55 protein-coding genes, 4 pseudogenes and 1 riboswitch (1 of these 60 running past the window's edge) are annotated in these 57,671 nt (G+C 42.9%); of the genes and pseudogenes, 10 read left to right on the top strand and 49 right to left on the bottom strand.

The window, feature by feature from the left end; translation table 11 throughout:
* Positions 1-154: 154 nt before the first annotated feature.
* From PGQ38_RS10320 to cytX, 4 genes are all read left to right on the top strand, one after another.
* Positions 155-1,132 (top strand): AraC family transcriptional regulator, encoded by a 978-nt coding sequence (locus PGQ38_RS10320; protein ID WP_270431602.1) that lies wholly within the window; start codon positions 155-157, stop codon positions 1,130-1,132.
* Between the two features lie 155 nt (positions 1,133-1,287).
* Entirely contained in the window at positions 1,288-2,964 is a 1,677-nt protein-coding gene (locus tag PGQ38_RS10325; RefSeq protein WP_227201085.1) for an alpha-glucosidase, read from the top strand.
* 111 nt (positions 2,965-3,075) lie between these two features.
* Positions 3,076-3,181: riboswitch (TPP riboswitch) on the top strand.
* 202 nt (positions 3,182-3,383) lie between these two features.
* Complete coding sequence (gene thiD, locus PGQ38_RS10330) at positions 3,384-4,226, top strand: bifunctional hydroxymethylpyrimidine kinase/phosphomethylpyrimidine kinase (protein WP_173716700.1); 843 nt, start codon at positions 3,384-3,386, stop codon at positions 4,224-4,226.
* A 1-nt stretch (position 4,227) separates the two neighbouring features.
* Positions 4,228-5,403, top strand: a complete 1,176-nt coding sequence (gene cytX, locus PGQ38_RS10335) for a putative hydroxymethylpyrimidine transporter CytX (RefSeq protein WP_173719562.1) — start codon at positions 4,228-4,230, stop codon at positions 5,401-5,403.
* A 204-nt stretch (positions 5,404-5,607) separates the two neighbouring features.
* On the opposite strand, the gene PGQ38_RS10340 is transcribed toward cytX, so the two are convergent.
* The 13 genes from PGQ38_RS10340 to PGQ38_RS10400 form a co-directional block, all read right to left on the bottom strand.
* Complete coding sequence (locus PGQ38_RS10340; RefSeq protein ID WP_173770380.1) at positions 5,608-6,930, bottom strand: alpha-L-fucosidase; 1,323 nt, start codon at positions 6,928-6,930, stop codon at positions 5,608-5,610.
* A 24-nt stretch (positions 6,931-6,954) separates the two neighbouring features.
* On the bottom strand, positions 6,955-8,217 hold the full coding sequence (locus PGQ38_RS10345; RefSeq protein ID WP_204454586.1) for a M28 family metallopeptidase: 1,263 nt from the start codon (positions 8,215-8,217) through the stop codon (positions 6,955-6,957).
* Positions 8,218-8,401: 184 nt separating this feature from the next.
* Positions 8,402-11,029 carry a transglutaminase domain-containing protein gene (locus PGQ38_RS10350; protein WP_204454585.1) on the bottom strand — a complete coding sequence of 876 codons (2,628 nt, stop codon included), beginning with the start codon at positions 11,027-11,029 and terminating at the stop codon, positions 8,402-8,404.
* Positions 11,030-11,110: 81 nt separating this feature from the next.
* Entirely contained in the window at positions 11,111-11,857 is a 747-nt protein-coding gene (locus PGQ38_RS10355) for a copper homeostasis protein CutC (protein ID WP_204454584.1), read from the bottom strand.
* A 138-nt stretch (positions 11,858-11,995) separates the two neighbouring features.
* Entirely contained in the window at positions 11,996-12,757 is a 762-nt protein-coding gene (locus tag PGQ38_RS10360) for a DeoR/GlpR family DNA-binding transcription regulator (protein ID WP_204454582.1), read from the bottom strand.
* Positions 12,758-12,916: 159 nt separating this feature from the next.
* Positions 12,917-13,894 carry an ABC transporter ATP-binding protein gene (locus tag PGQ38_RS10365; protein WP_148463621.1) on the bottom strand — a complete coding sequence of 326 codons (978 nt, stop codon included), beginning with the start codon at positions 13,892-13,894 and terminating at the stop codon, positions 12,917-12,919.
* Positions 13,884-14,882, bottom strand: a complete 999-nt coding sequence (locus tag PGQ38_RS10370) for an ABC transporter ATP-binding protein (RefSeq protein WP_118584033.1) — start codon at positions 14,880-14,882, stop codon at positions 13,884-13,886. The genes PGQ38_RS10365 and PGQ38_RS10370 overlap by 11 nt, the downstream gene beginning before the upstream one ends.
* Positions 14,883-14,890: 8 nt before the next feature.
* Positions 14,891-15,814 (bottom strand): ABC transporter permease, encoded by a 924-nt coding sequence (locus PGQ38_RS10375; protein ID WP_226815283.1) that lies wholly within the window; start codon positions 15,812-15,814, stop codon positions 14,891-14,893.
* A gap of 2 nt (positions 15,815-15,816) precedes the next feature.
* On the bottom strand, positions 15,817-16,782 hold the full coding sequence (locus PGQ38_RS10380) for an ABC transporter permease (protein WP_226820525.1): 966 nt from the start codon (positions 16,780-16,782) through the stop codon (positions 15,817-15,819).
* Positions 16,783-16,957: 175 nt separating this feature from the next.
* Positions 16,958-18,550 carry a peptide ABC transporter substrate-binding protein gene (locus tag PGQ38_RS10385; RefSeq protein ID WP_226837875.1) on the bottom strand — a complete coding sequence of 531 codons (1,593 nt, stop codon included), beginning with the start codon at positions 18,548-18,550 and terminating at the stop codon, positions 16,958-16,960.
* A gap of 465 nt (positions 18,551-19,015) precedes the next feature.
* Entirely contained in the window at positions 19,016-20,113 is a 1,098-nt protein-coding gene (locus tag PGQ38_RS10390) for a DUF6783 domain-containing protein (RefSeq protein WP_195700233.1), read from the bottom strand.
* Entirely contained in the window at positions 20,103-20,333 is a 231-nt protein-coding gene (locus PGQ38_RS10395; RefSeq protein WP_118583284.1) for a helix-turn-helix domain-containing protein, read from the bottom strand. The genes PGQ38_RS10390 and PGQ38_RS10395 overlap by 11 nt, the downstream gene beginning before the upstream one ends.
* A gap of 149 nt (positions 20,334-20,482) precedes the next feature.
* Positions 20,483-21,460 (bottom strand): DUF2975 domain-containing protein, encoded by a 978-nt coding sequence (locus PGQ38_RS10400; protein WP_204454581.1) that lies wholly within the window; start codon positions 21,458-21,460, stop codon positions 20,483-20,485.
* Positions 21,461-21,770: 310 nt separating this feature from the next.
* Here PGQ38_RS10400 and PGQ38_RS19950 point away from each other — a divergent pair.
* Positions 21,771-21,818, top strand: a pseudogene (locus PGQ38_RS19950) (DUF6783 domain-containing protein); the annotation flags it as partial.
* A 6-nt stretch (positions 21,819-21,824) separates the two neighbouring features.
* Here the strand turns inward: PGQ38_RS19950 and PGQ38_RS20630 are convergent.
* The 27 genes and pseudogenes from PGQ38_RS20630 to PGQ38_RS10525 all read right to left on the bottom strand — a co-directional run.
* Positions 21,825-21,872, bottom strand: a pseudogene (locus tag PGQ38_RS20630) (DUF6783 domain-containing protein); the annotation flags it as partial.
* 23 nt (positions 21,873-21,895) lie between these two features.
* Complete coding sequence (locus tag PGQ38_RS10405; RefSeq protein ID WP_226815286.1) at positions 21,896-22,315, bottom strand: SseB family protein; 420 nt, start codon at positions 22,313-22,315, stop codon at positions 21,896-21,898.
* A gap of 77 nt (positions 22,316-22,392) precedes the next feature.
* Positions 22,393-22,938 carry a hypothetical protein gene (locus PGQ38_RS10410; RefSeq protein ID WP_118583330.1) on the bottom strand — a complete coding sequence of 182 codons (546 nt, stop codon included), beginning with the start codon at positions 22,936-22,938 and terminating at the stop codon, positions 22,393-22,395.
* Between the two features lie 415 nt (positions 22,939-23,353).
* Positions 23,354-24,364, bottom strand: coding sequence for a helix-turn-helix domain-containing protein (locus PGQ38_RS10415; RefSeq protein ID WP_173716710.1), 1,011 nt, complete (start codon positions 24,362-24,364; stop codon positions 23,354-23,356).
* A gap of 149 nt (positions 24,365-24,513) precedes the next feature.
* The gene (locus tag PGQ38_RS10420) at positions 24,514-24,702 is read right to left on the bottom strand and encodes a hypothetical protein (protein WP_118583292.1); all 189 of its coding nucleotides are present in this window, start codon (positions 24,700-24,702) and stop codon (positions 24,514-24,516) included.
* A 658-nt stretch (positions 24,703-25,360) separates the two neighbouring features.
* Positions 25,361-26,473 carry a sensor histidine kinase gene (locus tag PGQ38_RS10425; RefSeq protein WP_204454579.1) on the bottom strand — a complete coding sequence of 371 codons (1,113 nt, stop codon included), beginning with the start codon at positions 26,471-26,473 and terminating at the stop codon, positions 25,361-25,363.
* A 40-nt stretch (positions 26,474-26,513) separates the two neighbouring features.
* Positions 26,514-27,203: a response regulator transcription factor gene (locus PGQ38_RS10430; RefSeq protein WP_019163079.1), complete on the bottom strand. Its 690-nt coding sequence runs from the start codon at positions 27,201-27,203 to the stop codon at positions 26,514-26,516.
* Between the two features lie 69 nt (positions 27,204-27,272).
* Entirely contained in the window at positions 27,273-28,088 is an 816-nt protein-coding gene (locus tag PGQ38_RS10435; protein WP_204454578.1) for an AAA family ATPase, read from the bottom strand.
* 297 nt (positions 28,089-28,385) lie between these two features.
* Positions 28,386-28,637, bottom strand: coding sequence for a hypothetical protein (locus PGQ38_RS19510; RefSeq protein ID WP_237925901.1), 252 nt, complete (start codon positions 28,635-28,637; stop codon positions 28,386-28,388).
* Positions 28,622-28,948 carry a hypothetical protein gene (locus PGQ38_RS19515; protein ID WP_330674467.1) on the bottom strand — a complete coding sequence of 109 codons (327 nt, stop codon included), beginning with the start codon at positions 28,946-28,948 and terminating at the stop codon, positions 28,622-28,624. The genes PGQ38_RS19510 and PGQ38_RS19515 overlap by 16 nt, the downstream gene beginning before the upstream one ends.
* Before the next feature lie 111 nt (positions 28,949-29,059).
* On the bottom strand, positions 29,060-29,929 hold the full coding sequence (locus PGQ38_RS10445; protein WP_416386750.1) for a recombinase family protein: 870 nt from the start codon (positions 29,927-29,929) through the stop codon (positions 29,060-29,062).
* Entirely contained in the window at positions 29,859-30,923 is a 1,065-nt protein-coding gene (locus PGQ38_RS10450) for a recombinase family protein (protein ID WP_270431618.1), read from the bottom strand. Before PGQ38_RS10450 ends, PGQ38_RS10445 begins: the two co-directional genes overlap by 71 nt.
* A gap of 464 nt (positions 30,924-31,387) precedes the next feature.
* Positions 31,388-31,786 carry a winged helix-turn-helix domain-containing protein gene (locus PGQ38_RS10455; RefSeq protein WP_015514508.1) on the bottom strand — a complete coding sequence of 133 codons (399 nt, stop codon included), beginning with the start codon at positions 31,784-31,786 and terminating at the stop codon, positions 31,388-31,390.
* Between the two features lie 65 nt (positions 31,787-31,851).
* Entirely contained in the window at positions 31,852-32,808 is a 957-nt protein-coding gene (locus PGQ38_RS10460; RefSeq protein ID WP_012744280.1) for a D-alanyl-D-alanine carboxypeptidase family protein, read from the bottom strand.
* A gap of 43 nt (positions 32,809-32,851) precedes the next feature.
* The gene (locus PGQ38_RS10465; protein WP_015514509.1) at positions 32,852-33,355 is read right to left on the bottom strand and encodes a hypothetical protein; all 504 of its coding nucleotides are present in this window, start codon (positions 33,353-33,355) and stop codon (positions 32,852-32,854) included.
* Positions 33,356-33,382: 27 nt separating this feature from the next.
* On the bottom strand, positions 33,383-34,567 hold the full coding sequence (locus tag PGQ38_RS10470; protein WP_012744282.1) for an ABC transporter permease: 1,185 nt from the start codon (positions 34,565-34,567) through the stop codon (positions 33,383-33,385).
* Positions 34,557-35,270: an ABC transporter ATP-binding protein gene (locus PGQ38_RS10475; RefSeq protein WP_004853372.1), complete on the bottom strand. Its 714-nt coding sequence runs from the start codon at positions 35,268-35,270 to the stop codon at positions 34,557-34,559. Before PGQ38_RS10475 ends, PGQ38_RS10470 begins: the two co-directional genes overlap by 11 nt.
* A 4-nt stretch (positions 35,271-35,274) precedes the next feature.
* Complete coding sequence (locus PGQ38_RS10480) at positions 35,275-36,132, bottom strand: hypothetical protein (protein WP_025580548.1); 858 nt, start codon at positions 36,130-36,132, stop codon at positions 35,275-35,277.
* Positions 36,133-36,266: 134 nt separating this feature from the next.
* On the bottom strand, positions 36,267-37,352 hold the full coding sequence (locus PGQ38_RS10485; RefSeq protein ID WP_008703821.1) for a sensor histidine kinase: 1,086 nt from the start codon (positions 37,350-37,352) through the stop codon (positions 36,267-36,269).
* Complete coding sequence (vanR, locus tag PGQ38_RS10490; protein WP_004853366.1) at positions 37,339-38,040, bottom strand: VanR-ABDEGLN family response regulator transcription factor; 702 nt, start codon at positions 38,038-38,040, stop codon at positions 37,339-37,341. Before vanR ends, PGQ38_RS10485 begins: the two co-directional genes overlap by 14 nt.
* Before the next feature lie 5 nt (positions 38,041-38,045).
* Positions 38,046-38,258, bottom strand: a complete 213-nt coding sequence (locus PGQ38_RS10495) for a helix-turn-helix domain-containing protein (protein ID WP_008703822.1) — start codon at positions 38,256-38,258, stop codon at positions 38,046-38,048.
* A 158-nt stretch (positions 38,259-38,416) separates the two neighbouring features.
* A complete protein-coding gene (locus PGQ38_RS20995) occupies positions 38,417-39,607 on the bottom strand; it encodes a CHAP domain-containing protein (RefSeq protein WP_008703824.1) in 1,191 nt (396 codons plus the stop codon).
* Positions 39,585-39,791, bottom strand: a complete 207-nt coding sequence (locus PGQ38_RS10505; RefSeq protein WP_012744284.1) for a hypothetical protein — start codon at positions 39,789-39,791, stop codon at positions 39,585-39,587. The genes PGQ38_RS20995 and PGQ38_RS10505 overlap by 23 nt, the downstream gene beginning before the upstream one ends.
* 299 nt (positions 39,792-40,090) lie before the next feature.
* Positions 40,091-40,804 (bottom strand): ParA family protein, encoded by a 714-nt coding sequence (locus PGQ38_RS10510; RefSeq protein WP_270431623.1) that lies wholly within the window; start codon positions 40,802-40,804, stop codon positions 40,091-40,093.
* Positions 40,805-40,856: 52 nt separating this feature from the next.
* Positions 40,857-41,408: a hypothetical protein gene (locus tag PGQ38_RS21000; protein ID WP_270431625.1), complete on the bottom strand. Its 552-nt coding sequence runs from the start codon at positions 41,406-41,408 to the stop codon at positions 40,857-40,859.
* A 71-nt stretch (positions 41,409-41,479) separates the two neighbouring features.
* Positions 41,480-41,698: an Arm DNA-binding domain-containing protein gene (locus PGQ38_RS21005; RefSeq protein ID WP_243243732.1), complete on the bottom strand. Its 219-nt coding sequence runs from the start codon at positions 41,696-41,698 to the stop codon at positions 41,480-41,482.
* A gap of 52 nt (positions 41,699-41,750) precedes the next feature.
* The gene (locus tag PGQ38_RS10525) at positions 41,751-41,903 is read right to left on the bottom strand and encodes a helix-turn-helix domain-containing protein (RefSeq protein WP_187566461.1); all 153 of its coding nucleotides are present in this window, start codon (positions 41,901-41,903) and stop codon (positions 41,751-41,753) included.
* Between the two features lie 203 nt (positions 41,904-42,106).
* Between PGQ38_RS10525 and PGQ38_RS10530 the strand changes: the two genes are divergently transcribed.
* Together PGQ38_RS10530 and PGQ38_RS10535 are read left to right on the top strand one after the other, a co-directional pair.
* Positions 42,107-42,640 carry a helix-turn-helix domain-containing protein gene (locus tag PGQ38_RS10530; protein ID WP_204454577.1) on the top strand — a complete coding sequence of 178 codons (534 nt, stop codon included), beginning with the start codon at positions 42,107-42,109 and terminating at the stop codon, positions 42,638-42,640.
* A gap of 17 nt (positions 42,641-42,657) precedes the next feature.
* Positions 42,658-43,473: a DUF2971 domain-containing protein gene (locus PGQ38_RS10535; protein ID WP_204454576.1), complete on the top strand. Its 816-nt coding sequence runs from the start codon at positions 42,658-42,660 to the stop codon at positions 43,471-43,473.
* Positions 43,474-43,681: 208 nt separating this feature from the next.
* Here PGQ38_RS10535 and tuf read toward each other — a convergent pair whose 3' ends face one another.
* From tuf to PGQ38_RS20640, 5 genes and pseudogenes are all read right to left on the bottom strand, one after another.
* Positions 43,682-44,875, bottom strand: coding sequence for an elongation factor Tu (gene tuf / locus PGQ38_RS10540; protein ID WP_118583298.1), 1,194 nt, complete (start codon positions 44,873-44,875; stop codon positions 43,682-43,684).
* Positions 44,876-45,030: 155 nt separating this feature from the next.
* Positions 45,031-47,154 carry an elongation factor G gene (fusA, locus tag PGQ38_RS10545; RefSeq protein WP_226837870.1) on the bottom strand — a complete coding sequence of 708 codons (2,124 nt, stop codon included), beginning with the start codon at positions 47,152-47,154 and terminating at the stop codon, positions 45,031-45,033.
* 17 nt (positions 47,155-47,171) lie between these two features.
* Entirely contained in the window at positions 47,172-47,642 is a 471-nt protein-coding gene (gene rpsG, locus PGQ38_RS10550) for a 30S ribosomal protein S7 (protein WP_207664929.1), read from the bottom strand.
* Between the two features lie 158 nt (positions 47,643-47,800).
* Positions 47,801-48,220 (bottom strand): 30S ribosomal protein S12, encoded by a 420-nt coding sequence (gene rpsL / locus PGQ38_RS10555; RefSeq protein WP_117854826.1) that lies wholly within the window; start codon positions 48,218-48,220, stop codon positions 47,801-47,803.
* A gap of 220 nt (positions 48,221-48,440) precedes the next feature.
* Positions 48,441-48,575, bottom strand: a pseudogene (locus tag PGQ38_RS20640) (DUF6783 domain-containing protein).
* On the opposite strand from PGQ38_RS20640, the pseudogene PGQ38_RS20645 reads away from it, so the two are divergent.
* From PGQ38_RS20645 to PGQ38_RS19520, 3 genes and pseudogenes are all read left to right on the top strand, one after another.
* Positions 48,555-48,638 (top strand): annotated as a pseudogene (locus PGQ38_RS20645) (DUF6783 domain-containing protein); the annotation flags it as partial. The pseudogenes PGQ38_RS20640 and PGQ38_RS20645 overlap by 21 nt on opposite strands.
* 135 nt (positions 48,639-48,773) lie before the next feature.
* Entirely contained in the window at positions 48,774-49,559 is a 786-nt protein-coding gene (locus PGQ38_RS10560) for an N-acetylmuramoyl-L-alanine amidase (protein ID WP_270431633.1), read from the top strand.
* Between the two features lie 65 nt (positions 49,560-49,624).
* Positions 49,625-50,929 carry a serine hydrolase gene (locus PGQ38_RS19520; protein ID WP_330674470.1) on the top strand — a complete coding sequence of 435 codons (1,305 nt, stop codon included), beginning with the start codon at positions 49,625-49,627 and terminating at the stop codon, positions 50,927-50,929.
* A 68-nt stretch (positions 50,930-50,997) separates the two neighbouring features.
* Here PGQ38_RS19520 and PGQ38_RS10570 read toward each other — a convergent pair whose 3' ends face one another.
* The 4 genes from PGQ38_RS10570 to rpoC form a co-directional block, all read right to left on the bottom strand.
* A complete protein-coding gene (locus PGQ38_RS10570; protein ID WP_330674471.1) occupies positions 50,998-52,230 on the bottom strand; it encodes a hypothetical protein in 1,233 nt (410 codons plus the stop codon).
* A gap of 60 nt (positions 52,231-52,290) precedes the next feature.
* The gene (locus tag PGQ38_RS10575) at positions 52,291-53,094 is read right to left on the bottom strand and encodes a PP2C family protein-serine/threonine phosphatase (RefSeq protein WP_204454573.1); all 804 of its coding nucleotides are present in this window, start codon (positions 53,092-53,094) and stop codon (positions 52,291-52,293) included.
* Between the two features lie 68 nt (positions 53,095-53,162).
* On the bottom strand, positions 53,163-54,902 hold the full coding sequence (locus PGQ38_RS10580; protein ID WP_204454572.1) for a serine/threonine-protein kinase: 1,740 nt from the start codon (positions 54,900-54,902) through the stop codon (positions 53,163-53,165).
* 415 nt (positions 54,903-55,317) lie between these two features.
* Positions 55,318-57,671, bottom strand: the 3' portion of a protein-coding gene (rpoC, locus tag PGQ38_RS10585; RefSeq protein WP_204454571.1) for a DNA-directed RNA polymerase subunit beta'. 1,372 nt of this gene lie beyond the right edge of the window; 2,354 of the gene's 3,726 nt are visible here — the last part of the coding sequence; its start codon lies off the right edge, out of view — the gene reads right to left on this strand; it ends in the stop codon at positions 55,318-55,320.

Raw genomic sequence — 57,671 nt, forward strand, 5'->3', positions numbered from 1 at the left:
TCAAGCACTTTTTACAAAAAAATTTATATTTTTTTATAACATTATTTTCAAGATCCTTTTTCTTCAATCATTGACTTTCGCCCTCAGACATGATAGCGTCAATACATATAACAAATTCATTATTTTATACCCTTTCCCCAGTTTGGAGGTTTCTATGTATCAACAGCAATCACCAGCATTAAAAGAAACAAATCCTCATGGCTCCCAGGCTTTTCCCTGTGCTTTTTACCGTTTAAAACTAAGCGGACACGGAATCCTGGTCAAGCACCATTGGCACGAGGAGGTCGAGATTATTTACTTTCCCGGTGGAACCTTCACCTTAGATATTAATATGGAAACATTTGATGTATCTTCAGAATGTTTTTATTTTATTAATCCCGGCGAACTGCACAGCATACGTGCACGCTCAAAAGAAGTCTCCATGGAATACGCTGTCGTTTTCCAACCGGAACTGCTCTGCTCTCCTTTTTACGATACGGTTCAGACTCAGCTTGTCCAGCCATTGCAAAACGGGCGTCTGATTTTTCCAAGATGTATTTCTGCAAACCATCCTGTTTTTCTTATTATAAAGGAGCAGTTCCAGAACATCACTAACGCATTTTACCGCTGCAGCTTTCCTGAACAATTGGAAGAGTTTCATGATTCCTTACATATAAATTTATTCCGCGCCTCCGGAAATGCCATTGTCGGCCTGGCAGATCAGCTTCTGATCAAGGCTTCCCTGTTGAAAATTTTCGCAGAATTTTCCAGCCGCCAGCTTTTTTCCCAGACTGAAAAATCTGATGACCGCAGGGTCGAGACCATAAAAACCACAATCACCTACATCCGCGACCATTACCAGGAAAAAATTTATATCCGCGATCTGGCATCCCTGATCGGACTCAATGAGCAATACTTTTGCCGTTTTTTTAAAAAAGCAATCGGCATGTCTCCCATAGAATACCTGAATGAATATCGCATCCGCCAGGCAGTACGTTTATTAAAAGACAGCAGTCTTCCAGTGACCGAGATATGTCTGGACTGTGGTTATAACAATATGGGGAATTTTCTCAGAGAATTTCGCAAATATACAGGAACCACACCTCTGCAATATCGGAAACACAGCCAGGGGATTGAGAATCCTTCCTTATAAAACACGCTTGCACTCCCCTATGTACGAAATGATTTCCCAAACAATCTCTGGTCAAAATTTCGTATTTTTTAATCAAATTAAGGGAAGTATTTTCTTTTTCATGTATGTATAATGTACTTAGTTCAAAGATAATCATTATATATAAGGAGACATAAATGAATAGCACGAAAAAAAAATGGTGGCAGGATAAAGTAGCCTATCAGATTTATCCGAAAAGCTTTTATGACACAAACGGTGATGGAATCGGCGATCTGCCGGGAATTATTGAGAAACTGGATTATTTAAAGGAGCTGGGGGTTGACATTGTCTGGCTTTCCCCCTGCTATCGCTCCCCTCTTGCCGACCAGGGATACGATATTTCCGATTATTACGACATTGACCCGCGATTCGGAACTATGGAGGATATGGACCGCCTTATCGCAGAAGCAAAGAAACGTGACATGTATATTGTCATGGATCTGGTTGTAAACCACTGCTCTGATGAGCACGAATGGTTTAAAAAAGCCTGTAAAGATCCGGATGGAAAATACGGCCGTTTCTTCTATTTAAGAGACAAAGAAGATGGTAAGCTTCCTACTAACTGGCGCTCCTATTTCGGAGGTTCGGTATGGGAGGATCTGCCTGGCACCAACAAACAGTACCTTCATGTTTTTCATAAAAAGCAGCCTGACCTGAACTGGGAAAATCCAGAGCTCCGTGAGGAAGTATATAAAAATATTAACTGGTGGCTGGACAAGGGTCTTGGCGGTTTCCGCATTGATGCTATCATTAATATCAAAAAAGCTCTTCCTATGCATGATTATGAGCCTGATCGTGAGGACGGACTCTGCAGCATTAATAAAATGCTGGAGGAAGCTACCGGAATCGGAGAATTTCTTGGAGAAATGCGTGACCGCACCTTCAAGCCTCACGATGCTTTTTCCGTAGGTGAGGTTTTCAACGCAAAAGACGAAGAGCTCCCGGATTTTATTGGAAACAATGGTTATTTTTCTTCTATGTTCGACTTTAACGAAACCATTTTCGGAGGTTCTGAAAAAGGCTGGTACGATTGCAAAGAAATCACACCTGACGACTACAAGCGCTGCTGTTTTGAGACACAGGCCAAAATGGGGGATTTCGGATTCGTTTCCAATATTATCGAGAATCATGACGAGCCTCGCGGTGTCAGTCACTATATTCCAGAAGGTGATTGCTGTGACACAAGCAAAAAAATGCTGGCAGCATTGAATTTCATGCTTCGTGGACTTCCCTTTATTTATCAGGGACAGGAGCTTGGCATGGAAAATATCCCGTTCAAATCAATTGACGAGGTAGATGATATTTCAACTCTGGATGAATATAAAGTTGCACTTGACGCCGGACTTACCCCGGAAGCAGCTTTGAAAGCTGTTGCCCGCCGCAGCCGTGACAATGCCCGTACCCCCATGCAGTGGACTGGTGAGGAAAATGCTGGATTTACAGCTGGTACACCGTGGCTTCGGGTAAATTCCAATTATACCGCAATTAATGTGGAAAAAGAGACGATTGATCCAAATTCCGTACTTAATTTCTATAAGAAACTGATCGCTCTTCGCAAGGATCCGGAATATAAAGAAACCGTTGTGTATGGTGCTCTGGAGCCATTTATGGAAGACCGGCATAATTTAATGGCATACTACCGTAAAGGAGATAAAACTTTGCTTGTGGTTGGCAATTATCAGTGGGATGAGCAGGAAATTACACTTCCATCAGAATGCAAAAAGGTGCTGATCAATAACTACCCGGATATGGTTCTGGATGGAAATTCAGTTAAGCTGCATGGATATCAGGTGCTGGTTGTGGAGTTAGCGTAAACGATTTTCGGTCACTGTTCACTGATAACGTTCCGCGAGGTGTTTTTGTGCGCTTGGTATTTATTGTATTCCAACACCTTATTGACAATTTTTCCCATTATTACTATAATAACAAAAGAACAGGGGAGCTTGTACACAGGCTGAGAGGAAATTGTGAATTTCGACCCTATTACCTGATGCGGATAATGCCGCCGTAGGAAGTCATCATGGGTTTGATTTTTTTCGGAGACACCTCATTGGGGTGTCTCTTTTTTCATATGGCAGCAATGCAGCGTTCGGCTGGGGGCACCACTTTCGGACGCTATATAAAATTAATGCATACATAACAACAGTGCCGGTTTGTAAAAAGATTCTTTCACGTTATAACTCATAACTCGTGGAAACTGCTTCAAACAAGGCCAAGAGAAAGGAAGAAAATTATGAGAACAGCATTAACAATCGCTGGAAGTGACTCCAGCGGAGGCGCCGGTATCCAGGCTGATATCAAGACAATGATCAGCAATGGAGTATATGCCATGAGTGCGATTACCGCACTTACCGCACAGAATACTACCGGTGTAACAGGTATTATGGAAGCAACGCCAGAATTTCTGGCAGACCAGCTGGATAATATTTTTACAGATATTTATCCGGATGCAGTGAAGATTGGAATGGTATCTTCCAGCGCATTGATTGAAACCATTGCGAAAAAACTTCGCCAGTATGAAGCAAAGAACATTGTAGTAGACCCGGTTATGGTCGCTACAAGCGGAGCCAAGCTGATCAATGATGAAGCCATTGAAGCCCTTAAAAGTCAGCTTCTTCCAATGGCCACAGTCCTGACACCGAATATTCCGGAGGCAGAGGTTCTGTCCGGAATGAAAATAGAAACTGCCGAGGATATGATCAAAGCCGCTGCTGCCATCGGGGAGAAATACAGCTGTGCAGTGCTTTGCAAGGGTGGTCATCAGCTGAATGACGCCAATGACCTTCTGTGGCGCGAAGGCAATTACAAATGGTTCCAGGGAAAGCGGATCAACAATCCTAACACTCACGGAACAGGATGTACGTTATCCAGTGCCATTGCTTCTAATCTGGCAAAGGGATTTGACCTGGATACTTCCGTGGAGAGGGCAAAGAAATATATTTCCGGAGCACTTGCTGCTATGCTGGATCTTGGAAAAGGCAGTGGTCCTATGGATCACGGATTTGCAATAAAAAATGAATTCACACTGTCACATGACGAGATTACGGCAGAAGCCGCTGATAAGGAGGCAAAATAACATGACTGAAAAACGTACTTCCATTTTTGAAAACGGCCTGATCTGGTTTGGCGCTGGTGTTTCCCTGGCGGAAATCCTCACCGGAACCTATTTTGCCTCACTTGGCTTTGGAAAAGGTCTTCTTGCCATTATCATCGGACATATTATTGGCTGTACCATGCTTTTCCTCGCCGGAGTGATCGGCGGAAAAACACGCCGCAGTGCAATGGAAACCGTAAAAATGAGCTTTGGGGAAAAAGGCGGGATTTTCTTCTCCTTCCTGAACGTACTTCAGCTGGTTGGCTGGACTGCCATTATGATCTACGACGGAGCTCTGGCCGCAAACGGTGTGTTACATACCGGAAGCTGGGTATGGTGTCTGGTAATCGGTGCACTGATCGTACTGTGGATTTTTATCGGCATCACAAACCTTGGAAAAATCAACACCATCGCTATGGCAGCACTTTTTATCCTCACACTGGTACTCTGCAAGCTCATCTTCTTTGATGGCGGGACTGCACTTGCCATTGGCGAGGAAGCCATGTCCTTTGGTGCTGCGGTTGAGCTTTCTGTTGCAATGCCACTGTCCTGGCTGCCGCTGATCAGTGATTATACCCGTGAGGCGAAGGAGCCAGTGAAAGCAACTGCTGTAAGCTCTATTGTTTACGGTCTTGTAAGCTGCTGGATGTATGTAATCGGTATGGGTGCAGCGATTTATACCGGTGAATCCGACATTGCTCAGATTATGGTGAAAGCCGGACTGGGAATTGCAGGTCTTCTGATCATTGTATTTTCCACTGTTACCACTACATTCCTGGATGCTTACTCCGCCGGAATTTCATCTGAATCTGTATTTTCCAAAATTAATGGAAAATATGCCGCAATTGCGGTAACCATCATCGGAACAATTGCTGCAATTGTATATCCAATGGACAACATTACCGATTTCCTGTACCTCATCGGTTCTGTATTTGCACCGATGATCGCCATTCAGATTGCAGACTTCTTCCTGCTGAAACGTGCTGACAGTCTGGGCGAATCGGTTGACATAACAAATGCGGTAATCTGGGTGATCGGATTCGTGCTGTACCGAATTTTAATGAGAATTGATATTCCTGTGGGAAATACACTGCCGGATATGGTGGTTACCATTCTCATTTGTATGATCGTGCGAAATGTTTTAAAGAGTAAAAAATAGACTTTCACTTTAGAGTGTATTGGATAAAAGGCTTTCTGCAAGATGTGCGTCGCAATTTGCGGGAATGATTTTTCAAACACGCTCTAGCTTTCGTATAAACACTACTCGGTTCAGGAAAGTGCCAGAGATGGGCTTTCTTATAAATTCAAAAAGGGGCTGCCATTTCCCGGCAGTCCCTTTCTGTTTATTTCTGTTTATATCTGCTTATTCTTCAGTTTCTTCCAGTGTTACTTCCACAACCGTATCCCGATCATCCGGAAGCGGGTAGCTGTCGCAGGTGTCAGCGTTGAGGAAGAAGAACTGATTCTGGGAGTATTCCTTCAGGTTCCAGTAATCCGTAAGCTTTACCTCGGAATTGTCGGAAAGACGGCGGAGTTTTTTGATCTTGCCGTGGATTCCGGTGAGAGGGATTGCTCCTGCCTGGGGCTCCATAACGTGGGCGTAGATCTTATTTCCGTTGCGGGTGTAACGGCCCCATTCCGGTTTATCGATTTCAGCATAGCCACAGCCGTAGATGCTCTTGGAGTTCTCGTCCATCCACTCTCCTACTTCTTCCAGAATCTTCACAGACTCCTTCGGAATACGGCCTTTTGCATCAGGCCCCACATTCAGGAGCAGGTTGCCGCCCTTGCTGACACACTCAACCAGCATGTGGATGACCATTTCAGCTGATTTATAATGACGGTCACTGGAGGAATAGCCCCAATTGTTATTCAGGGTCAGGCAGGCTTCCCATGGTACCGGATTACCAAGCTCATTGCGGATTCCTGCTGGTGGGATCATCTGCTCCGGAGATGCGAAATCACCGGAATATTCGGTAGGATTTGCAGTAAGGATAGAACCGGAATCCTCAGCACTGCCCTCCAGACGGTTATCAATGATCAGCCAGGGCTGGATGGAACGCACCATGGAAATCAGCTCCTGGGCTTTCCATTTGTCGCACTTCATATCGCCGTAGGAGAAGTCGAACCACATCAGATCCAGCTTACCATAATTGGTAAGAAGCTCTTTGATCTGCCCAAACATAAATTCCAGATAGCGGTCGAAATCGCGGTTTTCATTGGAGCATTCCGGATGGTTGCGCATTGGATGGTGCATATCCCCATAGTGTGGGAAATCCGGGTGGCGCCAGTCTATAATAGAAAAATACAGACCTACTTTGATTCCTTCTGCACGGAATGCCTCCAGGAACTCTTTTACCAGGTCTTTGTGGCAGGCTGCGTTCATGGAATTGTAGTCAGTAAGTTTGGTGTCAAAAAGGCAGAAGCCGTCGTGGTGTTTGGCTGTGAGCACAGCATATTTCATGCCCGCCTTTTTCGCAAGACGCGCCCACTCTCTTGGGTTGTAATTCTCAGCTGTGAACTCTTCTGTGAGATGGCAGTAGTCCTCATGTGGAATCTGCTCCATGCTGCGCACCCATTCTCCTCTGGCAGGGATTGCATAAAGTCCCCAGTGAATAAACATGCCGAAACGGGCGTCACGGTACCATTCGGTACGTTTTGTTCTTTCTTCGATTACTTTGTTCATTTTATAATGTCCTTTCCTGTAACATTAGGCAAAATACTTTTCCAGTTCTCTCTTCATATCCTCTGGAATTTCCCGTTCAAAGGAAAGCTCTGGCTTGTTTGCCACCCATGTAGCTGCTGTGCAGAGAGTTTTCGCTCCTTCTTCCAGTGCACGAGGAGAAATATATTCTACCGTATCGTGTCTTGTATGCATGCCAAAGCCGTCACGGTTTAAGGTAAGCGCTGGCACACCTTTCCATGCGAAAGTATTAGAATCGCTGGCCCAGACCTGATTTTTGATAGTAACACCCAGCTGATTTTCTTCCATAAGGGTTTTCAGTTCTGCGCAGACGGTCGGATCTGCAGTTACACCCAGAACGTTTCCTCCCAGGAGCTGCCCTGCCAGGTCTACATTCAGATTAAACACATGGCTACTCATTTCTCCTTCATGGGATTTCACATAATTCTGGCTTCCAACCAGACCTTTTTCCTCGGAGCCAAACCAGATGAACTCCATAGTTCTGGCTGGTCTGTGCTCTGCGAAATGATGGAAAGCTTCCATCACCATGGCGCCGCCAGACATATTGTCATATGCACCAGGACCTTCCGGAACAGAATCATAGTGAGCTGTTACCGTAACGATTTCTTCTGGAAAATCAGTTCCCAGAATGCGTACTGCCACATTAGCGGAATTGCGGGAAATCTCGCTCTGCTGAATGTTCAGGCAGCACTGGGAAGCCTGTTTCTCCACGATTTCCACTGCATCCAGGTAATGGACAGATACGCCTGGAAGATCACCTGCCTTGCGGCGGTACTGGGTTGGAATCCGGTCTTCCCCCTGATCCAGCGGCGTGCCGCATATGGTTACAAAGCCAAGTGCACCTGCTGCTTTTATTTTATTTATCATATCTTCACGAATAGGATCGCAGACCAGCACAACTGCCCCTTTTGCCTTGGAAAGACTGATGTCGTCTCCTTTTCCCACGAAGAGAAATGGTGCTGTGATGCCCTCTTCCAGGGTGCAGGCGCCATTCAGGTAGGCACGCACCGGATAAGCCTTCTTATAAGGCTGGCAGATTACCAGCTCTGCCTTTTTCTGCTGAAAATCCGGACACTGGAAAAATTCCATGCGGGGTGTCTGAATGTAGACAGACTTTCCCGTCTGGGCTGCTGCCTGCTCCGCTTCCTTCAAAATGTATTCAGCTGCTTTGTGCTCCCCCTTAGTACCGGATTCACGGACGTATGCCGTGTCAGCTACAAACTGATACGCGCGTTGTCCATTTGGGTGAATTTCTGTGTATTTATTCATAATTTACTCCATTTAGAGATGGCTTCCGATTTACTCCTATTTAATGCGCTACATTCAGAGGCCTTGCAATTTTCCTTATTATGCCTTGCTGCGCACCTCTAGAGCACAAAGAAAACCATCTCTATATTTCTTAGAAATTCTACTATATACTTCAAAAACTACTATATCTTCTTTTAAATGCGATTTATACTTCCGGCACTTCTTCCATAATACGGATCAACATATCGCCAGTTCCAACATTATAGCCGCTGGTTGCATAAATCCCTACAGACTCGCCATTAGTTACCAGAATTAGCGGAAGCTTGTCTGGATCAACGTACATTCTTCTTCCCAGAAGTTCAATGTTTTCTTCAAAGGAATCGTAATAGATGGAAACATTCGGGAACATCTTCAGCACTTTTGCCAGAAGAGGATCCTGCTTGGCTTCCGGAGTACGAATCATGAAGGAGATGGAATTTTCAAATTCGTGGAATTTTTCTGCATGTTCCAGCATTTCATTCAAAATATGTTCCGTAGGCTCCCGGCTCTCTTCCAGCCACATGAGAATTTTCTTGCCGCCTTTGGTTAACTCAGCGCAGGTTACTGTGTTTCCGGCAGAATCTTTTACTTCAAACTCCGGAAGGGAAATACGCTCCAGCATATCGCCAAGCTGAGCTTCGCGGAGACGCAAGGTTTCTTCTCTCTGTCCGCCTTCTTTTATCGTAAATGTTTTCTCCCATGCAAACTGATTTCCGTTAGGAAGACGGTTGGTGGTGATAATCCGGTAGATTCCTGGAATCAATGCAAGCTCCAGAGTATCCCCCTTCCAGCTTCTGCCTGTAAGATTCAGGGAAACAAATTCATTTCCAACCAGACGTCCCATTGTCCAGTTCTGATAGTAGTTCCATACAGCATCAGCCTCTTTTTTCAGTGTGAGAACTGCGCCACCCTTCTGCTGTTTCAAAACGGACACAAACTGGTCTTTTACCCAATATTCCATTACCTTATTATCTGGATTCAATCTTGCCGGAATTCCCAGTGTACGGGCGATTGCCACAAAAAGTACCTTCTTGGAACGCTCGGTACCAATTCCAGATACCAGACATTCGTATGGAGTTTCCATTACGGTCTCGCGCTCGTTATCCGGGTAGGCAGTGATGTGCACCTGGATATAATTCCAGATTTCTGCCGGATTTGTGCGGAAAGCGGCTTTCTGCTCTTCTGTGAAAAAGGAGAGAATGCCTTTTCGGTATGGACGAAGAAGCTCGTCCTCCACACGGGGATTTAATACGTAATTGATATAAAGATTATAGCCGGACTCTGCACCTGTAGCTCTTGTATATGCCGCAGATTTTTCAGCTTTATAGTTACTGCACTCTGCATTAGCACTCTCAGCGCCTTGAGTGAAGCGATCTGCGCCATTCATTTCTTTTTCGCCACATTTCCCAGTACCAGACTTCGTTTTAAATTCTTTTGCACACTGCTTGCCATATTCCAAATGCTCTTCCAATACATTGCAAACACAGTCTGTGTGGTCTTTCTCCGAAAGTACATCCACCATTGCCTGGCGAAGTTCCTTCTCATCCTCGCCTGCAAGAAAAGCAGTCAGTTCCGGGTTCACCCAGTTCTCCTTCTTTTCTTTACGGATCTTGTTTGCTTCATTCAGTCGTCTGGTTCCTTCTGCTTTCTGCTCCGGGGTAGGCATGTCCGGGTTCACCGGGGTGTCAACTGGAGCAATTACATCTACAGCTCTCCAATCCTCAGCTTCCACAGTCTCACCAGTAAGAATCAGGGAAATCTCATCCTGCGCTCTGGTATCCAGATCTGCCTGTGCAAATCCTTCCATTCCCGGAAGGAACGCCAGAACTCTTACACTTCCCAAACCGGTCACTAAAGAAACGGTTCCATCTTCGTCTGTCTCTGCCTTTGCAATGGGAAAATACTCTCCCATATTCAATACCAGAAACTGCACCTGAGCGCCCTTTACAGCCGCACCCTCTTTATCTGTCACTTTTACAGAAACTGTTTTCACCTTAGCATAACGCGCAGTCTGGTTCAGCATAACCGCCGCACCTTCTTTGCCAATCACATCCTCCCCCTCTGCCGGGAAAAGATCAAACAGGCGGGAATGCACCATCATTGCTCTGGAAGAAGCATTGGTAAACCACCCCTTATTCAGGATCATAAGCGGCTCACATGCGCCTGTGAAATACCATTTTCCGTCACACCAAAGCTCCACCCATGCGTGGTTGTCATCACAGTGGGACCACCTTGGCACATACACCTGCCGCGCCGGAATTCCCACACTCCGAAGTGCATTTACCAGAAAAACAGACTCCTCACCGCAGCGTCCGTAACCTCTTCGATATACCGTAAGTGCCGGAAGTGTACGGTCATCACCACTATGATAAGTAGCTTCCTCCGCACACCAGTAATTTACCTCAATTGCCGCATCTTTCGCATTTTTTCCTTCAATTCTATCCTTCAACTCATTCCAGAAAAAGCTTCGACAAGGAAGTACCTCTTCCTCATTCACCCTGTGATCCAGAATATAATTCAAAAACATCTCCTCCGGCAGCTCTTTCACACGTTCCAGAGTATTATAAAGAAACAGTCCATGGCTTGCGAAATCCTGAATCTCCTCAAAAGAATAATTCACAAGATCACTATAAGGCGCTGTCACATACAAATACTTCATCGCCAGCCCCAGTTCTCTGCCGCACCCATCCAGTTTCTCACAAATCGTCTTCAGCGGCTCCCTGTCCGCACCAAGCTTCTCTGCTAATTTCAAAAATTCTTCTTCAATCTTCCTCTGACTGTTCTGAAGAAACATCTATTCATCCTCCTACTTTAAATAGAAAAAACGCCCTTTCACGAAAAAATTGTTCTTTTTTTGTGAAAGAGCGTCCCAGCCTCAAAGCCTTGCTAAAACTTCCCGGGCCTTTTTCACCTCAGCCTCACTGGTGCGGAAAATCTCATACTCACTCAAAGAAGGCAGTCCCATACTTACACCCTCTTTGCGGTACTTCATCTCACTGTCCAGCAAAACCTTGCCCGTCATATGATAATCTGTGATTCCGGTTTTCTCATAGATTGGAGCGATCACGTCTGCATTCACTCCTGCACCAGCCATAATGTGAATACGACCAGCACTCTTTTCCACCAGCTCTGCAAGCAGCGGCGAACCATCCACACAGTTATTCTTCTGTCCAGATGTGAGAATGGTATTAAAACCAAGAGAAATGACCTGCTCCAGTGCCTCCATTGGATCCCTGCACACGTCAAAAGCCCTGTGCAAAGTTACAGACATCCCCTTCGCTTCCTCCATAAGCTGTGCCAGATGTTCCACATCCAGGGAGCCATCCGGTCTTAGCATACCGATTACAACTCCCTGGGCACCCAGCTCCCGGAATCTTCTCACTTCTGAACGAATAATATCAAATTCATATTCAGTATAACAAAAATCACCAAATCTTGGACGGATCAGTGCATGGATCTTAATATCACTATGCCTGCGGATCTCGCGGAAAAGACTCTCTGATGGAGTTGTTCCTCCAATCACCACATTTCCGCAAAGCTCGATTCTGTCTGCTCCGCCTTTCTCAGCGGCAAGTACAGATTCCACAGAATCTGCACAAACCTCCAAAGTAAATTTGCTCATATCCTCTTTTTCCTTTCACCCAGCCTGATACTATCACATTGCAGCTATCGCAATGCTTTGCATTCTGATAATTTCACAAATTATTCCCATGCCCGCCGGTCTTGTCACTTTGTTGCTGCATTCCCGAGCTGCCGTTTCTTAATAGAGCGTTACACCAAGGGAATCCAGCATATCCTGCACCGACTGATCCGGGAATTCATCTGTGATGATTCCGTCCAGTTCATCAAGCTGTGTAAATTTATAAGATTCATTAAAATAAAATTTCTCCCGCTCCATCACGGCATATTTATGACGGCTGCTTTCAATTGCAGCCTTCTTGGTCAATCCGTCCTCCACTCCAAGAGTCGTGACGGTGTGATCCATCATATCAATTCCGCAGCTTCCCATAAATGCCCGGTCAAAGCTGTACTGCCGGATCACCTGGATTGCTGCAGAACCAAGGAATCCATTTACTGTAGGATACATGATTCCACCGGTTCCAATGGCTGTGATCTTGGGATTTTGCGCAAGCAGCTGTAAAATATCGATCATGTTGCTCACTACGGTAAGCTGCATTTTCGATTTCGCAAGAAGCTTGGCAAGCTCAATATTGGTTGTGGATATATCAAGAAAAATCGCTTCCCGCTCCTTGATCAGCGTCATGGCCTTAGCCGCGATCACCATCTTCCTGTCCACATGATAATTTCTTCTGTCGATAACATCTCTTTCCAGCGGGTAATCCTGGGAAAGAATCGCACCACCGTAAGTTCTTTTTAATTTGCCGGCATTCTCAAGAGTTTTCAGATCTTTACGGATGCAGTCCTCTGTGACCTGGAACATTTCGCTCAGCTCCCTGGTCCGGACTTTTCCCTCTTCCCGAAGGACTTTCTCGATGGCTATCTGCCGTTCCTCAATGAACATCCTTCTTCCTCCTGTTTTCTGCTGCCTTATTTATCAAAAGCCCATCTCCCGCTCTTTCAAGCGGTTAACATAACTTATATAGTACTATACATTTCATATAACAGACAGGCTTTTAGCTTTCCATTCTTTTGAATGGATACCAAATCTGCCTGTAAAATATTACTCTGCGCACTGGCTGCAGGCAACAAAATGTCCCGGTTTTACCTCAACAAGCTTCGGCTGGCTCTTATGGCAGCTATCCTTGCAAACAGGACAACGGCTGCAGAACTTACACTCCTCGCCAAGATCAATGGGGTTCGGAAGTGTACCCTCAAGCATGATTCTCTGACGGTTCTTCTCAATATCCGGATCCGGGATCGGGATTGCAGAAAGAAGAGCCTTGGTATAAGGATGCATTGGGTTCTCGAAAAGCTCCTCACTGTCAGCAAGCTCAACAAGAGATCCCAGGTACATAACACCAATACGGTCACTGATGTGCTTCACCATGGAAAGGTCGTGTGCAATAAACAGGTAAGTCAGCCCACGCTCTCTCTGAAGCTGCTCCAGAAGGTTGATAACCTGTGCCTGGATGGAAACGTCCAAAGCAGAAATGGGCTCATCGCATACAATAAAATCCGGATTTACTGCAAGTGCACGTGCAATACCAACACGCTGGCGCTGTCCACCGGAAAACTCATGAGGGAAACGATCTGCGTGCTCTGCCTGAAGACCAACGGTTTCCAGAAGCTCAATGACCTTGGCATCACGTTCTTTTTTATTGGCAGCAAGACCATGAGCATCAATTCCCTCTGCTACAATATCCAGAATTTTTCTTCGCGGGTTCAGGGATGCATATGGATCCTGGAAAATCATCTGCATTCTTCTGCAAAGTTCATGTCTCTGCTTTGTATCCAGATTCTTGTCAATTTTCGTTCCATCGAAAGTTACCGTACCATCTGTAGGATCATACAGATGGATAACAGTTCTTCCGAAGGTAGATTTACCACATCCAGACTCTCCAACCAGACCAAGAGTCTCTCCTTTATAAATCTGAAGGGAAATGTCATCAACTGCTTTCAGGATCTTTTTATTTCCAACATTAAAGTATTTCTTCAGGTTCTTGACATCAAGAAGTACCTGCTTTTCATCATTTTTCATCAGAGTTTACCTCCTGTGCCATCTCGTCAAGCATCCAGCATGCTGACTTGTGATTCTTGCCGCAATCGGTATAATCCGGCATGTATTTCTGGCAAACGATCATTGTCTCCTTACATCTTGCCGCAAAAGGACATCCAACCGGAGGCTCCATAAGATCCGGAGGAGTTCCCGGAATTGCCTGAAGCTCACCGCCTTTTTCGTGTGCTTTTGGAATAGAACGAAGAAGGCCTTTTGTATATTCGTGACATGGGTTGTGGAAAATATCTTCCACATCTCCTGTCTCAACTAATTTTCCGCCATACATAACAGCAACACGGTCTGCAATATTTGCCACAACACCAAGGTTATGGGTAATGATGATAATGGATGTTTTGATCTTTTTCTGAAGATCGCGCATCAGATCCAGAATCTGTGCCTGGATCGTTACATCAAGGGCTGTGGTCGGCTCATCTGCGATCAGCACCTTGGGATCACAGGCCAGTGCAATGGCGATGACAACTCGCTGTCTCATACCACCGGACAGCTGGTGCGGATACTGGTCGTAACGTGCCTCCGGATTGGAGATTCCAACCAGGGAAAGAAGCTCAATGGCTCTTGTCTTACGGTCGGCTTTACTCATCTCCTTGCGGTGCTCTTTCAGCATTTCCTCGATCTGTTTTCCAACCTTCATGGTCGGGTTCAGGGAAGTCATGGGATCCTGGAAGATCATGGCAATCTCGCTTCCGCGCACCTGCTGCATCTGACGTTCTGAATATTTGGTCAGATCATTTCCCTGAAACATTACGCTTCCTTCTACTACTTTTCCATTCTTTGGGAGGATTCCCATAACACCTTTCATGGTAATGGATTTTCCGGAACCGGACTCTCCTACTACCGCAAGTGTCTCCTGCTCATTCAGGTAAAAATCCACGCCGCGCACAGCCTGGACAACGCCCTTGTGCGTCTTGATGTGGACTGTAAGATTCTTAACTTCTAATATTTTTCCCATAGCTGTACCTACTTTCTCATCTGCGGATCAAGGGCATCACGAAGTCCGTCGCCCAGAATACTGAAGCATACCATAATCAGTACGATAACAATTGCCGGGAAAATCAGTACATGTGGATACATTCGCAGTACCTGATAACCACCGTTGATCAATACACCAAGGGAAGCCTGCGGCTCTGCCAGACCAATACCAATGAAGCTTAAGAATGCCTCGGTAAAGATAGCGCTTGGGATTGTGAACATCACGTTGATTACGATAACGCTGACTGTGTTCGGGATCAGATCCTTCATAATAATGTTGAATTTGCTGGTTCCAAGAACCTGAGAAGCAAGTACGAATTCCTGATTCTTCAGTTTCAGGATCTCGGCACGAACCAGTCTGGCCATGTTTACCCATCCGGTAATGGAAAGTGCAGCGATAATAGTTCCTACACCAGCCGGGAATGCCATCAGGAAAAGGATTACAATGATAAGGCTTGGGATTCCAACCAGTACCTCAATAATACGCTGCATAACAGCGTCTACCTTTCCCCCGAAAAGAGCGGAAACAGCACCGTAAAGAACACCTACAACCAGATCCAGGATTGCAGCTACCAGTGCGATCATAAGGGAAATTCGGGTTCCCATCCAGGTACGTACCCACAGGTCACGTCCAAACTGGTCAGCACCAAAAATGTGTGCTGCGCTTGGAAGTCCATATACATTGTTATAATCAGTGTCTCTAAATGAATATTTACTGAAGATCGGTGCAAAAATGGCAAGCAGGATAATTCCGATCAAAATAAATAATGCTACAACTGCTGCCTTGTTTTTTTTCAGACGGATCCATGCGTCAGCCAGCATAGTGGAAGCAGGAGCTGCGATGTGCTCTTTTTCAGAGGCTTCTACTTTCGCTTTCTGATACATGCTGCGGTCAATTTTTGATTTGTCCACGATCAGCTCTCCTTTCCTTTGGCAAGACGAATTCTCGGATCAATAAGAGAATAAGCCAGGTCAACAAGCAGTACAATCAGCATATAGAATGCGGCATAGAAAATAGTAATACCCATGATCACCGGATAATCATTGGCCTTGATACAGTCTACGAAAAGGCTTCCGATACCAGGAATACTGAAGATGTTCTCTACAGCAAGAGATCCTGTCATAAGGTTTACTACGATTGGTCCTAAAATAGTTACAACCGGAAGGATGGAGTTGCGGACTGCATGACGCATAAGGACTTTCATCTGGCTCAGCCCCTTGGCTCTTGCAGTTACGATGTAATCCTGATCCAGTACATCCAGCATTTCGGTACGCATAAAACGGGCAACCATAGCTGTTGCACTGAACGAAAGCGCAATGGACGGCAATACGGAACAATTCCAGCCAGTCCAGAATCCAACCGGGAGAGCGCCCCATTTCAGACCTATGTAATACTGAAGAAGGGCTGCGGCGACAAAGTTCGGCACCGAGACTCCAAGCACTGCCAATATCATAGTAAAGTAATCAATTCCGCTATTGTGCTTCCAGGCAGCCAGGATTCCTAAAATTAATCCGATTGCAAGTCCGATCAGTACTGCCTGGATACCAATCAGCGCAGATGGTCCGAGACGACCTGTGATAACCTTGGAAACGTCCTGGTTTACATAAGTAAAGGAAGTACCCAGGTCTCCTTTCAGCATGTTTTTAATATATTTCACATACTGCATTGGAAGAGAATCATTTAATCCATACATTTCCAGCACACGTTCCTGCTGCTGAGGTGTCATAATACTAAAACGCTCAGCATCAAAAGGTGTACCTGGAAGATTTTTCATCATGAAAAAGGTACAGGTTACAATTACCCACAAGGTAACCAGAATGTACCCTAATCGCTTTAATACATATTTCAGCATGACATCACCTTTTCTGTTACTGTGCACGTAGTGAACAGTACTCCTTTTCTTTCTGTGAAAAACAGACCGTATACCGGCTGTGTAAGCCACTGCTGTATACGGTCCGTTACTTATTCCTTAAGGAATATTACTTGAATTTGAAGCAAACCTCTGAGATCTGTTTCGCTGCCAGTTTATATCCAACAATCACCTGAATAAGAGATTATTCGAAAGAAGCGTACTTGAACTCAAGCGGAACACCGATTGGATGGCTGATCAGGTTCTTGACATTGGATTTTGTCAGAACAGCGGAACCTCTGTGGTATACAGGAGCAACAACTGCGTCTTCCTCAACCAGCTTCTTCTCAGCTTTCAGCATGTCATCAAGACGAGCTGCATCGTCTGTCTGAGTCTTAGCATCAGAAATCAGTGCATTGTAATCTGCATCGTTGTAGTTTCCACGGTATGGAGTTCCGTTTGTCCACAGATCAAGGTATGTCATAGCGTCATCATAGTCAGCACCCCATGCTGTTACAGCAAACTGATAGTTGTTGGCATCCATCAGCTCTCCACGTCCCTGTACAGTCTTGGTATCGATTACTACGTTCAGACCAAGTGTTGTAACAAGCTCACTCTGGATAAATGTTGCAACGGATTTGGATACAGAGTCATCAGCTACAAGAAGAGTAACCTCTGAAGGTGCGCTTCCAAGCTCCTCAACTGCTTTATCGTAGTACTCTTTTGCCTGCTCCGGATCATATGGGGAAACATCTCCGTTCAGCTCACGGAATGTCTTCTCTCCATCACCGCTCATGCCGTCTGCTACAAGACCAAATCCTGGTGCAGAACCATCAGCAAGAATGTTATCTGTAAGAGCGCTTCTGTTCATAGCAAGAGAAATAGCTTTTCTCATGTTTACATTGCTCATTACGTCATCTGTAAGGTTGAACTGTACATAGCTTGTACGGAAGTCGATCTCCTGGGAGAATTCCGGATCATCCTTGTATGCTACTACGTTTGCAGAATCAAGTTTAACCTGGGAAAGCTCGCCAGCCTGATATGCGCTTAATGCAGCTGCAGCATCTTTGATTACACGAACCTGTGCATCTTCGATTGCTACGTTGTCTTTATCCCAGTAATTGTCGTTCTTAGCGAAAGTAACGCCTACAGCCGGATCATAATCTGTGATCACGTACGGTCCGCAGTAGAGCATGCTGTCTGGGGAAAGAGCGAAGTTTGTGCCCTGCTCTTCACAGAATGCTTCGTTAACCGGGAAGAACATATCCATTGTAGTAAGGTTCAGGAAGTATGGTGTCGGGCTCTTCAGCTGAACTTCCAGTGTCTGATCGTCAACAGCCTTAACGCCTACCTCAGAAGCCTCAACGCTTCCCTCATTATACTCCTGACCATTTACGATGTAGTCTGTCATAATGAAGCTGTAGCCGTTTGTTGCGTCTGCGCTCATCTGTTTCAGCCATGCATATACGAAATCTGCTGCTGTTACAGGCTCACCATTGCTCCACTGGATTCCGTCTCTTAAGTGGAAGGTGTATGTAAGCTTGTCATCGGATACCTCATAAGTATCGCAAAGAGCTGGCTGAGGCTGGTTGTTCTCGTCCATACGGAACAGTCCCTCTTCTGCCTGGTTCAGTACCAGGAATGCATTCTCCTCGGATGCAGCCCACGGTACCAGAGTCTTGATCTCGAAATCAGTAGCAACGCTAAGTGTCTCTCCCTCTGCGAATACTGCTGATGCACCTGTAACAGTCATGGTGAGTGCCATTCCAAGTGCTACTGCTGCTTTCATCATTTTCATAGTTTTTTCTCCTTTCTTATCCGTCCTTAATGCCGGTACGGTAGTAAGCCTTTTCGGAAAGCGGAAGCGCCTGCTGCCGCAGGTGTTTTCTTATAAAAGCAGGACATTTTTTAGAAAATATTTTATAAAAATCTGGTGTCGATGCCTTTATAGCAAAAAAACATTTTCTATTTAGCAACTTAGTCACGATGTAGTTTCATGCGCCTTTGCATAAATAAAAAATGTTCTCTTTGCCCGCCTCTTTTTGGTAATTTTAGTATAGCAAAGTGTTGTAGTGTTGTCAATTGTTTTTTTATTATTCTTTATTGCTTTTTATTGTTTGGAATTGGTTTTGTATGAATTATGTATTTATTTTGTACAAATTCTGCTTTTTTCGAGGAAAAACGAGTAAAAAATAAATAATAAATTCCAACGAAATTTCCTATTACGCAAAAAATGCCAGGTTAATTTTCCTGGCATTTTTATTCAATATTCAATCTCTACATCTTTTTTGCTGATCAGCCCATTATCCAGGGGATACCAAGTCTCCAGGTACTGCGTTTCCTCATCCTCTGACGAATTCAAATTCAGGATTGTCCTGGTTGTCACCATTTTGCCTGAAGTATCTTCCTTTCTGATTTCCGCCAGAATATAGGCAGTGTCTGCTTCTACCCTCAAGCTATCCGGCACCTCAGATGGCTTATAGGCAGTCTGTTTCAATACCTGATTCGCCTCATTCATCTGGTAAATGATGGTCCGCACCGGCTTGTACATAGTGGCAAACTGAACCGTCACTTTACAGCCTTCTGTCTTAGTCTTTCCATTTTCCACTGTAGTAGTTTCACCGGAAAGGGTAGCTGCCATAGTGTTTCCTTCTGAGCCTCCCACACCGTTGGAATAGCCGTTTCCAGCCATGGCATAAATTTCCCCGTTTTCTTTCTGGAAAACCGGATTTACATACTGGGTGTGTTCTGACTTGCCAGAGACCTGGTAAACAGTGGCGCTGATTTCCTGTGTTTCTCCATCATCGGTAACGTTGTAGTTCAAATACGGATCTCCTACTCCGTCGGAGCAAAGATTTCCTACAGATGTATTTCCATCCTCATCTTCGGTCACTGGCATTAAAATGTATTCTCCTTTTATGTCTCCAAAGGAAATTTTCCACTCAGAAGAAGACTGGGCACCTTCTTTATCCACAGTTGCCACAAGTTTCCCCTCATAACGGCTGTCATTTCCTATGGTGATACTGCTGTTGTTCATAAGGGAGGCGGCATGGTCGTTCAGATAGCCTTCCATATCATATAGGTCCAGATATTCGGAGGTGATAAAGGCGCCGATCAGGCGGTCACCGTTTCCATCTGTGCCGGCTTCTGGGACTGCAAGAGTACAGCCGCTGGCTGTAAAGGCCATGAAAATAACCGATAATTTGAACAAACTTTTTAACAGATGATTGTTCTCCCGTCCCTTCAAAAATCTTTCTGCAAGATGTGCATCACAATTTGTGGAAAATTTTCTCCAGATGAGAGCACCGCAATGGACCACCTTAACCGATTTTTGGTGATATTTTGATTTCCTAATCTTCATTTTCGTCCTCCTCCAGATTTCCATCAAATTTTAAGATATCGCCAACATCGCATTGCAGGAAATAACAGATCCGGTTAATGGTGTGGAACCGCACGCCCTTGGCCTTTCCGCTTCTGAGGACGGACAGGTTGGCTTCTGTGATGTTTACCAGGCTGCACAATTCCTTGGACGTCATTCCCCGCTCTTTCAATACGTCTTCAAGGCATACTTTTATTGCCATAAATCATTTCCTTTCATTATTGCAAATTGCTCCATATTAAATAGTCAACGATATTAAATTAAGAGTCGTTACCTGAATACCCTTGCTTCTTCCTATATAACGAATCAAGACACTTGCAGTCCGGCTATCATTTATATATCTCCATACGCTTAAATAAACAGGTCATTATCCTCTTTCAGTCTCTGCATTTCCCTTATATACTTTGCAAACAACAGCACTGCCAACACAAAGGCCAGGGAAAATACCGGGACCGCCACCACATACTCAAGCTGATAAAGGCTGCTCTGGAAAAACAATTGTAGTAGGTTAAATACCGCACCCAGCCCAATAGTGGATGCTAAGGTCCACACGCAAAAGTGGGAAAGTTTTTCCGCCAGTTTTACACTCTCTTCCTGATACAGGTCTTCCTTCATTGCAGCCAGAAGCCTTCTCGCCAGGAAAACAACTATAATATTCAGTACATATGGCAGAATACGGACTGCAAAGTTGAGGAACAGGAAAACATAAGTAGGGGTAAGGTTGGAAAAAGTAATAAAACCGTCGCTTAGCTCTATGCCTGTATTTCCCTTCTGTACCGTTTCCAGATTCTGAAGCAGCCCTCCCAGCTCCTGTCCAAAGATGCCATACACCAATACCACGCTCACAGTGCCAAGAAGGAACCAAAGCCCCTTTTGCAGTTTCTCCGTTCCTGCATTTTTATAATGAAGCAAAATACGGATAAGCAGGTAACCCAGAAGGACGGAATAGAAGGTACTTCCCAGGGACCATTTCCCGGTGCCTGGCACTCCGGTGGACAAAAGTCCCGGATTGATCATGTAATATAGGGTTACAAAAAGAAGAGCGCTGATAACCAGAAGCATGAAATCCAGGGGTTCTGATTTCTTGCGCCAGTGCAGGAATCCCCAAATTCCAGCAGGGATAAGTCCCAACAGCATGTATAAGATGATTGCGACCACATTTCCTACAGCCCCAGACAGCGACAGAACCCGCAGGCCAGCTCCGATCTGCTCAAAAGGGAATGCGATCAAGGTGGAAAACAGGCCGGATAAGCTGCGCTGTAAAATACAGAACAGGGCGCAGGCGGCCGCTTCCACAGATAAGAGGGTAAATAAATGTCTTTCTTTCATGGGGAACCTCCTTTTTGCAGATATCGAGAAAATCCGCTATCGTGCTGGATTAAACTATCTAATCCTTTACTATAGATTTCTTTATCTGGTTTATAAGAATTATTGAAAAACGATAATTTATAATTTAATTATAGCTTAAAATTATCGTTTGTCAATAATTTTAATAATAAAAAAATTGCCAGGCAGAATTTTCACGCTCTGCTCTATCCAATGGACAGAAGAAACGTTTTTATTTTCTTACCTGGCATTTTTCACACAAACCTATTTTGTGCACACTCTAAAGCGTGTTTGAAAAAGGCTTTCTGCAAGATTGTGCGTCACAATTTGTGGGAGATTTCGCCCGGATGAGGACGCCGTAGCGGGCTACGGTAACCGAATTCGGGTGAAATATACCGCAAAGTGGGGCGTGCAGTTCCTCTTCTCTTTTTCAGTAACTTACTGTGTCACATCTCCAAGCACGATCCGAATCAATGTCTTGTCCAGCATCAATGTCCTGTTCCAGGGATTGATGATCACGCCGCTGATTTCTTCCTCGGACAGCGCTGCCTCAAGTAATTTTCCAATGTCTGTCATAAAGGTTGACATAACACTTTTGCCGCCTTTCAATTCTTCGTCGAAGCTGGTAAAAACCGCCCACCAGTTCTTACCGTCGGAGGTTTTTACTGCCTGTAATTTCATCTGACCAGCTGCCCCGTTTGGCTCTACGGCGATGATTACCTGACCGTTTTCACGCATGCGTCTTCGTACCACGGTCAGTGCATGAGCCAGCAATTCTTGCGTTGGCTGCTGCTGAAGTGCCGCGATTGCATCCTCGATTTTCTCATTTCCAAGTAAACCTTCATCTGTTTTATCCATATCATTACTCTCCATTGAGCTAATTTCTGTATTAGAGCGTGTTTGAAAAAGGCTTTCTGTAATCTGCCGCTCTTTGATTATACCCTTTTATAAATGATTGGTTCATCATATCCAAAAGTTCTCTTCCCGTTAACTTCCATACTTTCAGATACTTCCAGACAACGATCGGAAAACTTTTCCCAAAGTTTAAATATCATTACCGGCGAAAACTGGCTTATGCTGCCGCCTTCCCAGATTCCGTCCTTTTCATGGTAAAGTGCGGGAGTAAATTTTTCGGATTTTTTCAGTTCCGCGTAATCAACCTTCTTCATGGATGCGTATGAAAATACCTTCTTATCTTCTCCTTCTGGAATTTCATAAGAGGAAAGTAAAATTCCCTGTTCTGTTTCTGTAATAAGAAAAAGATGTGGTGATGCATGACGTTTTCCATTCGTTTCATAGTAGCTTTCTTCAACAACAAATCTGCCATTGAAATCCTCCGGAAGATTTTTTATTTTGTCATTGCAGATTGTATTTACATGCTCGGCATATGGATATGTTTTCCCTTCCGCCTGCATCTTATCAAACTGCTCCTTGTTATCAAAATGTCCTGTCATCATTTCTGTAAATTCATCAAGTTTCATCTTGGTATTTACCTCCATAATCAATTTTTTAATGTTAGGAGCAAAAATTCCCAACTATAATATCCACGGAGCATTCCAGGCAATACATTCCCGCACTCCATATCATATGGTAACCGCCTGAATTTCCTGAAATAGCATTACTGCTTCAGCTTAACCTGCTTTGGTCTTGGATATACCTTTGGCAAGGATAATAATAAGCCACAAAAATAGCCGCCCCGGTCTGGTAAACTAGGCGGCAATTTTTGTCACATCATATATCGGACTAACCGTCTATCGGTAGCACTCTTTTTCTATAATCATATTATCACGCAGCTGTGTAAATGTCAAAAAGTTCTTTTTCTATTAGAAATAGCCACCAACGCGAACTGGAATTTCTGGATGAGTATAATATGCGGAAAATAAACTTAATTCCATTTTAAATATAGTGCTGAGTTTCACTGCCATTCTTTAACACCATTTTCACCACACCAAGCAATGCTGCAAATAAAACACCTGCAACCGGCCATACAATCCATGTAATATCCCAGCTCATCGTCCAGAAGCTCCATGCAAGGTAAATCGCTGTAGTCAAGCACCAATATACACCAGAAAACGTGTCCGTCTTTTTCTTAAACAGTTTTTCTTCTTTTGTATATTCGCCTTCCTGAAGAAGGGTATCGTAACTGCTTTTTACCATCCCAACACGAATCAACAGATTTACTCCTATTGCAAGTATGAATAGCAGCAATCCAACGGAAAGGCCACAGTAATAGTCAGACGCTTCCATGGCTTCGGCAATAATTGTCGGAATCACTGCCAGTATACAAAGCACTACCCCAACAGCTGTTCCTCTGATAAAAATCGGTTCATAGAAATCTTTTTTTTCTCGTACCATTCCAGATACACCATACTCTGTTTCAAAGCATTCTTTTTCAAAATGTTCCATATGAGATTCACGCATTCCATATGTAATAAACAAAAAGACGGCTGCTGCAACCATTCCAAGCAAAAAAACACATCCAAATACTGTTGCCAGAGATTCTGAAACATGAAATACGCCATCTTCTGCCATTGTCTCAAGAACAATCAGTAATATTGGACTTGAGATACACATACTTGTTGCATTTGCCACTACTTTGGATCCATTTCTTTTCATGTCAAGAAATTCATTTGCATTCTCCATAGTTACTTTTTTCAATGGTTCTGCATAGCTTTCAGTACTTTCGTGATAGGTGATATTTTCTGCTTTCATTTCATCTTTTAATAGATAATCTGTACTGACACCAAAAAGCTCCGACATCTGTAAAATTCTTTGCAAATCCGGAACAGCTCCTGCACTTTCCCACTTAGATACTGCCTGTCTGGATACGCCCAACTGATTGGCTAGTTCTTCCTGTGACCATCCATTCTTTTTTCTTTCCTCTGTAATCTTATCAGCTAAAATCATTTTTTTCTCCTTTTGCAGATTTTATGAGCTAAATATAGCAGTTTTGCTGTTTGCATTCCACCATTTCAGGCTGTAAATCTGTCAACCAGCAGTTGCAAATCACAAAAGGACTCGATGAATCCCGATTTTCCAGCAATACAAGCATGAAATTATTTATCATCTGTATTGTTTTCCTTTTTCTTATGCGTCGAACCTAGGCAAAGAAATGAGGAACCAAGACATAACCATACTATAGCCATAGAATTTTCATTTCCACTCGTAAAGCCAATAGCTGACGCTATGAAAAACAGAACTGATGCAATATAAAATAAGATTGGTTTGTTTATTCCTTTTTTCATAAATAAGAAACTCCTCCAAATACCGATTGTTTTCTTGGCACCGTTTTGGCATCGGAAGCCTTAGTCGAAAAGATTTTTTTCCACGGCTAACAAATGCTGCTCTACCAACTTTATATTGCACCGGTAGTTTTTAATTGTTATAATCGAAACATGGGTGCTACCATAACGGTAGGCGGTTAGTCCTTCAACAGAGGGACTGTGACCCTCTGATTACATAGAAACCTGAAAGGGAATCCACTGGAAAGGAGGGCTAAGCCAATGAGTATTGTGGACTTCATAGCAGTAGTGAGCTTCGGCTTAACCTGCTTTAGTATCGGATATACATTAGGCAAAGATAATCATAAACCACAAAAATAACCGCCCTGTCTGCAAACTAAGCGGTTATCTTTGATAGATATTCTAAATAGTAAAACGGACTAACCGTCTATCGGTAGCACTCTTTTTCTATAATCATATTAGCACGCATGTGCAGAAATGTCAAAAAATTTTTATTCTACTTTTTGAAGTTTTGACATATCCAATCCATGCCGGATAATCATCAGAATATCCCATTTTTAATTCTATGTACATTAAATTGTTAATCATTCTTATTCTCTCCTGATTCCAAATTTTGCAACATCTCAACAAACTGGAAGCTGTAAACCTGATTGTTCCTAAATTAACTGTGGCATACCATTGATAAACATATGCCATGCCTGTCATTTTTCGCACTAAGTTTCCATCCGTGCATTTCAACGATTTCTTTTGAGAGGGCAAGCCCTATTCCGCTGTTTCCGTTTTGTCCCGTATGAAAACGTTCAAACATATGGGAAAAATCCTCTGTGCTAAGTTCTCCTCCATCGTTCCAGATGGAAAGGACTTGATTTTTCCACGATATTTCGATTTGACTACACGCATATTTTACGGAATTAGTTATCAGGTTAGCAACAGCGTGTTCCAGCTTCTCCGGGTCTCCGTTGACATATCCTTCGTCCAGTTCTAACGATACTGAAAGGTTTCGCCTGTTCACAATTCCTTCAAGCGGCATCAAAATATCTTGAACCAGTGATGCCATTTCTATTGGTTCACACTTTAATGGTTCCGTACCGCTTTCCATTTTTGATAAATACAGGATATCCTCAATAAGTTTACTCATACGCTCCGTCTGAGACACTATCATTCTGCCCGCTTGAGAATAATCGGTAATGACTCCCATTTCAATCTCCTCCGCATATCCGCAAATTGCCATAAGCGGGGTTTTTAATTCGTGAGATGTATTTTCAAAAAAGGTCTTCTGAGCTTTGTCATTTTGTTCAAGTTTTTTCCCGAGAAAATATCCAATGGCAGCACCGAGAGCGGCAATGACAAAAGCATCCAGCAAAACACCAAAACTGATTTCTTTTACGAGTTCTGGTTCGCCGGTAACATCCACATAAGCAAGTAATCTCTCATTGCCGTCTTCGTAATACTCTGTTCTGGCTTTCATATAATAAGTTGCTTCGTTAATTTTTGCCCTTTGCATTTTATCAGACGGGTGTGTTTCATACCAGTCAATAAGTTTCTTCTCTTTGGGTGTCAAAATCTGATATATGTCATCCCTGTTTTCTGAATCTGCCCCCATATATACAAGTGAGGCATAATATAAAGAGCCCGTATCATTTTCAGATTCGTAATTCAAATATTCGTCTGAATCCAAAGTAAAAACGTTTTTAATTGCATTCTCAGCTCTCAGCTCTATTTTTTTATTAAAAACTATGTTCAGAATCAGCAGGCTCAAAAGCATGGCTGCCATAACGGCGGAACCTGTAAGTGTGGCAATTTTATAACGTGTCTTATTCATTACAATCCTCCAGTTTATAGCCATAGCCCCAGACAGCACTAATGCGAACTTTGCTGCCTGCGGTCTTCATTTTCTGCCTGACTCTTCTTACTGTCTCATCGACAACTCTGGTTTCTATCTCCGTAGAATCTATTCCCCATACTTTGTCGAGAATTTCATTCCGGGGGATTGCCGTTCCACCATGTTCCATAAGACATCCCAGAAGCGAAAATTCTGTCATAGTCAGACCAATATCATGCTCTTTCACAATGGCATTATGCTTCTCCCATGAAAAACACACATCACCAAAGGAAATATCTGCCTTTACCGGTATATTCATTTCAACTCTTCGGAACAACGCATTTACCCGGACAACAAGAAGTGACGGCGAAAATGGCTTAATCAGATAGTCATCCCCTCCATACATAAATCCCTTCATATGGTCAGACTCTGAATCCTTTGCCGTCAAAATAATAATAGGAACTGATGATATTGTCCTTAGCTTTTTACATATGGAAAGACCGTCTGAACCCGGCATCATAATATCAAGAATAACAAGATCACAGGGCTTCTCCTGAAAAGCAGAAAAGAGTGTATCACCATTCTTGTATGCTGTTACCTCATATCCGGCATTGGATAAAAATTCTGTGAGTATTTCTCGTATATCCTGTTCATCATCTGCCAAATAGATTTTTTTTGCCATATCTTTAATCCCACATGAGGGGAGTCCCTCAGAAATTCTGTGAGATTCCCCATATTATATCTTTCAAAATCAGTATGTCTGTATTTTAGTTCCACCTGCTTTCGCTTCAAGAGCGATTGCCTGTGCCTCCAAAGCATCAATCTCATCTGAATACTTCGCATAGCGAGAAGCAAATTCCTCGTCAGAGAGGTTATCAGAGCCGTTATAAATATTGTCATAGATTGCATCAATTTTATTGTAAATACTGTTAAGCTGATTGACTTCATCTTCGCTCAAATTTCCATAGTATCCCTCATACCAACCCGCTTTCTTTTCAAGCGTTTCAATCTGTGCATTCAGTGATGTAATCTCGTCATCATACTTTGCATAGCGGGCTTCGATCTCATCGTCTGAAAGATCATCGTCCGTCCACACTTCCGCATCAATTTCTTCGATTCTTTCATATGCTTTCTGAAGCTGTTCTGCTTCCTCTGCGGTGAGCTTGCCTGTATCATACAGAGCATTACACTCATCCTCGGAATATTCATATTCCTCGTTGTCGATCCACCCGGCTTTTTTATCAAGCTCCTCAAGGCGATCCATGAGGGTATCGGTTTCATCCTGATACTGATCGTATCTGGCATAGATATCTTCAGCAGAAAGACCATCTGCATCTTTCATTACCTCTTTGTCGATAGCGTCAAGTCGGTCATAAATGGAGTTAAACTCTTCAATCTCCTTCTGAGTGAGAGAACCATAATCTACATTTGTTTGTGTTACCTCTGATGTAGTCACTGTCTCCTCCAGTGTCTCCTTCTGGGCAGCCATGGCAGGAATACCTGCGGATGTAGTCATTGCTGCTGCAAGTGCTATTACCGTTCCTCTTTTGAATAATCTGTTCATCATTTTAGTTCCTCCTGATTTTTTATTTACCGGTTGTTCGGTATGGCTAAAGTATAGCTCAGGCAAATGTAAAAATATCCTTAGAACAGTCATGAAAATGTCAAGAAAGTGTAACAGCACAAGATTTCCTGTAAACCATATTTACTCTCGCCTCTTAAGGGTTACAATCTTTTTTCAAATACCCACAATTTTTCTAAATCTGCAATTCTGATTTACCTTCACCTTATTTTACCATAGTGCTTTCTAAAGTGCTATTCTAATATATACAAAAGTGTAAAAGAGCGATCTCTTCTCTCACACTCACACATCCTCTACAACTTCTGTTCCCAGAATACGCACCACTCTGTCATATCTGTCCGAAGTCTCCTGTAAACGTTGATTATCATTTGATAATTTTCCATTTTCCTTACGTACATCGTCTAACTGTTTCTGGATATTATCACATTCCTCAACAGATTTTTGATATTTATTTTTCCAGCTTTCTACCATTTTGTTAAGTTCTACAACCTTTCCAGCTAATGCAGCAATCTGATTCTTCATCTTGATAAACAATGGCTTGATTTTATTCTCCCTGTAAGGTACTGCACGTTCAAATGTTCCTCATGAGTACCTTTCTGTTCCCATTCAATACCATGCTGTTTTGCAATCTCTGCCAGAACCTTTTTTTCATGGTTCATCCACTGGTTTAACTCTGTATCATGCTTATTTCCACCTTGAAATCCAAGACTTTTTAATGCCTGTTTCAACGAAACTCTGGTGTCCATTCCCTTTCCTTTCCAATCAGTCACATAAGGAATAATCCAGTTATAAGTCTTATTGATATGCAAAAGATTACCACTCATATCAAAGTCTGAAAAACTCAATGCCAGAAGTTCTGCTTTTGTCAATATAAGTCTAAAAAAAATTTGCTTTTAATTCGCAAAAAGCACCACTGTTTTCATCCAGTGATGCTCCTGCGAACAATCTTATTCCGTTTATGCTTTTTCTTCTTTGTAGAAAATGTCATCCATCTTCCAGCTTATCTCCATACGACCTGGTTCATAAATAAAGACTTTCTCAATAATCTTTGACAGCTGTATTTTGTCAAAATCCTGCAATGCTGCAATCTCATTTACTTCCATTTCTTTTTCTGTTGCTTCATCACATTTTTTCTTCGCTACTGCAATCTCATTCTCCAATTCTGCTATCTGCAAAGTGATTTCTAAAATACGGGAAGTCGTTTTTTCCAGTTCTTCCATATACCCTTCCTTGTCCAACACTTCTGAACGATAATCAGAATATAGTTTCATCTTTCTTGACGAGAGTCGCTTTTTTTCACTTTTCAGTGTTGCGATATTTTCTTCTTTCAAAATTGTTTTATGCCATTCTCTTTTCTTTTTCTCAAGATTTTCCGAAATGAATTGTGCCATATTTCTGGCTGCATCCAGTACTGTTTCTTCTGCTTCTTTCCTGTCCATTTTACTTTCCGCACACCCACTAAGACCACTGATATGTGCCTGCATACAGCGATACCCAGTCTCTCTGCTGGTAAAACCAAGTCTTCTTCCACAGGTCGGGCAAAAGAAAATAGGGCAGGCTACTCCTCTTTTTGCAAGAACTTTTTTCTGGTTAGTAAACGCTTTCTCATTTGCTTTCCGGAATAATTCATCGGATATAATTGGTTCATGTGCATTTTCTACAACAATCCACTCCTCTTTATCATTGGAAACCAATTTATTGCTTCCTGTTCTTGCCACTCTCTTTTTATTCCAAATAATTTTTCCAAGATACACTTCATTTTTGAGCATATCTGAGATTGTTGTGACTGACCAGAGTTTCTTTTCTTTTTCGTTTTCTCTGTGCATTTTTATACCTTTTCTGCACATATACTCCCTGCATGTAAGCACATGGGTTTCGTTCAGATATTTTGCTATGGGTATTTTTGATAATGATCCATTCTTCTTTCTGATTCATTTTCTGTCTCTGTGCTGCCCAGGAATCATTGGTAAACTGATTATGCACACTATCACCGGCATAATATTGGTTCTCAAGGATTTTGTGGACTGTTCCTCCACTCCATGTCCATGTCGCTGACTTTTCATTTGCTTTTCCTGCTTTATCCAGCTTGTAGGCTTTCGGGCAGAGATACTCATCCGCATTTAATTTCCGGGCAATCTCTGCATAAGTCATTCCATCAATAAAATACTGAAATATCTTTTTCACCACTGGTGCTGCTACCGGATCTGGAATCAGCTGATGAGGATTATCCTTGTCTTTTTCATAACCATAAGCCATCTGACCGGAAGGAAATTCGCCATTTGCCCAGCTCGTCCGGTATGAACTTCTTATTTTCTTTGCCAAATCTCTGGAATAAAACTCATTATACACGTTTGACATGCTGATCAGCAGGCTTATGTCATCTCTGAACGAATCATAATGATCATTCACCGAAATAAAACGCACATTAAAGAATGGGAACACTCTTTCAATATAGCTTCCTGCCTCTACATAATTTCTTCCAAGTCTAGAAAGATCTTTAACAATAACACAGTCAATATTTCCCTCTTTGATCTCCTGCATCATCTCATTAAAACCATCTCTCTCAAAATTAGTTCCGGTTTTAGATATATCATAATATTCCTTTGCAACCACGATATCTTTCTGTTCTTTTACGAAATTATGAAGCAGAACCATCTGCGTTTCTATCGTATTTCTTTCTCTGTTCTTTTCACTCTCATAGGAAAGCCTTGCATAAAGGGCTGCATGTGAAACTTTTTCACACTGGTTTTCAGCTTCTGTAACCAAATTTTCTTTATTTCCAACATTCACATAATCTACTTTTCTTGATTTTCGAGCCATTTATACGACCTCCCTCTTTTGAATTTCTATTCTTCCGTCCATACCTGTGTTGACATCACATCCCACTGACTGTATCTGCCGTAACAGGGATTGATAACAGTCATCAAAATTAAATCTGACTTCTCTAATGTCAAGAACACAGTTATAAAAAATTGTAATCTTTACTCTGATAAGAATGGAGTTAAACATATTCGTATCCAAGCAAGACCTAATAAATGGCACGAGAACGACTGCCCATTCTGCCATAAATCATGCCCTGTTTATGATAAACATTCCAGTAGTATAATGCCGAGATATTACGAAGATAACTCGTAGAAAATGCAAAGTCCAGTCGCAAGTTTAGACACGATATTGCTCTTAACAGTCGTATAAAATCAACATTTGCAGGGATTTATCAAATTCCGACATACCGTCTTAGAAAATGAATAATCCCTCGCAATTCATTATGAACTACGAGGGACTGCTTACTGACTGTTAAAGCGGTAGCCGATCTCACGAACACTATCTATGGAAAAGTGAGAGTTTGTATCACAAAGTTTTTTACGAAGATTCCGAATGTGAAAGCCTACGGTATCCTTTTCATTGCCTGCTGATATTTCGCCCCACACCTTATCATAAATCTGCTCGTATGTAAGAACACGACCTTTATTGGCTGCGAGCAAGCAGAGTATATCGTACTCTTTGACGGTCAGTTCAATTTCCTGACCGTTATTGATAACTCTGCGCCGGCTCAAATTGATTTCTAAGCCGGAAAGGGATAATGTCGGCTCATATGAAATCTCTAATTTTTCAAAATCAGGGTGCTGTTTTACAAAAGCCAGCATATCGTCAAAGGCTGTTGAGTCTTGTGCTTTGAACTCCATTATTACGATTCGTCCGATATTATCACCCCCCTTGGTTAGTTTTTTTGTCTTGGACAACATAAGATTTATTGCGTGAGATAATACGATTCATCAATCGTTTTCAGAATAAAATTCACATCGTCATAACGAGAGGAATCGGACTGAGAGCCTAAACTGCATATCAAAAACTCTTTTCCGTGCTGCTGATAAAGCACAATCAAGTTATAGTCGTCAGACAGAGAGCCAGTCTTAATTCCGCATACATTTTCGTTGTAATATTCGGATGTCGGATCAAGGAAGGCGTTTGTATTCTGCCATATTTGTGTACTGCCATCAGGCAGTGTTGCCGTATAAGTGTTTTGAGATACAATTTCTCTAAACCACGAGTATTCCAACAACCGATATACTACTTCTTTCAAATCTAAAGTGGTGGTAAGTGCCTCCATATCAAAACCACTCGGATCATATAAAACTGTGTCTAAGTACCCCTGCTGTTGCAAATGCAGGTTTAAGTTCTCCATGAAAATCCTCACACGCTCTTGACAGCTTTCTGCTTGCGGCGAAAGTAATCCTCCACAATAATCAGCAACCACATAAGCTGCGTCATTCCCTGACGGTACTAACATTGCCGCAAATAGATTGTGTAAAAAGTATTCTTTTTCCTTGATTTGAGCAACAGACGAGCCAGGTTTCGTGAGTGAAATAGCACCATAGTCTGCAACAACGATACTATCAAGGTCTGCTAAAGTTGACGCATACTCAATAACAAACAGCTTGGCTAAACTTGCAGGAATTTGTGGCTCGTTCTCGTTTTTTGAAACAAATATTTCATCATCAGAACAATCCACCAAAATCAGCGATTTTGCATTATAAGAGTCAGGAAAATCTTCTTTGTAGAGAAAACCATTTATTTTATTCTTTACCTCTCTGAAATTTTCCGGCTGCATTGCCCACGGCACAAACATTATACCTATGCCGATACAAACTACAAGCAAAAACAAAAATACTCCAAATCGTTTTTTCTTACGGCGTTTTCTCTGCATATATGTGCTCACCTCCCAACACCAAAACTCCTATGTGCCATTTTTAATCGGCATAATTTGCCTGAATACACTCTGTAAATCCAGACGGATCTCCCAACTTAGCTTTATCAATATTATCACGAAGATATTTGCGTGTGGCGTCATCACAGCGATCTGTTCCCATATAAGGCATATCAAAGGCTTTTTCGAGTTCAGCTAAGGCTTTTGCCGCCCTTTCCGAATCCGTATTGTAAGTATCAAGCCATTCCTGCATCCAAGAATATTCCCAAAGGTTAGATGCTCTTGTATCGCCATATCCTATCTGAAAAGACGCTCCCGTATCTTCGCCTTCCAAAGCATCAGGCGGCGTAAAGCCCTCCGGCCAATTCAAACTCTCAATGGTCGTTAGGTATTCTTCTTCAATGGTAGCAAAGTCCGTGAAACCTCTTGTGTTTGTGTCGGAGTCCGAAGAAGTGGAGCAGCCTGCCAGCATAATCACCAGCAAAGAAATCATAACACACAATAACAGTCTGTACGGTCTTTCGGATTTTGAGATTGTTCGTTTCATTTTGTTTCCTCCTTGAATTGAGTTTTATTATCTAAGAGCCAATGCAGGCTCTAATTTTGCTGCTTTCAATGCTGGTAATAATCCGCCCAATAATGCTGTAAGCACAGACACAGCAACTGCAACAACAGCAACGCTGATTGGATAACTCGGTGTTCCCACCGGGGAATCCACAGGGAGCAACGCTCCAATACAATGCACCAAAATCAGCGAAATCAAAATAGCTGCAAGGCAAACGAATATTGATAAAATCAACTGTGAGCCTAAAACCAATGCCACAATATTTGTTCGTGAAGCACCTATCGCTCTGCGGATCAGCAACTCATGTGTGCGCTGTTCCAATGAAGATAGTCCGATATTGATCTGCCCTAATACGGAAACAAACAGCAACAAAAGCGAAGTAACCAAAAGCCCTAATTGCAGTATGGACAATACCGAATCATAGGTATCTCCAATATCACTCCGCCCAGCACTTTCCCAGTAACCGCCAATGGTATCAGTCAAAATGTCGCCAAGGGCAGAATGTATCTGTTCGATTGTCAGTCCTGTTGTGGGATGCCAATACACATTTGCATTTTGTACTTGCCACATTGCTGGTGCGAAATTGAGGATCGCCGCAGAATCCGCATAGATAGTCGGAAAATCCCTGCCATCGTTTACTACTCCGACAATATTGAATGGGGTTAACGAAAGTGTGCTTTTTACATTTCCTGCAGCATAGGGCGAATCATTAAAATAGTTTTTAGCTTCTTTGTTTATGACCACTTCAAGCGAGCCGCCCTCACTCGAAGGCTCTAACCATCTACCGGATGTCATTGGAAGATTATAGACTTGACTATATGCCTCCGTGGTGCAAACTAAATCAAAAGCCATCAGGTTTTGGTAAACATCATTCGGCGGTATTGGCGTTAAATCTTTCATTGGTGCAAATCGAATATCTTCTCCCATAGAAAAAGTAACAGCGGCTACATCATCAATGGCTTCAAATCTCTGGAATAATTGTTCCATTTTATTTCTATCGTGAAAATCGGATTCCGTTATCACGAATGAGTAAGTAGGTGACCAGCCATATACCTGTGCGTTTACGGAAATCAAATACTCCCGTCCAAGCGTACCAACTAATACCGATCCAAGCATTGCGATAATGCCTACAAGCATTGAAACACTTGTCAGAATACTTCTAAGTGGAGACAGACGAAGGTCTTTAAGTATCATTTTTAGCACAAGTTATCCTCCCTCCATCCATTTCAAAAATCGTATCACAGGTATCTGCAATATCAGGATCGTGCGTAACCAACAGCAGCATAATTCCATTTTCTTTTACGACGCTGTGCAACAGTTCCATAATCTGCGTTCCCGTCTTTTTATCCAACGCTCCCGTAGGCTCATCACATAAAATGGCTTCCGGAGATACTGCAAGCGCCCTTGCGATTGCAACTCTTTGTTGTTCACCGCCGGACAAATTGATTGGGTAATCATTTTCCTTGCTTTCTAAGCCGACACTTTTTAGCAAGCCTGTAATTATCTCGTGACGCTGTTTGGCGGTAAACGACTTTTTGGCATAGAGTAGGGGTAATTCGATATTTTCCCATACCCGCAAGTGCTTAATCAGAGAGTAGTTCTGAAATACAAATCCGATATTATTGGCTCGCAGTATAGACAGATCACGGTCTTTCAAAGCAGAAATAGATATACCATCATAAAGGTACTCGCCCTCATATTCCCGATTTAACAAGCCAATAATGGATATAAGGCTTGTTTTGCCTGAGCCGGACTTTCCGACAATGGCATAACTGCGCCCTCGTTGCAATTCCATATTAGCGTTGGTTACTGTTGTCAGCATATCGCCATTATTCAATTTGACGCTTGCTTTCAAATCCTTTATTTTGATTAAAGTCTTTTCGGAAATTCCTTTCATTTTATCAAATCCCCCTCGGATCAAGGTTTGGCGGAGTAGCAGAAACTACATCGCCCTCCTCTAAGCCGGACAGTATTTCTATATTGGCTCCGTCTGTCACACCCAATGTCACTTTTGTTTCCACTCTTTCTCCATTCGGAGTAATTACAGTAACCAATCCCGTCCCTTGTCTACCCGCTATTACCGACAGCGGCAATATAAGGACATCATTTCTCGTTGTCGCCGTTATGACTACCGTTGCACTTTGCCCCGATTTCACATCGACTGTTTGACTGATCAAGCATTGCAGAATGCCCTCTTGCGGCACGATTCCCGTAAACGCATTTTCATCTGCGGCAGGCGACACCACGGCAATCATATCGGTTGGTCCTACACCATCATATACTTGAAATTTTGCTTTCAACTCTGCATACTCCGGTAAGGTACTCAAAAAATTATCTGCCTCTACATTGAGGGCAAATCCTGTATAATGCACTATCGCTACGGGATAATTACTCGGTACGCTTTCATTGGATGGGGCAATAGAGGTAATTGTACCATCCACCGGAGATTTCAATTCTTTGCCGTTCACAGTTCCAATAATTTGCCCGGCAGTGATTTTTTCTTCTAATTCTACCGCTGTATTAAATATGCCATTTTCGGGTGAGGAAATAATAAACGGTACTGCCGGAACAATAGTCGTTTGCGTTGAAACGGTTGGAGTAATTGTCCCTCGTACAACTGATACCGTTTTTTCTGCGGATGTTGCGCTATCTGTAAGATTGTTTTCGTCTGTCTGCCCAATTGCAGAGCAGGCAGATAGCGTAAATACAAGAAACAAAATAGAACATAGCAGCATTTGTTTTCTTAGCAACTTCATCATTCCTCCTTATGCTGTATCACAAAAAATACGAGCCTCTATCTTGATACTTTTATTGTACCAAAACAGAAGCCCGTATTTTCTTGATTGCTCGTAAGGTATTCCTCTTTTTTTCTATGCAAATTCTTACAATTTTCCTACGCCAACGGCAAAGTAATTGAAAACTTGTTTTGATCCTCTTGGCTCTCTGCAACGATTGTACCATTGTGTAGTTCAACAATCTGCTTTGCAATCGCCAAACCTAATCCAGCTCCTCCACTGCTTGTACTTCTCGCTGCGTCAAGCCGATAAAACTGCTCGAAAATCCTGTTTAACTTTTCTTCCGGCAGAGTATCGCCGTGGTTACAAAAAATAATGCTGACCGTATCTTCCTGACATTGTGCGCTGATCGTGATATCCGTATTTTCAAAACTGTAGATAACCGCATTTCTCAAAAGGTTATCAAAAACACGCTGAATTTTGTCTGCGTCACATCGAAGCATTATATCATCATCAACACAAAGATTACATTGCAAATTCTTTGATTTGAGCATAGGCTTAAATTCATATACAAGTTGCTCCAGCAGGCGAGTTAAATTGATTTTCGTGTATTGTAATGTAATATCGTATATATTGAATCGTGTTATCTCGAAAAACTCGTTAATCAGATCCTCTAACCGTTCTGCCTTACCAAGAGTGATTGAAAGGTACTTTTCTCGAAGTTCCTTTGAGATTTGCGACTCATCACGCAGTAAAGTAAGATACCCGATTACAGAAGAAAGCGGTGTTTTCAAATCGTGTGCAAGATACATAATCAGGTCATTTTTTCGCTGCTCATTTTCTTTTGCAAGCCTTGCATTACTTTCAGCCTCTTGTTTTAACTGATTGATGTTAGCGGCGATTTCACTCAACTCCGGGGACATTTCAATGTAACTGACATTCTGATCGAACATTTTTCCTGTCGCAGCCTGTACCTCGTACACATAGGCGACTACTTTTTTCAAAAGTAGGTATGTCATGTATATAATACAGCCACCCCACACGATTACAGCCACTATATAAAGATATACTGTTCTGTAATACAAGTAATAATACAAAACATACTTGCGGAGAATTTCCTCTGCCATAATTCCTAAAAGAAAAGTACCGCCAAAAATAAGCACAGAGCAAATCGCACATTGAATTACATACCCTTTGAACAAGGTAGAGAGCAGATAGTTTTTTTCTTTTTTATTCAATTTCATACCCTACCCCCCAAACAGTTTTAATGAACTTCGGATTTTTTGAAGGTTCATTCAATTTTTCCCGAAGCCGCCCAATGTGCGCCATTACCGTATTGTTACTGTTGCGAAGATACTTTTCTTTCCACACGGCTTCAAATAATTCCTCCGAGGCGACAACTTTACCCTGATGTTCGCACAGATACCACAGAATAGAAAACTCCAACGGAGTCAAGGCTATTTCTTTGCCATACAAGTAGCACTTGTGGCTGACTCTGTTTATCAGTAGACCTCTGATGTCATACTCGTCTTTTTCTTCGGATTGGCTCAAATTAGGACTGTTATAGCTCTGATAACGCCTTAATTGCGTCTTTACTCTTGCCACAACCTCTAAAGGATTAAACGGTTTCGTTATATAATCATCCGCACCAATCGTAAGCCCCATAATCTTGTCGCTATCCTCAATTTTGGCGGTAAGCATAATAATAGGGAAGTAAAACTTTTCCCGAATTTTTTGGCAAAGTCGAAAACCATCAATATCCGGCAGCATAATATCAAGTATCGCTAAATCAATCTGCGACTGTTTGATACATTTCATCGCCTCTAACCCATTATAACATTTATATACTGAATAACCATCGTTACTCAAATACACTTCAAGCAGATCAACGATTTCTTTTTCGTCATCCACAATTAAAATCTTCTTGTTCATTGATCCTACACCTCATTTTCGGGTACGGCTTCCATTATGTCGCCAAAATCACACTCTAAGTATTCGCATATATTCAACAGCACGGGAAGGGTAACATTTTCATTTTTTCCGAGTTTCGCAAATGTACTTTTGCTTGCCCCGACCGCTTCTCGTAATTGACTCTTTTTCATTCCCTTGTCAATCAGAAGTTTCCAAAGTTTGTTGTACCGTACTTTCATTTCCGCACCTCCACCCAAATATAGTTTGTATTATAGCACTTTGAGAGTGAAATCGCAATTATTAAGTCTGTATTTTGAGACTTTTAGTTTTCAAACCGGCACAATATCTTTCTGATATGTAATCCAACCGCCTGCAAAATGCAGGCGGCTTGTGTATTTTAATAGGCAGGTGCGCCGTAGCCAAGAATCTCGTAATAACCGATAGAATACTCATTGACTCGGCAACTGTCGCCGGAGTTGCCCTCGACCGTATAAACCTTGCCGTTTTCGACCTTTTGAACAATACCCGTATGGTCGGATAATCCATCCTGACCACTTTCGTCTGCCCAATCGAAGAAAATAATCATTCCGGGGGCAGGCTCGGCGCTGCCATCCAGCCATTGTCCACGATCCTTAAACCATTGTACTCCGTTGACACAGCCTGCATATTTTGGGATAACTCCAGCGTCGATATAGCCGCACTCGTTGGCACACCAAGATACAAAGCAAGCACACCATTCTACACGGGAGTTAAAACCGTACCACGACCAATACGGCTGACCGCCCACATTGCCAACCAGAGAGAGTGCAACGGTCACGATCTGTCCGTCGCCGCCTGTAATGCCGTAAAGCACCTGTGACCAAAGGTAATTGTTTTCATCTGCAAGCAGTTCAGCGAGGTAGCCTTTCTGTTCTTCGTTAAAACCATATTGCGCCGCCATTTCCTCGGCAGTCTTGTGGCTGACGGTAATATACAGATAGGTTTGTGTGACCGTGCTTTCAGTTTCCACGATATTACCGTGTCCGTCATCGGTTTCGGTAATAACTGTTTCGGTCTTGCTCTCTGTTCGGGAAGATATTTGATTCATCTCCCAAAAGATGTCTTTTAAGAGTTGCTTTTTGCCATCGTCCATTGTGGCAACCTCTTGGGGGTTATCTTGATCCGTATTCGTTTTTACAGAGTAAACGGCAAGCACCTCTTTCCAAACGGCTCTGCTGCCACTCATTTCAAGAACATCATAGGATACCGAGTTCTTTTCCTCTTGCAGCTTGGTATCGTATTCGGTATTGATTTCCTGCACAACGGTCTGCATACTCATTCCAGTGCCGGAATCTTCGTCTGAGAAGAAAATGCCAAATACTGAGCCGAGGATCATACCAATCAGGCAAATCACGATAATAACCAAAACCGCCACCCAGCCGCCTGCGGCGATAGCGGCAATCAAGGCTTTCGTTCCGGCAATAATCGCTTTAATGGCAAGTGCGGTCGCTTTGGCAATCGCCTTTACCGTAACCACGGCGGCTTTTGCCGCAGCCCTTGCCGCTTGTGCTGCTCTCTGTGCAGTTTTAACCGTAATGATTGAATCCACCTAAAAATCCTGGATTGCTATGCCCCCGCTTATGCCCCTTGTCATCATAATGGTTTAAACCGCCAAAGAATCCTGGTCGACTCTCACCTACTTTATGCCCGTTATTGTCATAATGATTCATACCACCAAAAAAGGAAGGCGAACTATGTCCGATTTTCTTTCCATTTGCATCATAGTCGTTCATACCACCAAAGAATCCTGGTCTGCTCTCGCCTACTTTTTTCCGTTTGCATCATAATGGTTTATGGATCCAAAGAATCCTGGTCTGCTATATCCTTTTTTACTCATAATGTCATCCTCCTGACTCTATTAGCCTCTTGTTTGATCTCAGAATAACACACTTTTCTCATTTGGAAGTCGCATAACAGGCGACATTCTTTTATCGCATTTACATTCATTATACCATTTATAATTCTTCCGACAATACGCAATAAAGCCGGAAGCCACGTTATCATCCATGACCTCCGACTCGTTCTGCTTATTCTACACTGTCCTTACACCCAAATCAACTCCTCTCTCCGTTTTATCTTTTCCCTGCTTTTCTTGAATAATCCTCTTATTGATCTCAAGCCGTTCATGAATGGATAATTTCTTATCTTTTCCATCTACCGCCTGCTTCTGCTGTGCCGGTTTTCTATCTGTTTTTCCTACATCCTTAACAACTTCATTCGCTTCGGTACTTGTTACCCTCTCATCTGCTCTTCCTTCATATCTTTCTGCTATCTGCTGTTCTCGTCTCTCCTTCACACCTTTTTCCTCCAGATTGCAAAAACTCTGCAGATACGGAAGCACATGATTCTGCATACAATCTATGATGACTGCATCATATTGATCCTTGATACCATATAAAATCTGTTTCAATACATATTCCCTGCTCATTGCATTTACCAACTGTACTTCCGTACCTGCCAGTCCAATGTTAGAACAGATAATGTCTATCCCCTCTGCCTGATGTCTGATATAACAGTCGGAAGGAATATCTTCATCTTTCATTACTGCATCCATAAGAACTGTAAGTGTTTCATTACTGTCATCACAATCACGATATCCAAATCCTGCGGATACATCAGACTGTGGATCGGCATCAACGATTAACACTTTCATATTTTTTTGTGCTAATCCTACTGCTAAATTAGCTGTACATGCGGACTTTCCAGTTCCCCCTTTTTGGTTTACAATAGAAATAATTCTAGCCATTTTTTCATCACCTTTCAATCAATAAAAATGACCGAATCAGCTAAACAGATTTTCATCCATTTCGAGCTAATTCGGTCCTGTTTTCGCTATTAAATTGTAATATCATCACTTTCGTGATACAGTAAAAGCATCTCAGATAAAAGCGAATATTTTCTTTCATCTGAATAAGGTTTTTATAAAAGATAGGCCTTTCCTTCATAAATTTGTTGATTCGTTGCAAGTTTTTTTCAGGACCAAATCGCCTCAACCCCTTGTATTTACTGGGTTTCCGTTGATTTAGTCTTATTTTATCATCATCATCTCCTTCCCTGATTCCTGTCCAGAACAGAATTTCAAATATCAGATAATCCTCACTCCCCGGCTCAATCCCGGCAATAAATCTGTCATATTCTACTTTCGTCCAGAATTCTAGCTTATTAGCATCCGCTTTTCCCATCTTTTTTACTTTCTTACATGGATTTTCCTTCAGATTGTAAATTTTCTGTGCATGATTGAACAGTGCATTTAACTGGTTCTGAATCATACGCTCATAAGTCTTGCTGTACCCTTTTTCCTGAATGGTGTTCTGCCACTGGATAATCTCTGCCGGTGTGATCTCATTCATTTTTCTTGTTCCAAAATACGGAACAATGTGCTTGTTCATCATGTGCTGCTTGTTACGGATTGAATTTTCTTTCAGTTCATTCTTTTATTTTCAAAATAGACTTGAATAAAACTGTTCATCTCCATTTTCATATCCGCCACAGTCTTTCTTATGAATTCCTTTTCATAATTCAATGCTTCTTTCTTTGTCTTGAACCCTCTTTTCAGCTTCTGTGTTTTCTTTCCTGTCCAGTCAATATAACGGAAGCTCACATACCAGGTTCCCTGTGTTTTGTCTTTGTAAGCTGACATCTTAAACCCACCTTCATACTGCTCTCTGAGAGCATCCATAAAATTTTGTTTCTCAGTAGGGACGTGGAATCTTTCCGCGAACTGCCACATATCCTTCCTTTGCCAGTTCAGCATTCAGTTGCTTCAGAATAGAATATGCCTTACTGCGTTTCACGCCTAATTCTTCCATGACATCATCAACAGTCATCATATAATTAGTTTTCATAGCGTCTCCTTTCAAGTCACTTTTGTGACTCTTTTGATGTTTTCTGCTATAATTCACTTTTGTGACTTTATCAATAACCTTTTGCAAATTTTATTTTTATATTCCATTCTACATTTTCAGGCTATGTAAAAATCAACCTCTTTCGCATCATTCACTTTTGTGCTAGAATAGAATCACAAATATTATTAAGGAGGCAGCACATTATGGTAGGAAAAAAAATCCGGGCATACCGGGAATTCAGAGGGTACAGTCAGATACAGTTAGCCGAGCTGTCCGGTATTAACGTAGGTACGATCAGAAAATATGAACTGGGAATCCGAAATCCAAAACCGAATCAATTGGAAAAAATAGCAACTGCACTGGGATTAAATGTTAGTGTTTTTCTGGATTTTAATATTGAAACAGTTGGAGATGTGCTCTCCCTGCTGTTTTCTATTGATGATTCAGTGAACCTCTCACTTGCTGAGACACCTGAGCAGAAGATTTCACTGACGTTTGATAATCCTACAATGCAGGACTTTTTCAGGAAATGGTGTCAATTTAAAAATGTCTATGAAAAAGAAAAAGCTGAAATATTAGCTATTGAAGATGAAGATAAAAGACAGGCAGAACTGGATAAGTTGAACGCTACCCAGGAAGAATGGAAATTGCGTGCTATGGGAACTACGATAGGTTGTCATACCATCGTTAAAAAGGGTTCTGAAGACAATGACATCAAGACGTATAATCTGACTTAAGGAGGTATTAAATCATTTTGCAGAACACACCTGATTATCTATTTCATTATACAAATATTGAAACTCTCTCTCTGATTTTAGCAAATCGTACATTTAGACTAACTTCTTTAAATCAACTGGACGATCTTCAAGAGAAGGAAACTGGCGATACTCCTAATTTTGGTCAATTTTGTTATGTAAGTTCTTGGACTGATGACGAAACAGAAAGCATTCCTATGTGGAATATGTATTCATCTTTAGAGTCTGGAATTCGTATTAAATTAAAAGCAAATCCTTTTAAACTTTATAAAAATAGTCCTAATGATATCTCGAAAATAAAGCTTTTATCAATAATTGATTCTTCTACTGAAGCTTTTCAACACTCATACATCCCTTTGCGATGTATGCTAGAACAACATTTTTCATGCTTACATGCCATGACCCCATCATTTCTTCATCAGGTTAAATACACAAACGATCAAGGTAAATTATATCCTAATCTTATACTTAAGCATGATAACCAAATATTAATGATGCCAGATCAATTGGGATTATATAAAAACGAATACTGGAGTTTTCAAAAGGAGTGGCGTTACAAATTAATGTGCTTTCCTATCGGACCGGATAATTCTATGGAACAACTCAACATTATGGCTTCATTAATGGTAAATGGTATAGTTAAACAACCTTTTTCTTATTATGACTTAAAATTGGACGATGATGCCTTTTCACATATGGAAATAACATTAAGTCCTAAAATCAGCCCCGGTTATCGTCTTATAGTAAACAGCCTTATCGAAAAATATAATCCTACTGCTCAAATTTATGATAGCAGTTTAATTGGATTAGTGTAATTTTGTTATCATTCTGTTATCACAAACGGTTGTCAGGATACTCTCCCGGCAGCCGTTTTTCTATACTGTTCGTTATTATTTCCCACTCTTTCTAATATTTCCACTCAACAGAAAAACCCCGGAAACCTTACGGTTCCGGGGTATCTTACGTTTGGACACATGTACCTTACGGTACTCAATATATATAATTTAAGATGTTATGCTAAAATTATTCGATAACTGTAGCAACACGTCCTGATCCTACAGTACGTCCACCTTCACGGATAGCGAAAGTAAGACCCTGGCTCATAGCGATTGGGTGGATCAGTTCGATTGTCATCTCGATGTTATCTCCAGGCATGCACATCTCTGTTCCTTCTGGAAGGTTGATAACACCTGTAACGTCTGTTGTTCTGAAGTAGAACTGTGGACGATAGTTGTTGAAGAATGGTGTATGACGGCCACCCTCGTCTTTAGTCAGAACGTAAACCTGAGCTGTGAATTTTGTATGGCATGTGATTGTTCCTGGTTTAGCAAGAACCTGTCCACGCTCGATCTCGTTTCTCTGAACACCACGAAGAAGTGCACCGATGTTATCACCAGCCTGAGCCTCATCAAGAAGTTTACGGAACATCTCGATACCAGTTACAACAACTTTACGAGTCTCTTCTTTGATACCAACGATCTCAACCTCATCAGATACGTGAAGAACACCAGCCTCTACTCTACCAGTAGCAACTGTTCCACGTCCTGTGATGGAGAATACGTCCTCTACAGGCATAACGAATGGTTTATCTGTGTCACGCTGTGGGTCTGGAATGTAGCTATCTACTGCATCCATAAGCTCCATGATCTTATCGCCCCACTCGCTGCTCGGATCCTCAAGAGCTTTAAGAGCAGATCCTCTGATTACCGGGATATCATCTCCTGGGAAGTCATACTCGGAAAGAAGCTCACGGATCTCCATCTCAACCAGCTCAAGAAGCTCGTCATCGTCAACCATATCACATTTGTTCATGAATACAACGATGTAAGGAACACCTACCTGACGGGAAAGAAGGATGTGCTCTTTTGTCTGAGCCATAACACCATCTGTAGCAGCAACAACAAGGATAGCACCATCCATCTGAGCTGCACCAGTGATCATGTTCTTAACGTAGTCAGCATGGCCTGGGCAGTCAACGTGTGCATAGTGTCTATGCTCTGTCTCATACTCAACGTGTGCTGTAGAGATTGTGATACCACGCTCTCTTTCCTCTGGAGCTTTATCAATGTTAGCGAAATCTGTAGCTACGTTACCAGCAACTCTCTCAGAAAGTACTTTTGTGATAGCTGCAGTTAAAGTTGTTTTACCATGGTCAACGTGTCCGATGGTACCAATGTTACAATGCGGTTTTGTTCTCTCAAACTTAGCCTTTGCCATTTTAAAATGTCCTCCTTGAATAGTTGGCTCATTCTCTATTAAAATAGAGCGCCATATCGATTTTAAACTTGCTATCCTTGATTATATTGCAAACCAAGGATATTTGCAAGCTTTTTATTGTTTTATATGAAATCCTGATTCAGCCTGTAGTTAAATCAGTCTTTCTTTGCCAGAACTTTTTCCTGAACACTCTTTGGAACTGGCTCATATTTCTCAAAGAACATGGAGTAATTACCACGTCCCTGAGTTCTGGAACGAAGATCTGTTGCATATCCGAACATTTCGGAAAGCGGAACAAATCCACGGATCATCTTACCGCCGCCGATATCATCCATACCTTCGATACGACCACGACGGGAGTTGATATCACCGATAACATCACCCATGTAATCCTCTGGTGTGGTTACCTCAACCTTCATGATAGGCTCAAGAAGAATTGGGGAAGCCTTCTGCATAGCATCCTTGAATGCAAGGGAACCTGCGATGTGGAATGCCATCTCAGAAGAATCGACTTCATGATAAGATCCATCGTATACATTTGCATGTACACCAACAACCGGATATCCACCAAGGATACCAGCCTTCATAGCCTCTTCGATACCTTCTCCTACAGCCGGGATATATTCCTTCGGAATAGCACCGCCGACAACAGTAGACTCGAACTTGTACAGTTCTTCGCCGTTGGCATCCATAGGCTCGAATTTAACTTTACAGTGACCATACTGTCCACGACCACCGGACTGTTTAGCATACTTGCTGTCTACATCAACAGCCTTGGTGATTGTCTCTTTGTAAGCAACCTGAGGAGCACCTACGTTAGCCTCTACGTGGAACTCACGAAGAAGACGGTCAACGATGATCTCAAGGTGAAGCTCACCCATACCAGCGATAATGGTCTGTCCTGTTTCCTGATCTGTATGTGCACGGAAGGTCGGATCCTCTTCTGCAAGTTTTGCAAGAGCCTCACCAAGTTTGCCCTGTCCTGCTTTTGTCTTAGGCTCGATAGCCAGCTCGATAACTGGTTCCGGGAACTCCATGGACTCGAGGATTACTGGATGCTGCTCATCACAGATTGTATCACCAGTTGTGGTGAATTTGAATCCGATAGCTGCAGCAATATCACCGGAGTAAACCTTATCAAGCTCCATACGCTTGTTAGCATGCATCTGAAGGATACGGCCAACACGCTCTTTTTTGCCCTTTGTAGAGTTATATACATAGGATCCGGAATTCATTGTTCCTGAATATACACGGAAATATGCAAGTTTTCCAACGAATGGGTCTGTCATGATCTTGAATGCCAGAGCGGAGAACGGCTCTTCATCAGAAGAATGTCTCACGGTCGGGTTTCCATCCATGTCAACACCATCAATTGGTGGAATATCTGTTGGAGCAGGCATGTACTCCAGGATAGCGTCCAGAAGTTTCTGAACACCTTTGTTTCTATATGCAGAACCGCAGCATACCGGAACAGCTGTACACTCGCATGTACCTTTTCTCAGAGCTGCTTTCAGTCTGTCTGTGCTTGGCTCTTCGCCCTCAAGATATTCCATCATGAGATCGTCATCCAGCTCACAGATCTTCTCGATCAGTTCTGTATGATAAAGCTCAGCATCCTCTTTCATGTCTTCCGGGATATCGGTGATAGTAATATCATCGCCCTTCTCGTCATTGTAGATGTAAGCTTTCATTTCGAATAAGTCAATGATTCCCTTGAAGTCATCTTCTTTTCCGATTGGCAGCTGCAGGCAGATTGCATTTTTACCAAGACGAGTCTTGATCTGCTCTACTGCGCCGTAGAAGTTTGCACCAAGGATGTCCATCTTATTGATGAATGCCATACGTGGTACATTGTAGGTATCAGCCTGACGCCAAACGTTCTCAGACTGTGGCTCAACACCACCCTTTGCACAGAATACGCCGACAGCGCCATCCAGTACACGAAGGGAACGCTCAACCTCAACAGTAAAGTCTACGTGGCCTGGGGTATCAATGATGTTGATACGATGCTCCAAAGCGCCTGGCTTCGGTTTGCAGTTCTCTTCCAGTGTCCAGTGACATGTTGTTGCAGCGGATGTGATTGTGATACCACGCTCCTGCTCCTGCTCCATCCAGTCCATGGTAGCAGTACCTTCATGAGTATCACCAATCTTGTAGTTGACACCTGTATAGTACAGAATTCGTTCTGTAAGAGTTGTCTTACCTGCATCGATATGAGCCATAATACCAATGTTTCTGGTTCTCTCGAGCGGGTATTCTCTACCTTCTTTTCCAGCCAATGGATTTTCCTCCTTGATTAGAAGCGATAGTGAGCAAATGCTTTATTTGCTTCAGCCATCTTATGCATGTCTTCTTTCCTCTTTACAGATGCTCCGGTGTTATTGGCTGCATCCATAAGCTCGTTAGCCAGTTTCTCTTCCATGGTCTTCTCGCCTCTCTTGCGGGAGAACATGGTGATCCAGCGAAGAGCCAGAGCCTGACGTCTGTCAGCTCTTACCTCGATCGGAACCTGATAAGTAGCTCCACCGATACGTCTTGCTTTAACTTCAAGCTGAGGCATTACGTTGTTCATTGCCTCTTCAAATACTTCAATTGCTGGCTTGCCAGATTTTTCTTCCATTCTGGCGAATGCTCCGTAAACAATTTTCTGTGCAACACCTTTCTTACCATCTAACATGATGTTATTGATAAGCTTTGTAACAACTTTATTGTTGTACATCGGGTCTGCCAGAACGTCTCTTTTCTGAGTATGTCCTTTACGTGGCACGTTACTTCCCTCCTTAATCATCCTGATTATCTCATCGGTACTCACGCAGTAAACTATTGCATGTTCGCACTGGTAATGGTCCTATATTTAACCCGCAACCGACAGGGTATATGGAATACCGTACAAATCTCTATAGTCTCCGCAGCAATACGGATGGATTATTTTTTAACTTTCGGTCTCTTAGCGCCGTATTTGGAACGGGCCTGTTTTCTGTTAGCAACACCTGCGGTATCAAGAGTACCTCTGATGATGTGGTATCTTGTACCAGGTAAGTCCTTAACCCTTCCTCCACGGATCAGAACAACGCTATGCTCCTGAAGGTTGTGACCTTCTCCTGGGATGTAGCTTGTTACTTCGATTCCGTTGGAAAGACGAACTCTGGCGATTTTTCTAAGAGCTGAGTTAGGCTTCTTAGGAGTAGCTGTTTTAACAGCTGTGCAAACGCCACGTTTCTGTGGTGCAGACTGCTCAACTGCTTTCTTTCTTAAAGAGTTATAAGTTCTCTGCAGAGCCGGAGCTGTAGATTTCTTAACAGCTGTCTGGCGTCCTTTTCTTACTAACTGGTTGAATGTTGGCATTCCATTTCACCTCCCGATTTATTTCTCCATAGATTGTTCTATGGGGTTTCCTTGCGGTTGCTATTATCTTAGTAAGCGCGGAAAAAAATGCCTTATTTCGCACGCTTTTTGATTATATCCTGTCTGCATATCTCTGTCAAGGTGTTTTTCATCAATTTTTCCTTATTTTTTCAAGGTTTTTACAATTTATCACGGTGAATTATAAATAGGTTTCTTCTTATTATAATGTATTTTTTACTGCTGTTCTGAAGCGTGTAAAAAAATCATTCCCGTGATCTGCATCACAATTTGTGGGAGATTTCGCTCGGATGAGGGCGCCTTAGCGGGCTACGGCAACCGAATTCGGGTGCGATATACCGCAAAGTGGGGCGTGCAGATTGCGGGAATGATTTTTCAAACACGCTCCAGGAAAACCTAACTTTACATTGCATTCACAGCTTTACATTATTATAATAAGAAACAAGAACTTTTCAGCACCTCTACAGTACCTGCTTTTCGAAATACTATCTGCTGAATAGTCGAAAAAAGAATTAACATGAACAGGAGTATACATATGTGTTTCAAAAAAGCAGTTGCTAAATCCAGTGGATTCTCCAGGATTTTTGTATTTGGCCTCATGATTTTTTCCGGAGCAGGACTTATAAACCTGTGCACTGTCTGCGCAGAGACCACTGACGAGTTTCAGGGACCGCCTGTAGCCCAGTCACATATAATTGGTATTGATCCCGGTCATCAGGGTCCAAATGTGGATATGAGTGACCTTGAACCTCTTGGTCCAGGTTCCACAGAAATGAAAGCCAAAGCCTCAACAGGAACCCAGGGAACTTTTTCAGGTCTGCCTGAATATCAGCTGAATCTGGATGTTTCTTTGAAGCTGCAGCAGATTCTGGAAGACCGTGGCTATCAGACAGTTCTCACCAGAACGGATAATGATACTGCCATCAGCAATAAAGAGCGCGCTGAATATGTTGCCGGACAGGGGGCTGAGGTTTACGTGCGTATCCATGCCAATGGTGCTGAATCGTCCTCTGCTGCCGGTGCACTTACCATTTCCCCCTCCTCTTCCAATCCTTATGTATCCCAGCTCTATGATGATTCCAGCAGCCTTTCCCAGTGCATTCTGGATGCCTATTGTGACGCAACCGGATTTGAAAACCGCGGCGTAACATATGCCGACAATATGACTGGAATCAACTGGAGCACCATTCCGGTAACTATTGTGGAAATGGGATTTATGACCAATGAATCTGACGATCTGAAAATGAGCGATCCGGATTTTCAGGACACAATGGCATCCGGAATCGCTGATGGGATTGATGCATATTTTGAGGAAAAATAAATCTGGATTTACTGCCATAAAATAATGTCTCTTCCAGATATTTCATCGATTCGAAAGGAGAACTTATGAAAAATAATAGAAAGAAACAAACCTCTTCTTATCTGCTGATTTTTCTTGGCATTGTCGCTGCTTTACTGATTCTTATCATTCTTTACCTTACTTTCTTCAGAAAGGACAGCCAGAGCAGTATTAATCTGGCAAAAAATGATTCAGCAACAGACCAGACTGAAAATTTCACTGACGGTGAAACTTTCGGATTTACCTCTGGTGACGAGACTTCTGATGACGCCGACCAGAGCGGCTTTGTTTCTGATGATGGAAGTTCCGACAGCGAATCTTCTACAGATGATTCTTCTGTCCAGGAACCTTCCCAGAGAGAAAGTGCAGGTCCTGTACAGTCTTCTCCAACTCCGGAGGAAGTAACGGTTCCTTATCAGACTCCTGCTGCCAATGCAGAACCAATAGGTTCTTCCCAGTCATCCGGTTCCGACTCCGCTCAGACAACAGATGGCACTTCCCAGGGAAAAAAAGATTCTACCATGGCTGCTATTACCCCCGAACTTTCTGACGATGATGGCACCATCTCTCCCTCCCACGGAAGTTCTGCTTTTGACAACAAATCCGATGAAAAGATGGATGCTCTGGTCACTCAGGTCCAATCCCAGCTTCCTGGTTCAAACGGTTCCTGGAGCGTTTATATCTGTGACCTTTCAGGCGGCTCAGAGGCTACGATCAATGATTCCCCAATGCAGGCAGCCAGCCTGATCAAGCTTTTCATTATGGGTGCAGTATATGAGAATTATGATTCTTTGTCCCAGCAGTATGGTTCTGCCACCCTGGATTCTTATCTGACACCAATGATCACCGTCAGTGATAATGACGCGGCAAACAGTCTGGTTTCCTGCCTGGGAGGTGGCGACAGCACTACAGGTATGCAGAAAGTAAACAGTTTCTGTCAGTCTCACGGCTACACAAATACTTCCATGGGACGACTGCTTCTTGCAAGCAACGAATTCGGAGATAATTACACTTCTGCCCATGACTGTGGAAAATTCCTGAAAGAAATTTACCAGATCTGCTCTGGTACTACTCAGACGCCAAGCCTTTTACATGCAGAAGAAATGTATTCCCTTCTGAAGCAGCAGCAACGTACCAACAAGATTCCGGCAGCCCTGCCAGAGGGCGTCAGCGTTGCCAACAAAACCGGTGAGCTTTCCAATGTAGAAAATGATGCCGGAATCCTGTACAACGCACAGGGTGGAAACGATCTGGTCATCGTCTTCCTTTCCCAGAACCTCTCCAGCCCGGGAGAAGCCCAGAATACAATTGCACAGCTTAGCCGCAGTATTTATCTCTACTATAATGATTAACCTTAATTGCTATTAAAAATGCGCAGTGCCTCCAAACAACACTGCGCATTTCTATATTAAGAAATTACCTACTCCTCGTCCCCATTCTCTTCATATGACATTTCCCATATCTCCGAAAAAACAGCCAGCGGACAATCCGTCAAAAGACACATCAGCAGGAAACATTCGTATGGGTTCACAATATAAATCTCGCTCATTCCACACTTCTTCAGAATTCTCTGCGCTTCCTCTATGAAATGATGGTATCTGTCATAGGGATCATCATCCTCCATCTCCTGAGACACAATAAAGAACTCCAGCGTAAGAAGATCAAACCGCTCTACCGGGAACTTGTGATTCAGAATATTGGTAATTCTCTGTCTGCTGAACCTCTTCTGGCTGAAATGTTTCGCCAGGATAGAGGCTGACATTTTTTTCAGATTTCCCATTTTATTGATAGGAATACCATTGCAGATTACCTTCTCCAGATCAGACGGAGTAATATTCTCCGGTTTCCAGACCTTAGCCCGGCCTTTCTCCTCCTCATCCTTCTGATACATGGCCGCAATGATCTGCTTCGCATGTTCCAGAAGGCGCAGGAACTCCTGAAATGCCTGACTCTTCTCATTCATTGGATCATCCCAGCCAGCTTTCAGGCATGCCAGATATTTCAGCAATTTTTCCTCTGTATCTATGGTAAAATCGCCGCTGATTACTTCCGCCACTTTGCCTTTATCTGCTGCAGGTTCCATGGATTTGTAATTCTCTTTATATTCCTCTGCCTTGCTGTAAGGAAGCTGCTTACTATAACAATACCAGTAGATCACTTCCTCTGGATTATGGAAATCAAAATCCTGCTCCTTCAGCACCCTTGTCAGAAAGTCTGAAACATCCTCCGCGCTCATGCGAAGCCCGAAGCCCAGCAGAAATACAGTCTCGCGTTTTACTGAGGCCTGTGTAAGCCAGTTGTTCACCAACGCAGGAAGCTTAGTTGAAGTAGGATTCATAGACTTGGGTGTATAGGTTTCCCGGAAAGAATCAACTGCAATATCTCTGTATACCTCCTGGGGCACTTCTCCAAACGGTTCCTCAATCCCGGCTCTTTCATAGATATATCTCTTCAAATGATCTCCGAACGAAACCAGCTCCATCTCTTTATATAAATAATGAAAAATAACGTCAGCATCTTCATCCTCAAATCCGTCCAGACTGACTACCTGACGAAATCTCTGGGCAGCCCTTCTGGTAAATTCAAAATCCTTTACGGAATCAAATGCCACTGTCTGTTCAAAATCAAGATCCTGCATACGATTTTTCATCATAAATCACCTTCATTTTCCTATAATCAACTACTTAAATTGTGAAAAATTTTGCCCTCTGATTTATCCCTTCTTCTGCAAAAGCCAGGTTTTGAACGGCCGATTCTCTGCTCTTACCTCGCAGAGAATGATCGTAGTATTATCTCTGGCCCCTTTATCCAGTACCCTTGTTAAAAGAGCATGGGCAATATCACGAATTGAGTCCTCCAGCTTCATAATTTCTTCAATCTCGCGATCAGATAACATATCTGTTACCCCGTCTGAGCAAAGCAGATAACGGTCCCTATCCTGATAAGGAACTGCCGCAATGGCAGGTTCCAGCTTCATCTCGGTCTCCTCCACTCCCAGAAACTGAGTCAGTGGTGCTTTCCCAAATCTGCAGCTTTTCAACACATGATCTCTGGAAATCTGTGAAAAATTTCCCTTGGAAAACCGATAAATCCTGCTGTCTCCCAGATTACAGATATACGCTTCTTTTTTTCCAAAAGCAAGCATCGCCATAGTAGTTCCCATGGCACTGATCCGTTGTTCCCGACCATAATCACATACAGCCTGATTCATATTCTTACAGGCTTCCGTAAGAAAAAGTTCTGGTGCTTTACGAAGCATCCCCTTATTTTCCCTATAAAAATGCTCCAGGCTGTCAGAAGCAAGCCAGGCAGCCATTTCCCCCTGGCTCTCCCCTCCCATGCCATCAAAAACAGCCATTACCGGAAGGCTCTCCCGAAGCCTGATACCTGTACGGATTTCTTCTGTTCCATGATTACTCACTGGAAGGTGCTCTCCGCAGCACCAGAAATTGTCCTCGTTATTTGGTCGCACTTTCCCTGCATGGCAGGTATATGCATAATCAATATGATATGTCATTCTATTCCTCTTCGTCTGTCTGTCGATATTCCAAAGAATCACAGCCACTTCTTATATGACCGGTATCATCATTCATCTAACTGCTCCAGCGCATTTTTCCAGTATTTCTCGCCACGCTTGGTGTACTCAGTACTGTCATTCTCCTTATCGTGGACAGTTCCGTCTGTATCGATCCAGCGTATCAGTTTGCCACGCTTGTCATAATAATATAATTCCTTCTTATTACCGGTCCATACATATGCAAAAAACAGACGTTCATCCCAATAATAATACTCCTCATAAACTCCATCTTCGGATGTCTCCGGATAAATCAGCGCTTTCACCAGTTTCCCATTGCTGTCATAGTAGCGAAGCCGATTGCCTTCCTTGCCAACTTCCTTGCAGTCCGGAAGTTCGCTTACAATTGTATTCGCCTGCTCCTTAATTGTCTGAATTGAAGTAGAAAATTCATCAATTTGAGCAGTACTGTTATCATTAGCTTCCAGGACTTCCATAACGTTCTCCGTATTTTGAGCCTTGCGATTCTCATCATGGATTAATTTCATATAAACACCAATAATAATGCATGCCGCAAGCGCCACTACAATAAGGGAAACTGTCCATGGTGAAATCTGTCTTTCCTGGTCCCACCCGCTTCTCTGCTGCTTCTTTCGCTTAGTGGAAGAGGCATTTACTGACTGTTTCTCATAATTTTTCACTGCATTTTTCGCAGGCTTTCTGAGCTGTGCCTCTTCTTCCCGGACAGCTTTCTCAATCTGAGGGTCTTCTGCCACATGGGTCCGCTCCATACGGTCTTCCGGCTCCTGAGGGGCATATCTTCTCTGGTCCCGCTCAAGTTCTGCCGAATTTGTCAGCTCCCACTGGGACTTCTCCCACTCTTTCTCTGCATTCACCGGTGCCAGACGAAGCTTCTCCAAATCCCGCAGCATATCTTCTGGTTTCCTGTAACGTTTCCCCGGCTCATATGCACATGCTTTTAGTATAATGTGGGAAAAAGCAGCACTGGCATTAACTGGTACCGGCATTTTCTCCCCTGCCATTCTCCGTGCAAGGGCAGTCTCTTTATCTCTGTATGTAATCAACTGCTTATCCAGTGAAAGAAAAGGCAGCCTGTTCTGATTCATCAATTTATATAATACAATTCCAAGGGAATAGATATCAATACTGCTGTCGTACTTCTCACCCTTGTAAATCTCCGGTGCCATGTAGGAATAGGTACCTTTCTTGGACATATTGCTCATAGTATGTGCCTGTTCCCTGGCAATTCCAAAGTCACCCAGCTTAAAATCACCGAATCTGGACACAAAAATATTCTCCGGTTTCACATCACGGTGAATAATATTCAATTTTCTGCAATAAATCAATGCCATAGCCAGGTCACAGCCAAGCTTGATCACTTCCTTCTCAGTAAGCTCCTTGCCTGTGCAGTAATCCATAAAACTGGTAAGATATTCCATTCTTATGGAAATGTCCCAGCCGATCTCATCCAAATATTCCACCACTTTGAAATCTTCAAATGAAACCACATGGGAATTTCCGCAAAAATGCTCCATGGTGTATATTTCCTGAACACAGTCCTCTACCAGATTGCGAAAATATTCTCTGGTAGACTGCTCATTATTCATCTCTGACCGTACACTATCCAGTTCCCCTTTACTTCCCGGAATAGATATGATCTTGATGGCGGAGTAAAAAGAACGGCCGCGTTCTGTCCGCTTCGCTTTATAAACTTTTCCAAAAGAGCCTTCCCCTATTTTCTCTACAAGTTTCCATTCTGGCCAGACGGAAACCGGAACATCTTTATCCATGTATGTTCTCCCTCCTCGAATGGGTAATGACTTTTTAAATAGACTGGCAAGTCTTCCCCGTCACGATGCACAGAAATCATGGTTTACGTGATTTCACACCGCTATTCTCGGGTTTTCTGTGAACTACTTTTCCCCCAGAACACCTCGCGGAATACTGCCTTCTGAATAGTTACATAAAACATTATACAGGAATCTTACCACAAATGATAGACCAGGTTGTATTTTCCTCTATCCATATTTTTCCTTACCCTCGCCTACGGCGGATTGTCTCGAGCAGCATTTCCCTTGCTGCTGCAGTGTGTTCCTGCCGGGCTGCACTTTTTTGTGTAACAGTAAGTTCCATAGAATTCTCTGTTACACAAAAATCCCCCAAAGCAACATTTCTGTCACCCTGGGGGATTTCATATTTTATCGTTTATTCTTCACTGTCTTCAGAAGAATCCTCATCCTCAAATGTATCCTCATCCACTGCAAGATCTGCCTCATCAGCAGTCTCCAGCTCTTCTGAGTCTTCCGCTACATCCAGCACATCCTGATCCTCGTCGTCCATTTCATCGAATTCGATTTCTTCTGGCTCTTCCGGCATTCCTGTATCAAGCTCTACATCGCTGTAGCACTTCATACCTGTACCAGCTGGAATCAGTTTACCGATGATTACGTTCTCTTTCAAACCGATCAGATGGTCAACCTTACCCTTAATAGCAGCTTCAGTCAGAACCTTGGTGGTCTCCTGGAAGGAAGCAGCTGACAGGAAGGAATCAGTTGCCAGAGATGCCTTGGTAATACCAAGCATTCCCTGTTTTCCAACTGCCGGACGTAAGCCCTCAGCTTCCAGCTTCTCATTTACTTCCTCATACTCAAGGAAGTCAACAAGTGTACCTGGCAGGAACTCGGAATCTCCGTTATCCTCGATACGGATTTTCTTCAGCATCTGATGAACGATAACCTCGATATGTTTATCGTTGATCTCAACACCCTGAAGACGGTATACACGCTGAACCTCACGGATCATGTAATCCTGAACTGCACGAACACCCTTGATTCGAAGAATATCATGCGGGTTTACACTACCTTCTGTAAGCTCATCACCAGCCTCCATAACCTGTCCGTCCATGATCTTGATACGGGAACCGTATGGGATCAGGTAAGTCTTGGAATCACCAGTCTCCGGATCTGTTACGATGATCTCTCTCTTCTTCTTGGTGTCATTGATTGTAGCAACACCCTTGATTTCAGTGATAACAGCAAGTCCTTTCGGCTTTCTTGCCTCAAAAAGCTCCTCGACACGAGGAAGACCCTGTGTGATATCTCCACCGGCAACACCACCTGTATGGAAAGTACGCATAGTCAGCTGTGTACCTGGCTCACCGATAGACTGTGCAGCGATGATACCGATGGACTCACCAACCTGTACCGGCTCACCGGTAGCCATGTTTGCGCCATAGCACTTCGCACACACACCAACCTTACACTTACAGCTCAGGATGGTACGGATCTTAACCTGCTCAACAGCACCTCCGGTAATGTTGTCTACACCCTCTTTCATGATACGTGCAGCACGCTTCGGAGTAATCATGTGGTTTGCTTTTACAAGGACTTCGCCCTCTTTATTCTTAATGGTCTCGCAGGAGAAACGACCTGTAATACGATCCTGAAGGCTCTCGATCTCCTCCTTGCCATCCATGAAACCTTTTACATACATACCGGAAATCTCTGCTCTGTTCTCACAGCAGTCCATCTCACGTACGATCAGATCCTGAGATACGTCAACAAGACGTCTTGTCAGGTAACCGGAATCGGCTGTACGAAGAGCGGTATCAGAAAGTCCTTTACGCGCTCCATGAGCGGACATGAAGTATTCCAGTACGTCCAGACCTTCACGGAAGTTTGACTTGATAGGAAGCTCGATTGTATGTCCGGTTGTATCGGCCATCAATCCACGCATACCTGCAAGCTGTTTGATCTGTTTATCAGATCCACGGGCACCAGAGTCAGCCATCATGAAGATGTTGTTGTACTTATCAAGTCCGGAAAGAAGTGCATGAGTAAGCTCATCGTCAGTCTTCTTCCAGGTATCCACAACCTCTTTATAACGCTCTTCCTCAGTAATAAGACCACGTTTATAGTTCTTTGTGATCTTATCTACAGTATCCTGTGCAGCCTTGATCATCTCAGGCTTCTGCGGCGGCACGGTCATATCAGAAATAGATACAGTCATGGCAGCTCTTGTAGAATACTTGTAACCCATAGCTTTGATAGAGTCCAGAACCTCAGCAGTCTTGGTTGCTCCGTGAGTATTAATAACTTTTTCAAGGATCTGTTTCAGCTGTTTCTTACCAACCAGGAAGTCAACCTCAAGAAGAAGCTCATTTCCCGGAATGCTTCTGTCAACAAATCCAAGATCCTGTGGCAGGATCTCATTGAACAGGAAACGTCCCAGTGTAGACTGCACGTTGCCTGTGAAAGTGCTTCCATCCGGCATTACCTTGCTACAGCGGACAAGAATCTTGGACTGCAGAGTAATTACCTGATTCTCATATGCCAGAATTGCCTCATTTACGCTCTTGAAGAACTTTCCTTCTCCCTTATTTCCAGGTCTTTCCTGTGTCAGATAGTAAATACCAAGGACCATATCCTGTGAAGGAACGGCTACCGGTCCACCATCAGAAGGTTTCAGAAGGTTGTTCGGAGACAGAAGCAGGAAGCGGCACTCTGCCTGTGCTTCCTGGGACAGTGGAAGATGGACAGCCATCTGGTCACCATCGAAGT

It is taken from the genome of Blautia faecis (assembly GCF_027662325.1).
GTDB classification, from domain to species: Bacteria; Bacillota; Clostridia; order Lachnospirales; family Lachnospiraceae; genus Blautia_A; species Blautia_A faecis.

Excerpts from the sequence above, each read along its gene's own strand:
- PGQ38_RS10320 (WP_270431602.1), top strand. The coding sequence starts at position 155 with ATGTATCAACAGCAATCACCAGCATTAAAAGAAACAAATCCTCATGGC.
- PGQ38_RS10325 (WP_227201085.1), top strand. The coding sequence starts at position 1,288 with ATGAATAGCACGAAAAAAAAATGGTGGCAGGATAAAGTAGCCTATCAG.
- thiD (WP_173716700.1), top strand. The coding sequence starts at position 3,384 with ATGAGAACAGCATTAACAATCGCTGGAAGTGACTCCAGCGGAGGCGCC.
- cytX (WP_173719562.1), top strand. The coding sequence starts at position 4,228 with ATGACTGAAAAACGTACTTCCATTTTTGAAAACGGCCTGATCTGGTTT.
- PGQ38_RS10340 (WP_173770380.1), bottom strand. The coding sequence starts at position 6,930 with ATGAACAAAGTAATCGAAGAAAGAACAAAACGTACCGAATGGTACCGT.
- PGQ38_RS10345 (WP_204454586.1), bottom strand. The coding sequence starts at position 8,217 with ATGAATAAATACACAGAAATTCACCCAAATGGACAACGCGCGTATCAG.
- PGQ38_RS10350 (WP_204454585.1), bottom strand. The coding sequence starts at position 11,029 with ATGTTTCTTCAGAACAGTCAGAGGAAGATTGAAGAAGAATTTTTGAAA.
- PGQ38_RS10355 (WP_204454584.1), bottom strand. The coding sequence starts at position 11,857 with ATGAGCAAATTTACTTTGGAGGTTTGTGCAGATTCTGTGGAATCTGTA.
- PGQ38_RS10360 (WP_204454582.1), bottom strand. The coding sequence starts at position 12,757 with ATGTTCATTGAGGAACGGCAGATAGCCATCGAGAAAGTCCTTCGGGAA.
- PGQ38_RS10365 (WP_148463621.1), bottom strand. The coding sequence starts at position 13,894 with ATGAAAAATGATGAAAAGCAGGTACTTCTTGATGTCAAGAACCTGAAG.
- PGQ38_RS10370 (WP_118584033.1), bottom strand. The coding sequence starts at position 14,882 with ATGGGAAAAATATTAGAAGTTAAGAATCTTACAGTCCACATCAAGACG.
- PGQ38_RS10385 (WP_226837875.1), bottom strand. The coding sequence starts at position 18,550 with ATGAAAATGATGAAAGCAGCAGTAGCACTTGGAATGGCACTCACCATG.
- PGQ38_RS10390 (WP_195700233.1), bottom strand. The coding sequence starts at position 20,113 with ATGAAGATTAGGAAATCAAAATATCACCAAAAATCGGTTAAGGTGGTC.
- PGQ38_RS10395 (WP_118583284.1), bottom strand. The coding sequence starts at position 20,333 with ATGGCAATAAAAGTATGCCTTGAAGACGTATTGAAAGAGCGGGGAATG.
- PGQ38_RS10400 (WP_204454581.1), bottom strand. The coding sequence starts at position 21,460 with ATGAAAGAAAGACATTTATTTACCCTCTTATCTGTGGAAGCGGCCGCC.
- PGQ38_RS10405 (WP_226815286.1), bottom strand. The coding sequence starts at position 22,315 with ATGGATAAAACAGATGAAGGTTTACTTGGAAATGAGAAAATCGAGGAT.
- PGQ38_RS10410 (WP_118583330.1), bottom strand. The coding sequence starts at position 22,938 with ATGAAACTTGATGAATTTACAGAAATGATGACAGGACATTTTGATAAC.
- PGQ38_RS10415 (WP_173716710.1), bottom strand. The coding sequence starts at position 24,364 with ATGATTTTAGCTGATAAGATTACAGAGGAAAGAAAAAAGAATGGATGG.
- PGQ38_RS10420 (WP_118583292.1), bottom strand. The coding sequence starts at position 24,702 with ATGAAAAAAGGAATAAACAAACCAATCTTATTTTATATTGCATCAGTT.
- PGQ38_RS10425 (WP_204454579.1), bottom strand. The coding sequence starts at position 26,473 with ATGGCAGCCATGCTTTTGAGCCTGCTGATTCTGAACATAGTTTTTAAT.
- PGQ38_RS10430 (WP_019163079.1), bottom strand. The coding sequence starts at position 27,203 with ATGGCAAAAAAAATCTATTTGGCAGATGATGAACAGGATATACGAGAA.
- PGQ38_RS10435 (WP_204454578.1), bottom strand. The coding sequence starts at position 28,088 with ATGATGAACAGATTATTCAAAAGAGGAACGGTAATAGCACTTGCAGCA.
- PGQ38_RS10445 (WP_416386750.1), bottom strand. The coding sequence starts at position 29,929 with ATGCACAGAGAAAACGAAAAAGAAAAGAAACTCTGGTCAGTCACAACA.
- PGQ38_RS10450 (WP_270431618.1), bottom strand. The coding sequence starts at position 30,923 with ATGGCTCGAAAATCAAGAAAAGTAGATTATGTGAATGTTGGAAATAAA.
- PGQ38_RS10455 (WP_015514508.1), bottom strand. The coding sequence starts at position 31,786 with ATGGAGTTCAAAGCACAAGACTCAACAGCCTTTGACGATATGCTGGCT.
- PGQ38_RS10460 (WP_012744280.1), bottom strand. The coding sequence starts at position 32,808 with ATGCAGAGAAAACGCCGTAAGAAAAAACGATTTGGAGTATTTTTGTTT.
- PGQ38_RS10465 (WP_015514509.1), bottom strand. The coding sequence starts at position 33,355 with ATGAAACGAACAATCTCAAAATCCGAAAGACCGTACAGACTGTTATTG.
- PGQ38_RS10470 (WP_012744282.1), bottom strand. The coding sequence starts at position 34,567 with ATGATACTTAAAGACCTTCGTCTGTCTCCACTTAGAAGTATTCTGACA.
- PGQ38_RS10475 (WP_004853372.1), bottom strand. The coding sequence starts at position 35,270 with ATGAAAGGAATTTCCGAAAAGACTTTAATCAAAATAAAGGATTTGAAA.
- PGQ38_RS10480 (WP_025580548.1), bottom strand. The coding sequence starts at position 36,132 with ATGATGAAGTTGCTAAGAAAACAAATGCTGCTATGTTCTATTTTGTTT.
- PGQ38_RS10485 (WP_008703821.1), bottom strand. The coding sequence starts at position 37,352 with ATGAAATTGAATAAAAAAGAAAAAAACTATCTGCTCTCTACCTTGTTC.
- vanR (WP_004853366.1), bottom strand. The coding sequence starts at position 38,040 with ATGAACAAGAAGATTTTAATTGTGGATGACGAAAAAGAAATCGTTGAT.
- PGQ38_RS10495 (WP_008703822.1), bottom strand. The coding sequence starts at position 38,258 with ATGAAAGTACGGTACAACAAACTTTGGAAACTTCTGATTGACAAGGGA.
- PGQ38_RS10505 (WP_012744284.1), bottom strand. The coding sequence starts at position 39,791 with ATGAACGACTATGATGCAAATGGAAAGAAAATCGGACATAGTTCGCCT.
- PGQ38_RS10510 (WP_270431623.1), bottom strand. The coding sequence starts at position 40,804 with ATGGCTAGAATTATTTCTATTGTAAACCAAAAAGGGGGAACTGGAAAG.
- PGQ38_RS21000 (WP_270431625.1), bottom strand. The coding sequence starts at position 41,408 with ATGAATGAGATCACACCGGCAGAGATTATCCAGTGGCAGAACACCATT.
- PGQ38_RS21005 (WP_243243732.1), bottom strand. The coding sequence starts at position 41,698 with ATGTCAGCTTACAAAGACAAAACACAGGGAACCTGGTATGTGAGCTTC.
- PGQ38_RS10525 (WP_187566461.1), bottom strand. The coding sequence starts at position 41,903 with ATGAAAACTAATTATATGATGACTGTTGATGATGTCATGGAAGAATTA.
- PGQ38_RS10530 (WP_204454577.1), top strand. The coding sequence starts at position 42,107 with ATGGTAGGAAAAAAAATCCGGGCATACCGGGAATTCAGAGGGTACAGT.
- tuf (WP_118583298.1), bottom strand. The coding sequence starts at position 44,875 with ATGGCAAAGGCTAAGTTTGAGAGAACAAAACCGCATTGTAACATTGGT.
- rpsL (WP_117854826.1), bottom strand. The coding sequence starts at position 48,220 with ATGCCAACATTCAACCAGTTAGTAAGAAAAGGACGCCAGACAGCTGTT.
- PGQ38_RS10560 (WP_270431633.1), top strand. The coding sequence starts at position 48,774 with ATGTGTTTCAAAAAAGCAGTTGCTAAATCCAGTGGATTCTCCAGGATT.
- PGQ38_RS19520 (WP_330674470.1), top strand. The coding sequence starts at position 49,625 with ATGAAAAATAATAGAAAGAAACAAACCTCTTCTTATCTGCTGATTTTT.
- PGQ38_RS10570 (WP_330674471.1), bottom strand. The coding sequence starts at position 52,230 with ATGATGAAAAATCGTATGCAGGATCTTGATTTTGAACAGACAGTGGCA.
- PGQ38_RS10575 (WP_204454573.1), bottom strand. The coding sequence starts at position 53,094 with ATGACATATCATATTGATTATGCATATACCTGCCATGCAGGGAAAGTG.
- PGQ38_RS10580 (WP_204454572.1), bottom strand. The coding sequence starts at position 54,902 with ATGGATAAAGATGTTCCGGTTTCCGTCTGGCCAGAATGGAAACTTGTA.